This window comes from Dinoroseobacter sp. PD6, from assembly GCF_028807315.1.
Classification (GTDB): domain Bacteria; phylum Pseudomonadota; class Alphaproteobacteria; order Rhodobacterales; family Rhodobacteraceae; genus Dinoroseobacter; species Dinoroseobacter shibae.
Genome location: NZ_JARAMN010000008.1, coordinates 168101 through 209917, shown reverse-complemented (window position 1 = coordinate 209917; position 41817 = coordinate 168101). Strand labels below are relative to the sequence as shown.

46 protein-coding genes (1 of these 46 running past the window's edge) are annotated in these 41817 nt (G+C 66.4%); 17 read left to right on the top strand and 29 right to left on the bottom strand.

Going from position 1 to position 41817, the window contains the following annotated elements; genetic code table 11:
• Window positions 1-182 precede the first annotated feature (182 nt).
• Window positions 183-1082, top strand: a complete 900-nt coding sequence (locus PVW48_RS14640; RefSeq protein ID WP_274581868.1) for a DUF2927 domain-containing protein — start codon at window positions 183-185, stop codon at window positions 1080-1082.
• Window positions 1083-1089: 7 nt separating this feature from the next.
• Here the strand turns inward: PVW48_RS14640 and PVW48_RS14635 are convergent, their stop codons facing one another.
• The 8 genes from PVW48_RS14635 to PVW48_RS14600 are packed head-to-tail and all read right to left on the bottom strand — an operon-like array spanning window position 1090 to window position 8900.
• On the bottom strand, window positions 1090-1800 hold the full coding sequence (locus PVW48_RS14635; RefSeq protein WP_274581867.1) for an RraA family protein: 711 nt from the start codon (window positions 1798-1800) through the stop codon (window positions 1090-1092).
• A complete protein-coding gene (locus PVW48_RS14630) occupies window positions 1766-2518 on the bottom strand; it encodes an alpha/beta fold hydrolase (RefSeq protein ID WP_274581866.1) in 753 nt (250 codons plus the stop codon). The genes PVW48_RS14635 and PVW48_RS14630 overlap by 35 nt, the downstream gene beginning before the upstream one ends.
• Window positions 2519-2521: 3 nt before the next feature.
• On the bottom strand, window positions 2522-3652 hold the full coding sequence (locus PVW48_RS14625; RefSeq protein WP_274581865.1) for a hypothetical protein: 1131 nt from the start codon (window positions 3650-3652) through the stop codon (window positions 2522-2524).
• A 2-nt stretch (window positions 3653-3654) separates the two neighbouring features.
• Window positions 3655-4707, bottom strand: coding sequence for a LacI family DNA-binding transcriptional regulator (locus tag PVW48_RS14620; RefSeq protein ID WP_274581864.1), 1053 nt, complete (start codon window positions 4705-4707; stop codon window positions 3655-3657).
• A 4-nt stretch (window positions 4708-4711) separates the two neighbouring features.
• On the bottom strand, window positions 4712-5770 hold the full coding sequence (locus tag PVW48_RS14615) for an ABC transporter ATP-binding protein (RefSeq protein ID WP_274581863.1): 1059 nt from the start codon (window positions 5768-5770) through the stop codon (window positions 4712-4714).
• 40 nt (window positions 5771-5810) lie between these two features.
• Complete coding sequence (locus PVW48_RS14610; RefSeq protein ID WP_012179802.1) at window positions 5811-6638, bottom strand: carbohydrate ABC transporter permease; 828 nt, start codon at window positions 6636-6638, stop codon at window positions 5811-5813.
• 3 nt (window positions 6639-6641) lie between these two features.
• A complete protein-coding gene (locus PVW48_RS14605; protein WP_274581862.1) occupies window positions 6642-7514 on the bottom strand; it encodes a carbohydrate ABC transporter permease in 873 nt (290 codons plus the stop codon).
• A gap of 60 nt (window positions 7515-7574) precedes the next feature.
• The gene (locus PVW48_RS14600; protein WP_157865350.1) at window positions 7575-8900 is read right to left on the bottom strand and encodes an ABC transporter substrate-binding protein; all 1326 of its coding nucleotides are present in this window, start codon (window positions 8898-8900) and stop codon (window positions 7575-7577) included.
• 138 nt (window positions 8901-9038) lie between these two features.
• Here PVW48_RS14600 and PVW48_RS14595 point away from each other — a divergent pair, with 138 nt between their 5' ends.
• From PVW48_RS14595 to PVW48_RS14585, 3 genes are all read left to right on the top strand, one after another.
• Window positions 9039-9800: an HpcH/HpaI aldolase family protein gene (locus PVW48_RS14595; protein ID WP_274581861.1), complete on the top strand. Its 762-nt coding sequence runs from the start codon at window positions 9039-9041 to the stop codon at window positions 9798-9800.
• A gap of 79 nt (window positions 9801-9879) precedes the next feature.
• On the top strand, window positions 9880-10842 hold the full coding sequence (locus PVW48_RS14590; RefSeq protein WP_012179806.1) for an acetyl-CoA carboxylase carboxyltransferase subunit alpha: 963 nt from the start codon (window positions 9880-9882) through the stop codon (window positions 10840-10842).
• A gap of 34 nt (window positions 10843-10876) precedes the next feature.
• On the top strand, window positions 10877-11617 hold the full coding sequence (locus PVW48_RS14585; RefSeq protein ID WP_274581860.1) for a YbaY family lipoprotein: 741 nt from the start codon (window positions 10877-10879) through the stop codon (window positions 11615-11617).
• A 2-nt stretch (window positions 11618-11619) separates the two neighbouring features.
• Here PVW48_RS14585 and PVW48_RS14580 read toward each other — a convergent pair whose 3' ends face one another.
• Together PVW48_RS14580 and PVW48_RS14575 are read right to left on the bottom strand one after the other, a co-directional pair.
• Window positions 11620-12096, bottom strand: coding sequence for a hypothetical protein (locus PVW48_RS14580; protein ID WP_274581859.1), 477 nt, complete (start codon window positions 12094-12096; stop codon window positions 11620-11622).
• On the bottom strand, window positions 12093-12905 hold the full coding sequence (locus PVW48_RS14575; protein ID WP_274581858.1) for a M15 family metallopeptidase: 813 nt from the start codon (window positions 12903-12905) through the stop codon (window positions 12093-12095). The genes PVW48_RS14580 and PVW48_RS14575 overlap by 4 nt, the downstream gene beginning before the upstream one ends.
• A 104-nt stretch (window positions 12906-13009) precedes the next feature.
• On the opposite strand from PVW48_RS14575, the gene PVW48_RS14570 reads away from it, so the two are divergent.
• From PVW48_RS14570 to PVW48_RS14525, 10 genes are all read left to right on the top strand, one after another.
• Window positions 13010-13864 (top strand): D-amino-acid transaminase, encoded by an 855-nt coding sequence (locus tag PVW48_RS14570; RefSeq protein ID WP_274581857.1) that lies wholly within the window; start codon window positions 13010-13012, stop codon window positions 13862-13864.
• 52 nt (window positions 13865-13916) lie between these two features.
• Entirely contained in the window at window positions 13917-14813 is an 897-nt protein-coding gene (locus PVW48_RS14565; protein ID WP_044028069.1) for a LysR family transcriptional regulator, read from the top strand.
• A 90-nt stretch (window positions 14814-14903) separates the two neighbouring features.
• Complete coding sequence (locus PVW48_RS14560; RefSeq protein ID WP_274581856.1) at window positions 14904-15761, top strand: putative hydro-lyase; 858 nt, start codon at window positions 14904-14906, stop codon at window positions 15759-15761.
• Window positions 15745-16779 (top strand): TRAP transporter substrate-binding protein, encoded by a 1035-nt coding sequence (locus PVW48_RS14555; protein WP_012179813.1) that lies wholly within the window; start codon window positions 15745-15747, stop codon window positions 16777-16779. Before PVW48_RS14560 ends, PVW48_RS14555 begins: the two co-directional genes overlap by 17 nt.
• Before the next feature lie 22 nt (window positions 16780-16801).
• Window positions 16802-17350, top strand: coding sequence for a TRAP transporter small permease subunit (locus tag PVW48_RS14550; RefSeq protein ID WP_274581855.1), 549 nt, complete (start codon window positions 16802-16804; stop codon window positions 17348-17350).
• Window positions 17347-18636: a TRAP transporter large permease gene (locus tag PVW48_RS14545; protein WP_012179815.1), complete on the top strand. Its 1290-nt coding sequence runs from the start codon at window positions 17347-17349 to the stop codon at window positions 18634-18636. Before PVW48_RS14550 ends, PVW48_RS14545 begins: the two co-directional genes overlap by 4 nt.
• Window positions 18637-18639: 3 nt before the next feature.
• Window positions 18640-19293: a DUF2848 domain-containing protein gene (locus tag PVW48_RS14540; RefSeq protein WP_274581854.1), complete on the top strand. Its 654-nt coding sequence runs from the start codon at window positions 18640-18642 to the stop codon at window positions 19291-19293.
• Window positions 19294-19376: 83 nt separating this feature from the next.
• Entirely contained in the window at window positions 19377-20387 is a 1011-nt protein-coding gene (locus PVW48_RS14535) for a TRAP transporter substrate-binding protein (protein ID WP_274581853.1), read from the top strand.
• Window positions 20388-20389: 2 nt separating this feature from the next.
• Entirely contained in the window at window positions 20390-20887 is a 498-nt protein-coding gene (locus PVW48_RS14530) for a TRAP transporter small permease (protein WP_274581852.1), read from the top strand.
• A complete protein-coding gene (locus PVW48_RS14525) occupies window positions 20887-22182 on the top strand; it encodes a TRAP transporter large permease (protein WP_274581851.1) in 1296 nt (431 codons plus the stop codon). The genes PVW48_RS14530 and PVW48_RS14525 overlap by 1 nt, the downstream gene beginning before the upstream one ends.
• Window positions 22183-22366: 184 nt before the next feature.
• On the opposite strand, the gene PVW48_RS14520 is transcribed toward PVW48_RS14525, so the two are convergent.
• The 8 genes from PVW48_RS14520 to napF are packed head-to-tail and all read right to left on the bottom strand — an operon-like array spanning window position 22367 to window position 28908.
• Complete coding sequence (locus PVW48_RS14520; RefSeq protein ID WP_274581850.1) at window positions 22367-22624, bottom strand: hypothetical protein; 258 nt, start codon at window positions 22622-22624, stop codon at window positions 22367-22369.
• A 47-nt stretch (window positions 22625-22671) separates the two neighbouring features.
• Window positions 22672-23385: a NapC/NirT family cytochrome c gene (locus PVW48_RS14515; protein WP_012179821.1), complete on the bottom strand. Its 714-nt coding sequence runs from the start codon at window positions 23383-23385 to the stop codon at window positions 22672-22674.
• Window positions 23386-23412: 27 nt separating this feature from the next.
• A complete protein-coding gene (locus PVW48_RS14510; RefSeq protein WP_274581849.1) occupies window positions 23413-23856 on the bottom strand; it encodes a nitrate reductase cytochrome c-type subunit in 444 nt (147 codons plus the stop codon).
• Between the two features lie 19 nt (window positions 23857-23875).
• A complete protein-coding gene (gene napH, locus PVW48_RS14505) occupies window positions 23876-24784 on the bottom strand; it encodes a quinol dehydrogenase ferredoxin subunit NapH (protein ID WP_274581848.1) in 909 nt (302 codons plus the stop codon).
• The gene (gene napG / locus PVW48_RS14500; RefSeq protein ID WP_274581847.1) at window positions 24781-25593 is read right to left on the bottom strand and encodes a ferredoxin-type protein NapG; all 813 of its coding nucleotides are present in this window, start codon (window positions 25591-25593) and stop codon (window positions 24781-24783) included. Before napG ends, napH begins: the two co-directional genes overlap by 4 nt.
• A gap of 21 nt (window positions 25594-25614) precedes the next feature.
• Entirely contained in the window at window positions 25615-28110 is a 2496-nt protein-coding gene (gene napA / locus PVW48_RS14495) for a nitrate reductase catalytic subunit NapA (RefSeq protein WP_012179825.1), read from the bottom strand.
• Window positions 28097-28399, bottom strand: coding sequence for a chaperone NapD (locus PVW48_RS14490; protein WP_012179826.1), 303 nt, complete (start codon window positions 28397-28399; stop codon window positions 28097-28099). Before PVW48_RS14490 ends, napA begins: the two co-directional genes overlap by 14 nt.
• On the bottom strand, window positions 28396-28908 hold the full coding sequence (gene napF, locus PVW48_RS14485; protein ID WP_012179827.1) for a ferredoxin-type protein NapF: 513 nt from the start codon (window positions 28906-28908) through the stop codon (window positions 28396-28398). The genes PVW48_RS14490 and napF overlap by 4 nt, the downstream gene beginning before the upstream one ends.
• A gap of 515 nt (window positions 28909-29423) precedes the next feature.
• Here napF and PVW48_RS14480 point away from each other — a divergent pair.
• Entirely contained in the window at window positions 29424-30263 is an 840-nt protein-coding gene (locus tag PVW48_RS14480; protein ID WP_274581846.1) for an FAD:protein FMN transferase, read from the top strand.
• Between the two features lie 33 nt (window positions 30264-30296).
• Window positions 30297-30677 carry a c-type cytochrome gene (locus PVW48_RS14475; protein ID WP_012179829.1) on the top strand — a complete coding sequence of 127 codons (381 nt, stop codon included), beginning with the start codon at window positions 30297-30299 and terminating at the stop codon, window positions 30675-30677.
• A 19-nt stretch (window positions 30678-30696) separates the two neighbouring features.
• On the opposite strand, the gene PVW48_RS14470 is transcribed toward PVW48_RS14475, so the two are convergent.
• The 11 genes from PVW48_RS14470 to PVW48_RS14420 form a co-directional block, all read right to left on the bottom strand.
• A complete protein-coding gene (locus PVW48_RS14470) occupies window positions 30697-30945 on the bottom strand; it encodes a hypothetical protein (protein ID WP_012179830.1) in 249 nt (82 codons plus the stop codon).
• Window positions 30942-31658: a sirohydrochlorin chelatase gene (locus PVW48_RS14465; protein WP_274581845.1), complete on the bottom strand. Its 717-nt coding sequence runs from the start codon at window positions 31656-31658 to the stop codon at window positions 30942-30944. Before PVW48_RS14465 ends, PVW48_RS14470 begins: the two co-directional genes overlap by 4 nt.
• A 1-nt stretch (window position 31659) precedes the next feature.
• Entirely contained in the window at window positions 31660-33213 is a 1554-nt protein-coding gene (locus PVW48_RS14460) for a nitrite reductase (protein WP_274581844.1), read from the bottom strand.
• A complete protein-coding gene (nirJ, locus tag PVW48_RS14455; protein WP_012179833.1) occupies window positions 33188-34402 on the bottom strand; it encodes a heme d1 biosynthesis radical SAM protein NirJ in 1215 nt (404 codons plus the stop codon). Before nirJ ends, PVW48_RS14460 begins: the two co-directional genes overlap by 26 nt.
• 1 nt (window position 34403) lies before the next feature.
• On the bottom strand, window positions 34404-34889 hold the full coding sequence (ahbB, locus tag PVW48_RS14450; protein WP_274581843.1) for a siroheme decarboxylase subunit beta: 486 nt from the start codon (window positions 34887-34889) through the stop codon (window positions 34404-34406).
• Window positions 34886-35335, bottom strand: a complete 450-nt coding sequence (locus tag PVW48_RS14445; RefSeq protein WP_012179835.1) for an Lrp/AsnC family transcriptional regulator — start codon at window positions 35333-35335, stop codon at window positions 34886-34888. The genes ahbB (PVW48_RS14450) and PVW48_RS14445 overlap by 4 nt, the downstream gene beginning before the upstream one ends.
• On the bottom strand, window positions 35332-36327 hold the full coding sequence (gene ahbB, locus PVW48_RS14440) for a siroheme decarboxylase subunit beta (RefSeq protein WP_012179836.1): 996 nt from the start codon (window positions 36325-36327) through the stop codon (window positions 35332-35334). Before ahbB (PVW48_RS14440) ends, PVW48_RS14445 begins: the two co-directional genes overlap by 4 nt.
• A gap of 4 nt (window positions 36328-36331) precedes the next feature.
• Window positions 36332-37498 (bottom strand): cytochrome D1 domain-containing protein, encoded by a 1167-nt coding sequence (locus tag PVW48_RS14435; RefSeq protein ID WP_012179837.1) that lies wholly within the window; start codon window positions 37496-37498, stop codon window positions 36332-36334.
• Between the two features lie 4 nt (window positions 37499-37502).
• Window positions 37503-37814 carry a c-type cytochrome gene (locus PVW48_RS14430; protein ID WP_012179838.1) on the bottom strand — a complete coding sequence of 104 codons (312 nt, stop codon included), beginning with the start codon at window positions 37812-37814 and terminating at the stop codon, window positions 37503-37505.
• The gene (gene cobA, locus PVW48_RS14425) at window positions 37807-38601 is read right to left on the bottom strand and encodes a uroporphyrinogen-III C-methyltransferase (protein ID WP_274581842.1); all 795 of its coding nucleotides are present in this window, start codon (window positions 38599-38601) and stop codon (window positions 37807-37809) included. The genes PVW48_RS14430 and cobA overlap by 8 nt, the downstream gene beginning before the upstream one ends.
• A gap of 88 nt (window positions 38602-38689) precedes the next feature.
• On the bottom strand, window positions 38690-40441 hold the full coding sequence (locus tag PVW48_RS14420; protein ID WP_012179840.1) for a nitrite reductase: 1752 nt from the start codon (window positions 40439-40441) through the stop codon (window positions 38690-38692).
• A gap of 113 nt (window positions 40442-40554) precedes the next feature.
• Here PVW48_RS14420 and PVW48_RS14415 point away from each other — a divergent pair, with 113 nt between their 5' ends.
• Window positions 40555-41817: the 5' portion of a NosR/NirI family protein gene (locus PVW48_RS14415; RefSeq protein WP_274581841.1), read on the top strand. The gene runs 801 nt beyond the window's last position; only the first 1263 of its 2064 coding nucleotides appear in the window; it begins with the start codon at window positions 40555-40557; the stop codon falls past the right edge of the window.

The following is a 41817-nucleotide window of genomic DNA, read 5'->3' as shown; positions in this document are numbered from 1 at the left end:
CTCGCCGCAATCAAGGGCGCAAAAGGCTCAAGCAACGAGTAAACCAAAGCCAAGGCCGACCCCGAACACACCCGGGGTCGGCCATTCGTCTGCAAAAAGAGGACCCTGAACGACTGACTTCATGCATTTGCACGCGGACCCGGTTCGTGGCACCCTGATTCTGGTTTTCGGAGAGTGGCCACATGGCGAAATCGACGTCCCGCACCGCCATCCTCGGGTTGGTCGCCTGCGCCTGCATGGCCCTGCCCGGCGCCGCGGACGTGCAAAAGAGCAGCCAGGGCACGGCGACCGTCTCCAAATCCAGTCTCGCGGCCTATTACGCCACGCTGGAGGCGCAGTTCCTCGCACAAGGCAAGATGAAGACTGCGCGCCATGTGCCCAACGCCCCGATGGACCCGGTCTCTCTCCAGCGCGACTTCGTCCATATCGCACTTCACAAGGAATATGGCAGCGGGTTGAGCGCCTCGGGCAGCAAGACCGCCAAGCCGCTTCTGCGCTGGGAAACGCCCGTGCGGGTGCAGGTGCAGTTCGGCCCGAACGTGCCCAAGTCGAACCGGGCCAAGGATGTCCGGACCATCTCGACCTATGTCAACACGCTGGCCCGCGCCACGCGCCACCCGATCACCCTGAACCCGCACAAGCCCAATTTCCATGTGCTCGTGGTGACCGAGGCGGAGCGGAAATCCCTGGCCAAGACCCTGCCCAAGCTGATCCCGGGCATTGCCGCCTCGACCGTGAACAGTATCGCGCGGATGCGGCCCAACCACCTGTGCATGGTGGTGGCCGAGCCCCATGGCGACCGGCGCAAGGGGTTTCGCCGCGCGGTGGCGATCGTGCGGGCCGAGCATCCGGACCGGATGCGCGTCTCCTGCATCCAGGAGGAGCTGGCCCAGGGACTGGGCCTGTCGAACGACCACAAGGAGGTCTGGCCGTCGATCTTCAACGACGACCAGGAGTTCGCCCTGCTGACCAAGCGCGACGAGAAGCTGCTTGGCATGCTCTATGACCCCCGGCTGCGGTCGGGGATGAAGATCGACGAGGTCGCGCCTTACCTGCACGCGGTGGCCAGCGCGCAGTTCTGAACGCGCTTCAGGTGCGCCGCGCCTCGAACACCGCCCAGGCCTCTTCGAGCTTTTCCAGGTCGAACCCCGGCGCCCGGGCGGGCCCGAGAATCAGGGCCTCGTTCTCGATCACCGTGGCGATGGCGGCCTCGAGTGACGGGATCGCGTCCTCGGGGATGACCAGCGCGCCGTGGCGATCCGCATGGACGAGATCGTCCTCGGCGACCTGCAGGCCAAGGATCGACACCTCGCAGCCCAGTTCGCGGACATGGACGAAGCCATGGCTGACCCCGACGGAGCCCGCCAGCACCTGGAAGCCATCATCATGGACATCGAGATCGCGCATCACCCCGTTGGTCACGGCCCCGGCCATGCCCAGCCCCTTGTGGACCGCCACATGGACCTCCCCCCACCACCCGGCGATGCAGTTGGGGTAATCCAGATCCTCGATCACCGCGACGGTGGGCTGCGGGCCGCGGGCCATCGCCCGGTAATAGGCGCGGCGGCGGGCCTTGATGGTGTCCTCCGCCTCGGTCGGGGGCGCGAGCCCTGCGATCCTGGCGGTGCGGGCGCGGCCCACCATGGGCGGCATGCCGGGGCGGGAATGCTGCATCGTGCCGCGCGTGAGGCGGGCAAAGCCGCGGCCGCCCTGCACCACCTCGATGGCGTTGCAAACGGTCGGGGTGTCCACGGCCCGGAGGCGGTCAAGCAACGTGGGAGGGATCGGTCTGCGGTCCATGGGAGTCCTCGGGGTTGGGGGAAAGCACCTGGGCAAGCCCGTCGCGGATGGCCTGCGCCACCCGGTCGGGGTCTTCGAGCAGGGCGAAATGGCCCAGCCCATCGGGGACCGCGAGGGTGGCACGGGGCATGTCGCGGGCGATGTCACGGACCGTGTCCGGCGGGGTCATCCGGTCTTCGGCGCCGGTGACGAACACCGTGGGCAGGTGGGTCACACGCAGGGCCGCCGCCGCGCCGGGGCGGGAGGCGGCGAGGTCGGTCTGGGCCGGGATCAGGGACGCGGTCGCCGCGGCCATGGCGGCCACCCGGTCGCGCAGTCCCGTGCCCCGGGCGGTGGACATGGCGTCCCAGTTCTGTGCGACCCAGGGTGGGCCCTCCCCCGCCAGCACCCGGTCGCGCACCGCAAGGCGGCCCGCGCGGTTCTCGGGCGGGTCGGGATGGGGGTTCGCCGCCAGCAGGACGAGCGCCCTGGCGCGCGCGAGGGCGGGCAGGTTGTGCGACAGGATCAGCGCGCCGAGGCTGAAGCCGCAGACGATCTCGCCCCCCCGCACCGCCGCGCGCAGCCGGTCGCCATAGTCGGCGACCGAGGGCGCGTCGGGCATCAGGACCCGTCGGCGCACTGGGGGGACCCCGAGGCGGTCGAGGATCGGCGCGAACACCTCCCCCGTGCACAGGGTGCCGGGCACCAGGACCCAGGCGTCGGAAGCATGGGGGATCATGGCTTACTCGGCCACGAGGCCATAGCTCGGGATCAGGTGGGCCGCGGCCACGTAACCCTGGGCATCCAGGGCGAGGTCCTTTTCCGCCGCCGCCGCGAGCACCTGCGGCGCGAAGCGGGGCCGTTTCTGGTGGTCGCCGGAGACGATGATCAGGACTTCGACCGGGCTGTCGGAGGTATTCACGAAGGCGCGGGTGATCCCGGCGGGGATCGAGAATGTCTCCCACCCGCCGAGGTCGAGGGTCACGTCGCCCTCGGGGTTGAGCCTCGCCCGCAGCCCGTCCGTGCGCGGGATCACCACCATCTTGTCGTCGAGGGTGAAGGGGGAGACGGTCTGCCCCGGTGCGACCCGGAGCCATTCCATGGAGAACCCGTGGGGGTTACGGATCTTGGCGGCGTGGTCGCGGTTCTGGCTGATGCCGTGGCCGATCACCGGGGCGATCTCGGCGCCGCAACCGTCCAGCGCCCGGTCGATGAAGGCGGGGCGGAAGTCGCGCTCGGCGGTGCTGACGAGGCGCTCGCGCATCTCCTCGGGGCTGTAGTGGCGGAGCTTGGCGACCTCCGCATCGCTCATCGGCGGCAGGGTTTCGCCCTCGCCGGGGGTGGGGTCGCCCCGGGTGGTGTCGATCAGCACGTTGTTGCGCGACAGGTAGAGCCCGTAATCGGCCGCTTCGCGGAGGATGTCGGGATGGAAGATCACGCCGCCGGTGTTGTCGCCGCCCAGCGTGGTGAAGATCCAGCCTTCGCCCGCGCCGGTATTGGTGAAGCCGCGGAAGATCCAGGTGGGCACCGACAGGATGTCGCCCGGGCGGCCGACCATCTCGTGCTCGCCGTTCGAGCCCCAGCGGAAGGTGTATTCCCCGTCATAGACCATGAACACCTCGGCGGTGAAATGGATGTGCAGGTTGTTGGTGATGCCCGTGGGCATGGCGGCAGCCCCGATGTTGAACCCGTGGGCTTCGGGCAGGTTGATCACCTGCTCGGAGGACGAGGTCACGCCGGGGCCGATGATCGAGTAGTTCTGTTTGAGGTGGGAGCCGGGCTTCTTGCAGTCGATGAAGGCGACGGTGCAGGAGGTGTAGTCGCTGCGTTTGACGCGGCGGGCCTCGGCTTCGGTCTGGGTGATCCGGGTCATGGTCAGGTCCTGGGTTGGGGCGTGTGTTCGGGGCGTGGGGTCCAGCCGGGCGGGTGCCGGGCGGAGCCGCGGACGATCAGGTCGCCGGGGATCTCGATCTTCTCGGGCGGGGCGTCGGGCTCGGTGATCCGGGCGATGAGAAGGTCGACCGTCTTGCGGGTCATCCGTTCCAGCGGTTGGCGCACCGTGGTCAGATCGAAGGTCTTCCAGCCCGCCATGGGCGCGTCGTCATAGCCGATGACCGAGACATCCTCGGGCACCCGCAGGCCCAGTTCGGCGCGCAGCACTTCGAGCACGCCGAAGGCCATGTGATCGTTGGCGGCGAAGATCGCGTCTGCGCCCGGCCCCTCGGCAAAGAGCTTGCGGGTCTCGTCCATCGCCACGCTGCGGCGGAAATGGCAATCGACACAGGCCACCGGGGCCAGTCCGGCCGCCGCCATGGTCGCCAGGAACCCCGCCTGCCGGTCGCGCCCGTTCATCGACTTGCGCCATCCGGCGAGATGGGCGATCCGGGTATGCCCGCCGGCGATCAGAAACTCGGTCGCCGCCCGTGCCCCGGCGACATTCGCCGCCGTCACCATCGAGACATCCGGGTCCGCCTGCCCGCGGTTGAAGAGCACGCAGGGGATGCCCGACTTGCGCACCCGCGCCACGAGGCTGTTGGACAGGCTGATGGAGGCAAGGATGATCCCGTCCACCCGGTCCGCCAACAGGTCGTCGACGATGGCGTCGACCTCGTCGGACTGGTTGCCCGCGAAATAGACCGTCACGGAATAGCCCCGCGCATTCAGGGCCTTGGAGAGCCGCTGCAACGCGTCGCTGAAAAACCCGTTCTTGAGATAGGCGAGCACGATGCCGATGCGGAAGGAATGGCCCGAGTTCAGCGACCGCGCCACGAGGTTGGGGATATAGCCCAGCTCCCGTGCGGCGGCGCGGACGCGGTCGGCCTTGGCCGGATCGACGGCCGCCGAGCGGCTGAAGACGCGGCTGACGGTAGGCTGGCTCACCCCGGCGGCCCGCGCCACATCCCTGGCTGTCACGCGCGTCGATCCCATGGGGCTACATCCTGATGCGCTCTTCGGTGTCCGGATCGAAGAGGTACAAATGGTCGGTGTTCAGGCTGATGCCGACGACATCGTCCTGTTCTTTGCGCAGGTGCCGGTCACCGCGGGCGATCACCCGCTGCTTGCCCCATTGGACGGTCAGAAGGGTGCTCTCGCCGGTATTCTCGAAGGCATAGATGGTCACGTCGATATCGCCCTGCCCGGCCTCGTGGACCTGCATGTCGTCGGCGCGCACCCCGAGGATCGCGCGCGCCCGGTCCGGGGAGGGCACCTTGACCAGCCGGGTGCCGCCGGTGGTCACGAACATGCCGTCCTCGACCGAGCCGTTGATCAGGTTCATGGCAGGCGAGCCGATAAAGCCCGCCACGAACAGGTTGGCGGGGTCGTTGTAGATCTCGTCCGGGGTGCCGAGTTGCTGGATCACGCCGTGCTTCATCACCGCGACCCGGTCGGCCAGCGTCATTGCCTCGATCTGGTCGTGGGTCACGTAGACGGTGGTGATCTGCAACTCGCGGCTGAGATGTTTCAGCTCCGCCCGCATGGTCACGCGCAGCTTGGCGTCGAGGTTCGACAGCGGCTCGTCCATCAGGAAAACCTTGGGCTTGCGCACGATGGCGCGGGCCAGGGCCACGCGCTGCCGCTGCCCGCCAGAGAGCGCCTTGGGCTTGCGGTGGAGGAACTCGGTCAGCTCCACCTGCTCGGCGGCTCTTTGGACCCGTGGCGGGATCTCGGCCTTGTCGACGCCGCGCACCCGCAGGGGATAGGCGATGTTCTCGAAGATCGTCATATGCGGATAGAGACCGTAATTCTGGAACACCATGGCCACGTCGCGGTCCTTGGGCAGGTCGTCGTTGACCATTCGGTCGCCGATCCAGATCTCGCCATCGGTCGGATCCTCCAGTCCGGCGATCATCCGCATGGTCGTGGTCTTGCCGCAGCCCGAGGGGCCGAGCAGCACCAGGAATTCCTCGTCGCGGACATGCAGGGACTGGTTGTCCACCCCGACGAAATCGCCCCACCGCTTGGTCAGGTCCTTGAGGATCACCTCGGCCATCAGCGCACCGCTTTCTTGTAATTGTTCTCTAACGTCAGTGTCACCGCACCGCCCCCATCGTCATGCCCTGGACAAAGTATTTCCGGATCATCAGGGCGAGCACGAACATCGGCGCCATGATGATGATCCCCGCCGCCGAGAGCAGGTTCCAAAGATCGCCTTCCTCCCCCTTGAAGAGCGCGAGCCCGATGGGCAGCGTCACCGCGTCCTTGTTCGTGAGGATCAGCGCGAAGAGGAACTCGTTCCAGGCGATGATGAAACAGAAGATGCCGGAGGTCAGCAGACCCGGGGCGGCCATGGGCAGCACGATGTTCCAGATCACCTGCAACCGCGAGGAGCCGTCGACCATCGCCGCCTCTTCGGTGTCCAGGGGGATGCCGTCGATGAAGCCCTTGATCATCCAGATCGCGAACGGCATCACGATGGCGAGGTTCACCAGGATCAGGCCCAGCCGCGTATCCAGCAGGCCGATATCCCGGAACATGATGAAGAAGGGCAGGATGATCACCACCGCCGGCAGGAATTGCGTGGCCAGGATCACCACCAGCATCGCGGTCTCGCCCACCAGCCGGAACCGGCTGAAGGAATAGGCCGCGAGCGTGGCGATGGGGATGGCGATCACCACCGTGACCAGGGCGACCACGGTGGAGTTGAACAGCTTCTCGCCCAGCCGGTAGGGGTCGTCGAACACCGTGCCGAAGTTTTCCAGCGTCGGCGTGAAGAACAGCTTGAGTTGATAGACATCCACGTGGGATTTGAACGCCGCGAGGAAGATCCACAGGATCGGCACCAGCATCACGAACATCGCCGCGATGATCAGGACCGCGTGGACCGCGCTCCAGAATTGTTTGCGTTGTTTGCCGGTCATCGCTCAGTTCTTCCGGAAGACGAACTTGGCATAGGCGTAGGTGAGGAAGATCATCGGGATCACCATCAGCCAGGCGACCGAGGCCGAATAGCCGATCTGCCCGTATTTCATGCCGTTGAAGTAGATGTAATGGCTGAGCGTCTGGGTCGCGGTGCCCGGCCCGCCGTTGGTCAGCATGAAGACCTGGTCGAAAGTTTTCAGGCTGAAGATGGATTTCAGGATGATGACCACGGCCAAGACCGGGCCGAGCTGCGGCAGGGTCACGTCGCGAAAGACCCGCCAGCTGCTGGCGCCGTCGACCTGTGCGGCTTCGATAGTGTCGCGGGGCACGCTGGCCAGACCGCCGATCAGCACGAGCGTCAGGAAGGGGATCCAGCCCCAGACATCGGCCATCACCACCACCGCGAAGGCGAGCGTCGGGTCGGCGAGCCAGCTGACATCCGCCAGCGGCGGAATCATCACGCCGAAGAACGCATCGAAGAGGCCGAATTCGGGGTTGAACATGAACCGGAAGGAGACGCCGATCAGCGCCGGGCTCATGGCGAAGGGCAGAATCAGCAGGGTCTGGGCCGAAACCCGCAGGCGCCCGCCGGGCGCCAGCAGGAGCGCCAGGCCCAGCGCCAGCAACGTGGTCAGACCCACGGTCACCACGGTGTAGAGCGCGGTGACATAGACGGAATTCCAGAAGGCGGGCTCTTCGAAGAAGGCCCAGGCGTAGTTCTCCCAGCCGATGTATTGCTCCAGCGAGCCGGGGCGGTTGAGGCGGCCCACGGTGAAGGACATGCGCGCGGCTTCGATCAGGGGCCAGATCGCCGTGGCGAACACGACCACCACCGCCGGCAGCACGAGAAGGTATTTCAGGGTGTTGTCACGCATGGTCCCGCCGCTCGCAATCTGGCAGCCGGGGCGCGGATGACCGCGCCCCGTGCCCTGGGGTTACTGGATCCGGCCTGCGCGCCGCAGAACCCGGTCCGCGCGGTCGGCCGCGGCGGTCATGAGTTCCTCGACATCGCCGCCCGCGGCGGCCTCGGCGATCGCGGCGGACAGGATGTCGCCGACCTCGGACCATTCCGGGATCTGGGGCATGATGTCGGATTCCTTCAGGCTCTCCCACGCGGCGGCCTGGATGCCGTCATTGGCGGCGTTCACCTCTGGGTCCTGCAAGGACGAGATATGGGTGACCACGTTGTTGATGATGGTCTTGCCGCCCACCTCGCGTTCGATGGCGTTGGCCTTGTCCATCTCGGGGTTGGACAGCCATTTCAGGAACTCCCACGCCGCCTCCTGGTTCTCGGAATACTCCGAGATCGAGAAGGGCATAGAGATCGCATAGGTCTTGGTCACGCCCTTATAGGAGGGCATGCCCGTGAAGCCGACCTGGTCCTTGGTCAGGGTGGAGCTGTCGGGGTTGTAGAAGCCGGAATAGGCCCACCACCACACCGGCATCATCGCCGAGTTGCCTTGCATGAAGGACTGCCGCGCGTCCTGCTCGACGAAGGCGAGCGAGTTGGGATTGGTGATCTGGTGGACGGTGTGCAGCTCGATATAGTCCTTAGTGGCCTGAATGCCCTCGGGCGTGGCCCAGGCGGCGGTGCCGTCCTCGTTGAAGATATCCGCCCCGGCGGCCCACAGGAAGTTGAGCCAGATGAACAGGTTCTGCCGGTTGCCGTCATTGTTGTAGTAGAGCGCGAGCGGCGCGATGTCGGGGTTGGTTTCCTTCAGCTCCTTGCCGATCCGGATCACGTCCTCCCAGGTCTCGGGCGGCTCGGGGATCAGGTCCTTGCGATAGAACATCAGCTGCGGATGGGCGCGCAGCGGGAAGCCCAGCGTCTCGCCCTCGAACTGCGCCGAGCGGGCGAAGGCCGCGGGGTAGCGGTCCATGGAGATCCCGTCACGGGCCATCAATTCGTCGATCCGCTTGAGCCAGTGGGCGTTGGGCGGTCCCCAGCTGTCGAGGTAGTTGACCACATCGAAGGTGCCGTTGGCGGCGATGCCTTCGGCATTGATCTTCTCCTGAAGGGAGCCGAAGGGGATGAAGGTCCACTCGGTCTCGATGCCGGTCAGCTCGGTGAACTCCTCGTCCCGCAGCATCAGCCCGTCGAATTGCGGAGTGACCACGCTGAGGATGTTGAGGGTGGTGCCTTCGAAGGGCTTGCCCGGCAGCAGGTTGTATTTGCCAAGCTCTTCAGCCGAGACCGTGACCGGGGCCATGGCGACAAGGGCCGCGGTCGCGACCGTGGCCAAAAAGGTTCTCTTGCGCATCTCTTCCTCCCGTTGCGACGCGTTATTGGCTCGACTATACCCATCTTGAATACGCATTCAACAGGCATCTAAATCACGAGTCTGCCAGCCCACGCCGACGCGCGCGCCGGCACGGGGCAGCCACAGGAGACCAGAACCATGAGACCGAACAAGCTGCGGGCGCTGCTCGCGCAAGACACGCCGATCGTAAATGCCTGGCTGTCGATCCCGTCGGGATACGTGGCCGAGGGGGCGGGGCACCAGGGGTTCGACAGCGTGACCGTGGACCTGCAGCACGGGCTGATCGGGTTCGAGACCGCGGTCAGCATGCTCCAGGCGATTTCGGCCACGGAGGCGGTGCCGCTGGTGCGGTCGCCGTCGAAGGCGCCGGAGGTGATCATGCATCTGCTGGATGCGGGCGCCTACGGGTTGATCTGTCCAATGATCTCCACCCCGGAGGAGGCCGCGGCCTTCGTCGCGGCCTGTCGCTATCCGCCGCAGGGCAGCCGGTCCTTCGGTCCGGCGCGCGGCAAGCTCTATGGCGGGCCGGATTACTTCGAGGCGGCCAATGCCGAGATCCTGGCCATTCCGATGATCGAGACCGCCGAGGCCGTGGACAGGATCGAGGCCATCCTCGCCGTGCCCGGTGTCAACATGATCTATGTCGGGCCAAACGACCTGGCGCTCGACCTGGGCGAGGGGCCGGGGGCGGAGCGGCATCCGGGGGCCACCACCGACGCCATTGCCCATGTGCTGGACCGGGCGCGCGCCGCCGGGGTGGCCACGGGCATCTTCTGCGCCGATGGAGCCCTGTCGCGCCAGCGGCTGACGGAGGGGTTCGACCTGGTCACCCCGGGCAATGATTTCAACCTGCTGATGGGGGCCATGTCGGCCGCGATCGCCGAAACCCGCCGACCCTGATCGGCGCTCTGCGGCCAGGGATATTGCACCCGTGCCGCGCAGGGGTCATAACCCGGGCCACGGTCACCGGAGAGCACCCATGCAGAACTACCTGGATTTCGAGAAACCTCTGGCCGAGATCGAAGGCAAGGCCGAGGAGCTGCGGGCCGTGGCGCGCAAGTCCGGCAAGATGGATATCGAGAAGGAGGTCTCGGCGCTTGACCGCAAGGCGGCGCAGCTTCTGGGGGACCTCTATGCGGACCTGACGCCCTGGCAGAAATGCCTGGTGGCACGGCATCCCGAGCGGCCCCATTGCAAGGACTATATCGACGGGCTGTTCGAGGAATACACGCCCCTGGCCGGGGATCGGAATTTTGCCGACGATCATGCGGTGATGGGCGGGCTGGCACGGTTCAACGACACACCGGTGATGGTGATCGGGCATGAGAAGGGCCATGACACCAAGACCCGGATCGAACGGAATTTCGGCATGGCCCGGCCCGAAGGCTATCGCAAGGCGATCCGGCTGATGGACATGGCGCACCGGTTCGGCCTGCCGGTGATCACGCTGGTGGACACGCCCGGGGCCTATCCCGGCAAGGGCGCCGAGGAACGCGGGCAGTCCGAGGCCATCGCGCGCGCCACGGAGAAATGCCTGCAGATCGGTGTGCCGCTGATCTCGGTGGTGATTGGCGAGGGCGGATCGGGCGGGGCGGTGGCCTTTGCCACGGCCAACCGGGTCGCGATGCTGGAACACTCGATCTATTCGGTGATCTCGCCCGAGGGCTGTGCGTCGATCCTGTGGAAGGATGCCGACAAGATGAAGGAAGCCGCCGAGGCCCTGCGCCTGACCGCGCAGGATTTGCAGTCGCTTGGCGTGGTGGACCGGGTGGTGCCGGAGCCCGTGGGCGGCGCCCAGCGCAACAAGGACGAGATGATCGCCCGGGTCGGTAAGGCCCTGGCGGGGATGCTGGGCGATCTGCACGGGCGCAGTCCGGCGGAGCTGGTCAGCGACCGGCGCAAGAAATTCCTGGCCATGGGGACCAAGGGCCTGGCGGCCTGAGACATGGCATTGTTGCACGCAAGGGGAGGTGCTCATGGGACGTCTGATGGCTATGCTGGTGCTGCTCGCGACGGTGATCGCGGTGCCTGATCGCGCGCCCGCGGAGACCGCGACGCTGGAGGTCACCGTCGGCTACCGGGAGCGGATCGCCCTGCCCCCCAGCGCGCAGTTGGAGGTCGAGCTGCTCGACACCTCGCTTATGGATGTGGCGGCCACGCGGATCGCGTCGCAGCGGGTGGTGATGACGGGCGTGCCAATGAGCTTGTCCCTGCCCTATGACCCGGCGGTGATCGACCCGCGGATGACCTATACGGTGTCCGCCCGGCTGTTCAGCGGGCGCGAGGTGATCTTTCGCAGCACCCAGGCCTATCCGGTGCTGACCCGGGGGGCCGGGTCCGAGGTCGAGATCACCTTGGAGCAGGCTCGCAGGGCCGTGCCGGAGCCGACCCTGACCGGGACACTCTGGACCGTGACGGAGGTGGACGGGGCCCCGGCGCGCTTGCCGCGCCCGCCGACGCTGGAGCTGACCGAGGACGGAGCGGCGGCGGTGTTCGCCGGGTGCAACAGGCTGGCGGGCCGCGCCGAGATCGGGCCGGGCACGCTGTCCTTCCCGGGGCCGATGGCGGGCACGATGATGGCCTGTCCGGAGCCCGAATCCCTGTGGGAGCGGGACATGATCGCCGCGCTGGAGGCCGTGCGACGCTACGAGATGGAGGGCGAGATGCTGCGCCTTCTGGATGCCGATGGGGCCGTGCGCATCCGCCTGCGCCCCTAGCCTCAGACGCTGGGCGTGCGCCCGCAAGCCTCGAATTCAGCGACAGCCGGGGCCGCGCCGTCCAGCGAGAAGCCGACGGAGGCGGCGCCGAGCAGCCCTGTCGCCGTGGTGTTTTCCGCAAGGCCGCGCAGCACGTTGCCAAAGCCCCGATCCGTAACCGTGAGCGCGCGGCCTGCCTGTGACAGCACATGGCGATCGGTGGAGATCGTCAGGCCCTGCCCGCCCTCGAACCGCAGGGCGAAGACCGGCCCGCTGGGCCACGGCTCCGGCGCGGTGAGGGTGATGGTGTAGGTCGGCCCGGCCGGGTCGTAGGTCAGGCGCACCTCCGCACCGGGTTCGGCATGCTCCAGCGTGCACAGGGGGCCATCGGTTCCGGCCTCCCACCCCAGGGCGGTGGTGGGAAGCAACAAGAGAAGGGGCAGGATCAGGCGCATGTGCCTGAGATAGGCGGGATGCCCCGCGCGGCGAGGGGCGGTCATGGGGGTGCGGGGCCGAACAGGGCCGCGCGCGCCCCGGTGATCCGCGCCCACATCTGGTCGCCATGGGAAAAGTGCCACCATTCGGTGGGGTTGTTGGCCAGCCCCTCCCCCGCCATCAGCCAGAAGAGCAGGCGGCGGTTATCGCGGGCCTCCAGCGCCGAGAAGGACATCGCGTCCTCGGTCGCCTCGAACGCGTCGGTGTTGGACAGGGCGGTGACGTCGTCGAAGATCGAACCCATGAAGAGATGCGCGCCGCTGGCGCTGTCCCGCAGGGTCAGGTCCACCGCGCCACCGGTCGCATGGGGCGGGGGCGAGGCCGGGTCGATCCGCCCGCCCGGCGCGCCCTTCGCCCAGTAGCGGGTGACTTCGGCCTGCAGCGCCGCAGCGTCCAACTCGGGCCGTGCCCGGCGCAGGTAATCGGGCATCCAATGGTCGTGGAAATGGTTCTGCACGGCGATGGGGCGCCAGGCATCGAACACCCAAATCTCCAGCCCGTAGGCCGCAAGGCGGTCGTTCACCCGCGCGAGACGCTGGGCGACGGAGCGGCGAGCGCGCAAGGCCGGGATGCTGCCGGTAATGTTAGCATGGTAGGGCGGGTTATGGGTCGCGTGGTAGTGGTTGGCCCCGGCGATCCCGTACTCCGCCAGATCGACCATCGGGTCGGCATGGAGCGCATGGGCCGGGTCGATCGGATGGGCGCGGTAGTCGCCCTTGCGCGCGGTGGCGGTGGCGACCTCGGCGACGAGGGGCCGCGCGCGCAGCGCGGCAAGCGGACCGTCGGAAAGGCGCAGGGGGCGGGCGGAGCTCATGGCGGCCAGACTGGGTGGAGATGCCGCCGATTGCAACTCCGCGCTTGACCCGCCGCGGCGCAGACCGCCATATCCGGGCCAACGCGCGAGACCGGAGGACCCCCATGAGCCGCATCGTCTATGTCAACGGAGACTACCTGCCCGAGGAAGACGCGAAGATCTCGGTCTTCGACCGCGGGTTCCTGTTCGCGGACGGGGTCTATGAAGTGACCAGCGTACTCGGCGGCAAGTTGATCGATTTCGAGGGGCACGCGAAGCGGCTGGAGCGGTCCCTGTCGGAGCTGGACATGTCCGCGCCGGTCACCATGGACGCGTTGCTGGAGATCCACCGGGAGCTGGTCGCGCGCAACGAGGTGCACGAGGGGCTTGTCTACCTTCAGGTGACGCGGGGCGCGGCGGATCGGGATTTCGCATATCCTGCCGAACCCAAACCATCGCTGGTGCTCTTCACCCAGACCAAGACGCTCGCCGATACGCCGGTGGCGAAGACCGGGATCAAGGTCATCTCGATCGAGGATCAGCGCTGGGGCCGCCGGGACATCAAGACCGTGCAGCTGCTCTATCCGTCCATGGGCAAGATGATGGCCAAGGCCGCCGGGGTCGATGACGCCTGGATGGTGGAGGACGGCTCCGTGACCGAGGGCACATCCAACAACGCCTATATCGTGACCAAGGCCGGCACCATCGTGACCCGACACCTGGGCAACGAGATCCTGCACGGGATCACCCGCGCCGCCGTCCTGCGGTTTGCCCGCGAGGCGCAGATGACCGTGGAAGAGCGTTCCTTCACCATCGAGGAAGCCAAGGACGCGGCGGAAGCCTTCATCACTTCGGCCTCGACCTTCGTGATGCCTGTGGTGGAGCTGGATGGGGCGCAGATCGGGGACGGCACGCCTGGCCCGGTCGCCACGCGGCTGCGGGAAATCTATCTCGAAGAGAGCCTGAAGAAGGCGGTCTGACCCACGCTACGCCCCTGTCCAACGGGGGCGCGGTCGTGCCATGACTGAGCCCATGGCGCGATTCACCATCGAACAGATCCGGACCTTCCTCGCGGTCGTGCGGCTGGGCAGCTTGCACCGGGCCGCGGCGGCGGCGGGTCTGACCCAGCCTGCGGTGACCGCGCGAATCAAGAACCTGGAACATGCCCTGTCCTGTGCCCTGTTCGAGCGGACCTCGGGGGGGCTGAAACTGACCAAGCGGGGCGAGTTGCTGGTCGCCCATGCGGAGAAGTTCGAACACCTGGTCGAACTGGTCCAACGCGATGTGGTGGACCCGGCGGGGCTGGAGGGGCGGCTGCGGATCGGTGCGTCGGAAACCGTGGCGGCCTGCTGGCTGCCGGAGCTGGTCTCCCGTCTGCACGGGGCCTATCCCAAGCTGGAGATCGAGCTGAAGGTGGACGTGTCCAGCGACCTGCGGGAGGCGTTGATCAATCGCGAGATCGATCTGGCGATCCTGCTGGGCCCAATTTCGGAATACTCGGTCGACAACATCCTGCTGCCCGGCTTCGATCTGGCCTGGTACACCGCCGCCTCCGGGCGCCGGGTGGCGGATGAGACCAGCTACCTGATGCGGCCCGTGCTGACCTATGCCCGCAACACCCGCCCCTACCGGGAGTTGAAGGCGCAGCTCTTCGAACGGGTGGGGCCGGATGCGTCGCTGTTCCCGTCCTCGTCGCTCTCGGCCTGTTTTCGGCTGGTGGCGGCGGATATGGGGGTCGCGGCCCTGCCCCGCTCCCTGGGCGAGACCCATGTGCGGGCCGGGCGCATCCGGGAGTTCGATCCCGGCTGGGTGCCGAGCCCGTTGCAGTTCACCGCGTCCTTCGTCAGCGAACCCAAGAGCCACCTGACCGAGACCGCCGCGGCCTTGGCGCTGGAGGTGTCGACGGACTACGCCGAGCAACATGGGTAATAAACCAAAGTTATCGCCAAGGGTAAAATTATTCGATTTGATTTTATGCCTTGGCCCGCGCACTGTCGTCAGGTCACGGGGGAGGTCGGCATGTACCAAACGCTCAAGCACAAGCCCCTCGCCGAGGTCCGGGCCGCGATCCGTGCGGGGCAGTACTGCTCCCACACGGCGGGGCTGGGCAAGGGGTTCCTGCAAGCCAACCTGGCAATCATGCCGGAGGCCTATGCGCTGGACTTCATGCGGTATTGCCAGCGCAACCCGAAACCCTGCCCCCTGAGCGGTGTGTCGGACACCGGCAATCCGATGATGACCACCATGGGCGGGCAGATCGACATCCGCACGGATGTGCCGGCCTACAACATCTATCGCGACGGACGGCTGGCAGGGTCTGTGACGGATATTCGCGACCTCTGGCAAGACGACTTCGTGGCCTTCGCGTTGGGATGCTCGTTCACCTTCGAGCACGCGCTGCAACAGGCGGGCATCGCGCTGTGGCATATCGACAATGACAAGACCGTGCCGATGTACCGCTCGGGCATCGACACGGTGCCCGCGGGCCCGTTCCGGGGCAAGATGGTGGTGTCCATGCGCGCGATCCCCGAGGACCGGGTCGCCGAGGCGGTGGAGATCTCGCGCCGCTTTCCGTTGGCCCATGGCGCACCGGTCCATTGGGGCGATCCCGCGGGGCTGGGCATAACCGATCTGGCCCGCCCAGACTGGGGCGATCCGGTGCCCGTGCCCGAGGGGCATGTGCCGGTCTTCTGGGCCTGCGGCGTGACCCCGCAAGTGGCGCTGGAGGCCGCCTCCATGCCCATCTGCATCACCCACAAACCCGGTCACATGCTGATCAGCGACATCCCCGAGGATGCCGAGGTTCCGATCCTGCGACCGCAAGACCAACATACATCTCAGACCCAACAAGGAGAGACCCATGACACGCACGCTTAGCCTTCTGGCCCTCACAACCGCGCTGGCCACGCCGGCCTTCGCCGAAGAACTGTCCGTGGTCGGCAGTTGGTCCGGCCTGCCGCTGCACAAGCAATACGAGGCCCCGTTCTGGGGCGAGACCCTGCCCGCGGCCTCGGGGGGCGAGATTACCGTGGCGCTGACCACGCACAACCAGATGAACCTGGGCGTGGGTGACGTGTTCCGCCTGCTTGGGGACGGAGTGTATGACGTGGCGATGACCGTGGCGGATTATGCCGTGGCCGATGCGCCGGAGCTCGAAGGGCTGGATGTGCCGCTGCTGGCGCTGACGGCGGACGAGGCGCGCGCTATGGTCGACGCGGCCCGCCCGATGGTCGACGACATCTACGCCGCCCGGTTCAACAGCAAGGTTCTGGCCATCGCGCCCTACCCGCCGCAGGTGGTGTTCTGCAACGCCGAGGTGTCGGAGTTGGCGGACCTTGAGGGGCTGAAGGTGCGTGCCTCCGGCAGGATGACGGCGAAATTCCTCGAAGCGCTGGGTGCCGAGGGCGTGAATGTCAGTTTCTCGGAAGTGCCCGGCGCGCTGCAGAAGGGCGTGGTGGACTGTGCCGTGACCGGGGCTGGATCGGGCTATTCGGCGGGCTGGTGGGAAGTGTCCACGCACCTGATGGCGATCCCGCTGGGTGGCTGGGACAGCGTGGTGACGGCCATGAACATGGACCGCTGGAACAGCCTGAGCGCCGAGAAGCAGGAGCTGATCATGTCCCAGGTGCAGGCGGAGTTCGAGGCCCCGGCCTGGGCCAGCGCCCAGGACGCCCTGGTCAATGACATAGCCTGCCTGACCGGCAACGGGGAGTGCCCGTCCGGCGAGGCGCGCGACATGACCCTGGTCGAGGTGTCCGATGCCGATTTCGAGAAGGCACGCGGCGTGCTGGTCGGTGAAGTTCTCCCCGACTGGGCGGAGCGTGCGGGCGGCGACTGGGCCGAGCGCTGGAATGCCAGTGTCGGCAGCGTCGTCGGTGTGAGCATCGGCGGCTGAGGCCCGACCCCCGGGGGATCCCATGGAAGAGAGCCTGCTGCACATTCTGCGCCGCCTGAACCGCGGCATCGCGCTCGTCACGGGCGTGGTGCTGATGGGCTGCGCCGCGATCGTCCTGGCGGATATCGTGCTGCGGCAAATGGGGTCCTCCTTCGGCGGGACGGATGAGATCTCGGGCTACGTGATGGCCATTGCCACCTCCTGGGGGATGGCCTTCACCCTGCTGGAGCTGGGCCATGTGCGCATCGACATCCTGCGCGGCCGCGTGGGCCAGCGCGCCCGCGCCTTTTTCGACCTGTTCTCGATGCTGGTGCTGACGGGCACGGTCACGCTGATCGCGTACAAGTGCTGGCCCGTGGTCGCACGGTCACTGGCCAACGACTCGCGGGCCAACACGCCGCTGGAAACCCCGCTGGCCTGGGTGCAGATCCCGTGGTTCGCGGGCTGGGTGTGGTTCGCGGTGGTCGCCTGGCTGACCTTTGTCGCGGCGGCCATGCTGGTGATGAAGGGGCGGTTCGAGACAGCGGATGAAGCCATCGGCTGCTTCGGGGAAGAGGATCTGGCGAAATGATCTGGGCCATTTCCGCGGGGCTTCTGGGGCTGCTGGCGCTGTCGATCCCGGTGGGGATCGTGCTGTTCCTGCTGGGCTTCGGGGTGGATGCGTTCTTCAGTCCCTTTCCGCTGATCCGGGGGCTTGGCAACCTGGTCTGGTCGACCTCGAACAATGCCACTCTGATCGCGATCCCGTTCTTCGTGCTTCTGGGCGAGATCCTTGTACGCTCTGGCATCGCGACGCGGACCTATTCCGCGCTGGACCGCTGGGTCAGCTGGCTGCCCGGCGGGCTGGTGCATGCCAACGTGGCCACGGCCACCATGTTCTCGGCCACCTCCGGCTCGTCGGTCGCCACGGCGGCCACGGTCGCCACGGTCGCCATGCCACAGGCGGAGAAGCTGGGGTATGACCCGCGGCTCTTTTCCGGGGCGATCGCGGCGGGCGGCACGCTGGGCATCATGATCCCGCCATCGATCAACCTGATCGTTTACGGGTTCCTGACCCAGACCTCGATCCCGCAGCTTTTCCTTGCCGGGCTCGTGCCGGGCATCGCGCTGGCGCTGGGGTTCATGGCGATCACGGTGGTGATCTGCCTGATCCGCCCCGAACTTGGCGGATTGCGCCGGACCTTTCCCTTCCCCGAGATGCTGCGCGCGCTGCTGCAGCTGATCCCGATTATCCTGCTTTTCACGGTCATCATCGGCACGATCTACAAAGGCTGGGCCACCCCGACCGAGGCCGCCGCCGTGGGCGTGGCCGGCGCGGTGGTGATCGCGGCGCTCTTCGGCGGGGTGAGCGTAAAGATGTTCGCGGACAGTATCCTCGGCACCATCAAGATCACGTCCATGATCATGCTGGTGGTCATTGCCGCCTCGTTCCTGAACTTCACGCTGGCCTCGGCGGGGCTGGGACGGGAGCTGCAATCCCTGCTGGACGGTCTGGGCCTCACGCCCACCGGACTGATCCTGGTGGTGGTGCTGATCTATATCGTGCTGGGTTTCTTCATCGAGACGCTGTCGCTCATGGTGGTGACGATCCCGATCATCGTGCCGCTGGTGGTCGCACAGGGGTTCGATCCGATCTGGTTCGGCATCCTGATGATCGTGCTGATCGAGATGGCCCTGATTACACCGCCGGTTGGTCTGAACCTCTATGTGGTGCAGGGGGCGCGCAAATCCGGGAAGATGAGCGAAGTGATGGTGGGCGCGATCCCTTACGTGATCGCCATGCTGATCATGGTCGGCCTGCTGATCCTGTTTCCGTCCATCGCCCTTTATCTTCCATCTGTGCTGAGCGGGAGCTGACCCATGCGTTTCGACACCCCCACCGGGCCCCTGGAGGTCACCCTGAGCGCCGCCCATGTGGCGGGCTGGACCGGGCGCGACCGGGCGGCGGTGGACCACCATATCGCCGAGCTGGCCGAGATCGGGGTGCCGCCGCCCTCGGACGTGCCGCTTTACTACCGTGTGGCGCGCGACCTGCTGACCCAGGCGGAGGAGGTTCAGGTGCTGGGCCCCGATACTTCGGGCGAGGTGGAGCCACTGATCCTGCGCGTGGACGGGGCGCTGTGGCTGGGGCTGGCCTCCGACCATACGGATCGGGCGTTAGAGGCGGTTTCGGTCGCCGCGTCGAAGCAGATCTGCGCCAAGCCGGTGGGCCGGGGCCTCTGGCCCCTGGCGGAGGTGGAGAGCCATCTCGATCAGCTGCGCCTGACCTGCGACATCGAAGAGGGTGGCGATTGGGTGCGATACCAAGAGGGCACGCTCGCCAGCATCCGCCCCCTGCCCGAGCTGATCGCGGGCGCGGGGCTTGGCGAGGGATCGGCGATGCTCTGCGGGACGCTGGCGGCCAAGGGCGGTGTGCGCCCGGCGGCCCGGTACCGGATGTCTCTGATCGACCCGGTACGGGACCGCGCGCTGTCGCTGGCCTACGCGGTCACGACCCTGCCTGTGGTGGCCTGACGCCTGCCGCGGTCCGGCTTGTGGCGGCGGGAGTTCGCCGTTACCGTTTTGCACAACGCATTGAAAACCAGCGGGGATCGGTCATGACCTGGAAACTTCACACGCTTGCCATCGCTTCACTCGGACTCAGCGCCTTGGTCACCCCGGCGCTCGCCGCGGATTGGAAGTTCAACAACGGGTTGCCCGAGGGTCGAAGCGAATCCCAGCAGCTTGACCAATTCGCCGCGGATGTGGCCGAGCTGACCGAGGGCCGGGTCAATATCGACGTGTTCCATGGCGGGTCGCTCAACCTCAAGAACGAGGATGTGGTGCGCTGGCTGCCCCAGGGCGCGGTGGAGATGGGTCTTGTCTGGGCGAATTACCTGGGCCGTGACGCGCCCGCGCTGAACGCGGTGCTGGTGCAGGGTTCGGTCGGCAGCCCGGAGGAGTTGATCACCGTCCTGCCGGAAATCCAGGAGATCTATGCCGAGGAACTGGCCGAATGGGGCATCGTGCCTGCGGGCTACATGGCGTTGCCGCTCTTGCAGGCGTCGATCTTCTGCAAGGGCGAGCCGGTGCGCACCCTCGACGATCTGCGCACCAAGAAGCTACGCGTCTGGAGCGGCGACCAGGTGGAGACCTTCACCAAGCTTGGCGTGGCGGCCCAGATCGTCGGGCAAACCGAGCTTTACGTGGCACTGCAGACCGGCGTGGTGGACTGCGCGGTGTACCCGGCGCTTTTTGCACACACGATCTCGCTGCATGAGGTGACGGATTATGCCTCCTACCTCTATCCGGTGGCGGGCGTGCCCTATGTGCTGGGTGTGAGTGAGGGTGCCTGGGAGGACCTGAGCGACGCGGATCGCGCGGCGATCACCACCGCCGCGGACCGGGTGTGGGAGCGCACCAACGCCTATGAGGCCGCCGAGGAGAACGAGATGGCCGCGCGGGCCAAGCTGGAAGAACAGGGGCTTGAATTCCTGGAGCCGTTCTCGGACGAGGACCGGGCGGCCTTCCTCGAAGCGGCCTCCGCCACCTGGGCGGAACTGGCCGAAGAGGCGGGCGGAAACGCCCCGGCCTACCGGCAGCGGATGCTCGACGCGCTCGGGCGCTGAGCATGGCCGAGCCGCGCTTGGTGCGCCTGGCCCGGCACCTTGAGCGCGGGGTGACGCCGATCTGCCAGGCGCTTGCCCTGCTGGGCGCCGTGGCGGGCAGCGCCATTGTCGGTCTGATCGGCGCCAGCGTGGCCATGCGCCATATCGCCAACGCGCCCTTCCGGTTCACCGAGGAGCTGGTGGGGCTGTTGATGACCGCGGCATTTTTCCTGGTGCTGCCGCTCGTGACATTGAAATCCGAGCATGTGCAGGTGCGCATCCTGCTGAACGCCCTGACGGAGCGGATCGCCTGGGTCGTGACCGGGCTGGCCGCGCTGTTCGGCATCATGTTCTGTGCGTGGCTCTTCTGGCTCTCGATCCCCTGGTTCGAGTTCGCCTTCGCCCGCACCATCAAGACCGAGGTGGCGCGGCTGCTGCTCTGGCCCTGGATGGCGCTGTTGCCGGTGTCGATGGTCCTGACCGCGCTGGCCTTCGCGATCCGGGGGGCGGTCCGCGACTGATGGCAGGGTTCTGGGGCGTTTTTCTGGGCGGATTGCTGGCCTTTGCCGGCTCGGGTCTGGCGCTGGGGGCCGCGCTCGGCCTGACGGGCCTATTGATTCTGCACTTCGTCGCCAACGGCGCCACCTTCGTGGCGGTGGACGCGGTGTGGAACGTGCTGAATTCCTTCACGCTGAGCGCGATACCGCTCTTCATCATCCTCGGCGAGATCATGCTGCGCTCCGGCGTCAGCGCACGGATTTATTCCGCCCTGTCCCCGGTGTTCATGCGGGTGCCGGGCGGGTTGCTGCACACGAATGTGGCGGTCTGTACGCTCTTCGGGGCGGTCAGCGGATCGAGCCTGTCGACCGCCGCCGCCGTGGGGTCGGTTGCCTATCCCGAGATGACGCGGCGGGGCTATGATCGCCGGACGGTGGTGGGGTCGCTGGCGGGGGGCGGGACGCTGGGGCTGCTGATCCCGCCGAGCCTGTCGCTGCTGATCTTCGGGGCGTTGACGGAGACGTCCATCGGGCAGCTGTTCCTCGCCGGGCTGGTGCCGGGGCTGCTTTTTGCGGCGATGTTCATGGTTTATATCTACCTTCGCTGCCGTATCACGCCGACCCTCGCCCCGGCAGAGGCCGCCCGCCCCCCGGGCCGCGAGATCCTGCGCGGGGTGCTGGGTCTGTGGCCCTTCCTGCTGCTGATCCTGTCGATCATGGGCAGCATCACCCTGGGCTTTGCCACGCCGACCGAGGCTGCGGGGATCGGCGTGATCGCCACCATCATCATCGGGCGGCTGTGGGGCACGCTGACCCTGCGGGCGCTGGCCGAGGCGGTTTATTCCGCGATCCGGCTCTATGGTGCCATCGCTTTCGTGGTCATCGGGGCGACGATCCTCGCGCAAGCGGTCAGCCTGCTTGGCGTACCACAAGCGATCCTGGAAACGGTGCGCGCCTCGGATCTGGGCCCGCTCGCGGTTCTGGCGGTAGTGGTGCTGGTCTACCTGGTGCTGGGCTGCTTTTTCGATGGGCTGTCCCTGATGATCATGACATTGCCCATCGTTTTCCCGCTGCTCACGGGGTTGGGATATGACGCGATCTGGCTCGGGGTGATCATCACCATCCTGATCGAGATCGGCCAGGTCACGCCGCCTGTGGGACTGAACCTGTCGGTGCTGGTCTCGGTCACCAAGAACGCGGTGTCCCTGGGCGAGGCGGCGAAGGCCACGGTGCCCTATTGGCTGATTCTGCTGGCGGGGGTGGCGATCCTGACCGCCCTGCCGGCGCTGGCGCTGTTCCTGCCCGGGGCGCTGATGTAGCTGTGCCGTCCGCTCGGTCGAGGGCAGCGACGGGAAGCGGGTAAGCGTTCGGGATGGCGCGGTCCTGCAAGGTCAGGGGCACGCGCCACTAAGGTATCCCTGGCGAGGGGCGCCATCGCAGGCCTGCGTCCGTCCGAGCGCAAGATGCCCGAACGGACGCAAGGCCCTCGGTCGGAGGGGCGTATCAGACGGTCGCGCCCTTGTTGCGGATCGCGCAGCCCAGGGTTCCGGCGACCATGCCCACCACTACCGCGACGACCGCGTCGAGCAGGTAGATGTTGTCGAGCGTGAAGCCGGCGAAGATCAGGGTCTCGACCACGCCGACAACACCGCCCAAGATCGCGGCGAGCCGCCAGTTCCGGGTCATCATGCCCAGGGCCAGCCCGAGAACTCCGGGCAGGCTGAGGGCGTTTCCGCCGATGGTTCCAAGAAGATCGAGCATCACAATGGCCTCTTGTTACGGGTTTTCCGACAGCTTGCGCCTGCGCGTCAGTCTGCCGGAGCTGTGTCCAGATAGTTGCGCAGACGGGAGGTGTTGCTTGCCAGCGGCTCGTCGGCATGGCTGGCCATCGGCCCTGCCAGCTCGCGGGTGATGCGCTGGTATTCCTCCAGGTGACCGGGCGGCAGGCTGTGCGCGATGCCCTGGTGACAATCGATGCAGGTCATGCCGGTGTCGATGGCCCTCTGGTGTTCAACCGCGGCACGGTTTTCCTGCAAGGTGAAGTCCATGTATTCAAACTCGTGGCAGTTGCGGCACTCCCGGCTGTTGGATTTCTTCATCTTCGTCCAGACGGCCGACGCCATGGCCAGGCGGTGCTCCTCGTAATCCTCGGGGGTCGAGATCGTCCCGACGATTTCGTGGTAGACATCCTTCACCGCGATGATCTTGGCCTTCATCTTGTGGTTCCATTCCTTTGGCACGTGGCAGTCCGCACAGACCGCCCGCACCCCGGAGTGGTTGTTGTAATGGATCGTCTCGCGGTACTCGCCCAGATTGGTTTCCATGGTGTGGCAGGAGACACAGAACTCTTCCTTGTTCGTTGCCTCCAGCGTCCAGTGAAAGCCGCCCCAGAACAGGATACCTGCAACGAAGCCGCCGATCAGGACGAAGCCCACGCTGAAAACCGTGGTGGGGAGCCAGAACCGGTCCCAAAGCCCCATGAGCCCTTTGCGACGCGGATCTTTTTCGGGGGAATCTGCCATTTCGGGTGTTCCTTTCGTGCTCTCGCCTCAGCGAACCGTCGGGGAGGACGGCTCGAACAGGTTTTCGACCAGGGCGGGCGCGTTGGCCTGCGGCACATGGCATTGGTTGCAGAAGTACCGGGTGCCCGCGATGTGATCGAGCTCGTTGCCGTCGCGGTCCAGGTAGTGGGTCATGGACAGGGTGGGCGCACCGCGCTCCCCCGCCTTTGTCCAGTCATGACAGGTCAGGCACTGGTTGGTGCGCAGATCGATCTGGTACTGGCTGATGGCGTGGGGGATCAGGGGCGGCTGCTGGCGGTAGTTCCGCTGCATTCGGGTCTCGATCTGTCCGTGGTTCTTGTCGAGATGGACGGGTTCGTCGACCTCGGCGCCCCGGAGGGTAATCACCTCGGCTTGCTGGGCCATGGCCAGACCGCCGAAAACGAGGATCGTTGTCAGGGCGGCGAGGCCCAGTGTGACCGGCTTTCTCATTGGGGCACTCCTTTGCGTGTCATGCGATGCGCCCCGCGGGCGCAGTCAGGGGGTCAGGGCGGTCGTCGACACGGTCGTCGAACCGGTGAGTGAAATTGAAAACGTCCATGGCGCAGACATCGATGCAGCGGCCACAATTGGTGCAGTCGGGCGACAGGATCAGCGGGCTGGAGCCGGGCTTGCCCTTGAGCGCGGGCGAGATGACCTGCTGTTCCGGGCAGACGGCGTAGCAGTCCATGCAGTCGTCGCAGGCGCTGCGCTGCGCGGCGCTGATGCGCACGACGCTCTTGTGGCCCAACAGCCCGTAGAAGGCACCGACCGGGCAGACATGGCCGCACCAGCCCCGGCGCGACACCACGAGGTCGAAGACGAAGATCGCCGCCACCATGCCCCAGGCCGCGCCCATCCCGAAGACGAGACCGCGATGGACCATGGTCACGGGGTTGACCAGTTCCCAGGCGACCGTCCCGGCGAGGGCCGACACGAGCAGCGCGATGGCCATGACCCACAGCCGGGTCTGGCGCTTGGGCTGCCAGCCTTTGGAGAGGCCCAGTTTGACGTGCAGCCAATGGGCCGCGTCCGTTACCGGGTTGATCGGGCAGACCCAGGAACAATAGACCCGCCCGCCCAGGACCGCGTAGACCCCCAGAACGATCAGCGCACCCACGAGGGCCGAGGTCGCGGGCAGATGCCCGGCCACGAGGCTTTGCAGCGCGATGAATGGGTCGGTCAGCGGCAGCACGCCCAAGGTCAGCGACCCCGCGAGCGTGCCCTGCACGATCCAGATCCCGAACCACGGGCCGAGCAGGAAGAGCATCAGGAAAAACAGCTGGCTCGTCCGACGCAGCAACAGGTAGCGGTTGGCGCCGATCCAGCCCTTCTTCTGCCGGGCCTCCAGCCCGACCGGCATCCGGGTGCGCGCGCTCATTGCCCCGTCCCCGGCAGCTTGAAGGCAGGCTCGAACCCGCCCGGCGTCGCGAGATTGTCGGTGCCCGGTCCGGGCAGACGATCCGGCAGGTCGATGATCCCTTCGACCACCGGGCCGCCCTTGGCGTCCTTTTCCTCCCAGCCCTTGCGGTAGTGCTCGGCCGGGGTAGCGCGGGCCATGCGCAGAGGCAGGACCTTGATCGCGGCTTCGGGCAGAACACAGCTTTTCTCGCACATCCCGCAGCCGGTGCAGTGATCCGCGTGGACCGTGGGGATGAACATGGCGTGGTGACCGGAGCGCGTGTTGTGCGACACGTCGAGCGTGATCGCCTCGTCGATCACCGGGCAGACCCGGTAGCAGACATCGCAGCGCAACCCCTGGAAGTTGAGGCAGTTTTCCTGATCCACCAACACGGCCGTGCCCATCCGCGCGTCATCGATATCATCGAGCGCCGGATCGAGCGCCCCGGTGGGACAGGCCGCGACACAGGGAATGTCCTCGCACATCTCGCAGGGCACATCGCGCGCGATGAAATAGGGCGTGCCGGTTGCCGGGCCGTCGCTGCCGAGCTCGGCGAGGACGAGCGTGTCATAAGGACATTCCCGCACGCAGAGCCCGCAGCGGATGCAGGCCGACAGGAAAGCGGCCTCCGTCAGGGCCCCGGGGGGCCGCAGTGCCTGGGCCGGCAGGGCCCGGGCATCCCGGGCCAGCCAGGCCAGGCCGCCGCCTGCGAGCATGCAGCCGCCTGCCATGCGCGCCGCATCCTTGAGGAAACGACGGCGATCGGGCGATATGTCGGGCACCGACATGGGACCTCTCCGTGACGCGCCTCAGGCCCGTTCCACCTTGCAGGCGCATTTCTTGAAGTCGGTCTCTTTCGAGAGCGGGCAGGTCGCATCGAGCGTCAACTGGTTGATCAGCTGGCCTTCGTCGAACCACGGCACGAACACGAGACCTTGCGGCACCTTGTTCCGGCCCCGGGTCTCGACCCGGCTGAGCATGTCCCCGCGCCGGGTGGAGATGTTGATCTCCTGCCCGCGCCGCAACCCGCGCGCCTTCGCATCCTCGGGGTGCATGTAGACCACCGCCGCCGGATAGGCCCGGTGCAACTCGGGCACACGCCGGGTCATCGACCCCGAATGCCAATGCTCCAGCACCCGCCCAGTGCAGAGCCACAGGTCGAACTCGGCATCCGGCACTTCGGGCGCAGGCTCGTAGGGGGCGTAGATGATCTTCGCCTTGCCGTCGCTGTGGCCATAGAACCGGACGCCCTCGCCTTCGGGCACATAGGGGTCGTAGCCCTCGCGGAAGCGGTACAGGGTTTCCTGGCCGTCCACCACGGGCCAACGCAAGCCGCGCGACTGGTGGTAGGTCTCGAAAGACGCCAGGTCATGGGCCTTGCCGCGGCCGAAACCGGCATATTCCTCGAACAGGCCCTTCTGCACGTAATAGCCGAAATGCTCGGACTCGTCGTTGTCGAACCCTTCGGCGGTCTCCGACAGCGGGTACTTGTCCACCTTGCCGTTGGCAAAGAGCACGTCGTACATGGTCTTGCCGCGATGCTCGGGCATCTTGGCGAGCAATTCCTCGCCCCAGACCTCTTCGATGGTGAACCGCTTGGAGAATTCCATCAGTTGCCAGAGGTCGGATTTCGCCTCGCCCGGGGCCTTGACCTGCTGGCGCCAGAACTGGGTCCGGCGCTCCGCATTGCCATAGGCGCCTTCCTTTTCAACCCACATGGCCGTGGGCAGGATCAGGTCGGCCGACATGGTGGTGACGGTCGGATAGGGGTCGGACACGGTGATGAAGTTTTCCGGGTTGCGATAGCCCGGATAGCCTTCTTCGTTCATGTTCGGCGCGGCCTGCATGTTGTTGTTGCACTGCACCCAGTAGGCGTTCAGATCGCCATCCTTGAGCTTGCGGTGCTGCAACACGGCGTGGAAGCCGGGCTTGGCGGGGATGGTCCCCTCGGGCAGGTTCCACTTCTTTTCGGTCAGGGCGCGGTGCGCGTCGTTCATCACGACCATGTCCGCCGGCAGGCGGTGGGCAAAGGTGCCGACCTCGCGGGCGGTGCCGCAGGCCGAGGGCTGCCCGGTCAGCGAGAAGGGCGAATTGCCCGGCTCGGAGATTTTGCCCACCAAAAGATGCACGTTGTACATCAGCGAGTTGACCCAGGAGCCGCGAGTGTGCTGGTTGAAGCCCATGGTCCAAAGGCTCATCACCTTGCGGTTGGGGTCGGCATATTGCTCGGCCAGCTTCTCCAGCTGCGCGGCGGGCACGCCCGAAAGCTCGGAAACCTTGTCGACCGTGTATTCGGCGACGCTGGCGGCGTACTCGTCGAAGCTGATCGGTTCCAGCTTGCCGGAATTGGGGTTCTCCGCTTCCTGCTGCAGGGCGTGTTCATCCCGCAAGCCGTACCCGATATCCGTCGCGGTCTTGGTGATGTTGACGTGCTTGGACATGAAGTCCTCGTTCACGCGCCCGGTCGAAATGATGTAGTTCGCGATGTAGTTCAGGATCGCGAGATCGGTCTGCGGCGCGAACACCATGCCGTTATCGGCAAGCTCGAACGAGCGGTGCTCGTAGGTGGACAGCACATGCACCTCGGAGCCCGGCTTGGTCAGGCGGGTGTCGGTGAGGCGCGACCACAGGATCGGGTGCATCTCGGCCATGTTGGAGCCCCAGAGCACAAAGGTATCCGCATGCTCGAAGTCATCGTAGCAGCCCATCGGCTCGTCGATGCCGAAGGTGCGCATGAAGCCGACCACGGCGGAGGCCATGCAGTGCCGCGCGTTCGGGTCGATGTTGTTGGAGCGGAAACCGGCCTTCATCAGCTTGGCGGCGGCATAGCCTTCCCAGACGGTCCACTGGCCCGAGCCGAACATGCCGACACTGGTCGGCCCCTTCTTGGCCAGCGCTTCTTTCCACTTTTGCGCCATCACGTCGAAGGCCTCGTCCCAGGACACCGGCTCGAACGTGCCGTTCTTGTCGTAGACGCCATTGGTCTTGCGCAGCAGGGGCATCGTCAGGCGGTCTTCGCCGTACATGATCTTGGACAGGAAATAGCCCTTGATGCAGTTCAACCCGCGGTTCACCGGGGCGTCCGGGTCACCTTGGGTGGCGACCACGCGGCCTTCCTTGGTACCCACCAGCACCGAGCAGCCGGTGCCGCAGAACCGGCAGGCCGCCTTGTCCCAGCGGATGCCCGTCGAGATGGCCTGGGCTTCGGCGGCGGTGCCATTGGCCAGCGGGATCCCCGCAGCGGAAGCGGTCGCGGCCGCGGCGCTGGCCTTGAGGAATGTCCGGCGAGAGTCAGAGATGGTCATGGGTCTGGGCTCCGGATTGAGTGGGGCTGGAAAGCGGAGCCTGCGCCGGGGTGTCGGTCAGGTCCTCGAAATGGTGATAGGTCAGGGTGACGGACAGAACGCCGGGGATCTGGTGCAGGGCCATGATCGTCTCGGATGCGCGCAGCGACGGCGTGTCCTCGACGACGACGACGAAGCGGCCTTCGTCAGACCGGCCGTGGATCTCCACGCCGTCCATGGCAAGCATGTCCTCGGCACATCCATCGACCCGATCGGGTGCGGCGTGCACAAGGCAACCACAAACATTCATGCGACGTCCTCCCGTCCGTTTTGTTGAGTTTTGGTGAGCTGGAGTGCTCCGACTGGGCAGCTTGCTACGCATTCGCCACAGCCTACACATTGATCGAGATCAATCTCAGCGAGCGCGCGACCTCCTGTCATCAATCGGAAGCTGATCGCGCGCGCATCGCAGCTGTCCTGACAGGCCCGGCAGGACACGCCCTGCTGCGACAGGCAGGCCGAGGATGCCTCGGCGCGCCAGGGCCAGTCGTCCACCCGGGCGAGATCGAGCGCGTCCGTCGGACAGACCTCGGCACAGATCCCGCAGAAGGTGCAGGCGCCTTGCGCGGGCGAAAGTTGCGGTCGCCCGCCCTCGTCCAGAACCAGCACGTTTTCCGGGCAGGCTTTCTGGCAAAGGTCGCAATTCCGACACAGGTCGAGGAAGTGATCCGGGTGCGCGCCGGGGGGGCGGATCGCATTCGAGTCGTCGCAAAGGGTGGCTCGGCGCAGAAACCCGCGCCGACTGACCTGCTGGGTCATGTCGCTTCCTAGGTATTTTTTCGTGCGATTCCCGCGCGTTCCGCCCGAGTTATCGCTATCATTCAACCTTAGCGCGTAAAAAACTTCCATGTCGTTGGCGCAAATTGACGCGCAAAGCTGACATTTAATCTGTCAGGAAAATATGACTTTCAAATAAGGGTTTAGGGTCGCCAGCAGGCAGGGCAAATGGGCGGAACCAGGCCGCGGCAGACGGCGTCCCGCATCCACCTGCGCGGGTACTTCTCCGATTCGGGCCAGCAGGACACCTTGCGCCAGTCGATGGCAAATTCCGCTTTGCGGTCCCGCGGGACACCGGGCGCCCTGCGCCAAAATGCCCACCCGCCCCGCGGCAAAGGAGACACGCTTGACGTTTGTTAAGGACAGATTCGACTTGCCCGGCGAAGCTCCTGAGCATGAAAAACGGAGTGATCTCAGGGCTGACTCGGCGCCGGTTTCTCGCGCTTTCCGCGGGCGCCTTGTGCGGCGCGAGCAGCGTTGCCGCGGCAAGCCGACCCGTGACGCGTTGGCAGGGCACGGCCCTTGGCGCCGATGCCTCCGCGCAACTCGTGGGGCTGGACCCTGCAAGCGCGTCCGACATCCTGGTCGGGCTGCAGCGGGAGTTGCGGCGGCTTGAAACCCTGTTCAGCCTCTACCGGCCCGAATCCCAGGTTTCGCGGCTGAACCGGGAGGGTCGACTGGATGCGCCCGCGCCCGAGCTTCTGGAGGTTCTGGCCCAATGCGATGCGTTGCACCGGGGAACCGGGGGAGCGTTCGATCCGACCATGCAGCCGCTTTTCGCGACCTTTGCGCAGGCGGCGGCGGCCGGCCGGACCCCTTCGGGCGACGAGGTCGCACGGGCCCGCGCCGCGGTCGGCTGGCACCATCTGAGGATCGGCACCGACAGCGTAGCGTTCGCAAGGCCCGGCGGGCAGCTGACGCTCAACGGGATCGCGCAGGGCTATATCAGCGACCGAATCGCTGCCTGGCTGCGGGACCGGGGTTTGACCGACATCCTGCTTGAGGCGGGCGAAATCGTCGCCCTGGGCCACGGGCCGGACGCAACGCCCTGGCGCTGCCGTATCGCGGATGCCGCCGGCACCTCGCGCCGCGAGCTCCGCTTGCGGGATCGGGCGATCGCCACATCCGCCCCGGATGCCATGACGCTTGCGGGCGCACGCCACATCTTCGATCCGGCCAGCGGACGCAGTGCCGACAGGGGGCGTATGACTTCCGTGTCGGCCCCGGCCGCGATGCTGGCAGACGGGCTGTCCACGGCCCTGTGCGTTCTGCCGCCGGACAGCCATGCCACCGTCATCGCCCGGTTTCCCGGTGCGCGTGTCGAGTTTGCCACCTGAAGCCACCACACCCGAGCAATATAGGAGGACCCCATGCTCATCAGAACGATCACAACCACCGCCGTCCTGGCCGTGCTTGCCCTTCCGGCCCTGGCCGAAGGCGACCCGGAAGCCGGAGAGAAGGTGTTCAACAAGTGCAAGGCCTGCCATGCTCTTGGCGCCGATGCCAAGAACAAGGTCGGGCCGGTCCTGAACGGGATCATCGGCGCGCCCGCCGGCCAGGTCCCGGACTTCAAGTATTCCGACGTGTTGTTGGAGATGGCCGCCGACGGGCTGGTCTGGGACGAAGCCAACCTGGCCGCCTACCTGACCAAGCCGCGCGACTTCATGAAAGGCACCAAGATGTCTTTTGCCGGTCTGCGCAAGGAAGCGGATGTGCAGAACGTCCTGGCGTACATCGCAAGCTACGAGTGAGCTTGATCCGGGCGGACGCTCAACGGCGTCCGTCCGCCTCGTCCATCAGGCGGCGGATCCATTTGCCCGTGGCCCAGGCCGCGGGAATGCCCAGAAGCAGCCCCGCCAGAACAGCGGCCACCGGGGACAATTCCTGAATCCCGAAGACCCGCCCCATCAATGCAAGCATGAAGAGGTTGACCGCGACGGCCCCGGCCGCCAGCGGATAAAGCAGCACGGCCAGTTTCCAGACCGGCCAGGGCGCATCGGAAGAGTTCTGCGCGTTCATGCCGCGACCTCCGCGATCTCGCTGGCCTGCAGTTCGCGCGCGATCAGGTGCACCATACCCGGCGTCGTCCCGACGGTCGGCAGAACCAGCCCGGCGAAATGGCTTTGGGCAATGGCGTCGGGAACATCGCCCATGGCGTGACCGGCGTTGGTGGCGAAGCCCGGCAGGCAGATCGCCGGTCCCGGCACCATCGCCAGCACATCGGCCAGGTAAGGCGCCTGTTCGAGATAGGCGGGAATGACCATGCGCAGGTCGGTCAGATCGGTGATATCGCGCGCCAGCCCCGCCGCCCAGGCCTCGGGGATCGGCCCGCGGGCCGATCCGTGCGCAGCCAGGACCACGGTGGTCTCGGACGGGGTCAGCCCGGCCTCGGCCATCGCCTCGGTCAGCATCTGGGCGCAATGGAACTTGAACCCCGGTGCCTGCCCCAAGGGCGTCAGGACGCGGGTCCCGGCGCGGCCGATCGCGGCAAGGCAGTCGGGCAGGATCCGGCGGATGATCCAGCCGTCACACATGAAGACAGGAAAGACCACCGCCTCGGGCGAGAGCCCGTCGAACGCCCGCTCCAGCGCGCCGGGGGCAGCCACGGTCGCCCCCCGCACGCGCCAGCCAGGCAATTCGGCGGCCACGTCGCGGGCAAGCTGCTGCAGCGCCAGCTCCGTGGGTTCGGGGTCGGACGGTGCCCCGTGAGCGATCAGCACGGCCTCCGGCATGTCAGTGGCTCGTGCCTTCGGAGAAGGTGATCTTGTTCCAGACATTGTATTTCCCCGATGGTTTGTTCATGGGCAGGCGCTTGACCTCTTCGAGCGTGGCCGCATCATAGACGATCACCGCGCCGTCTTCTTCCCAGATGCTGACAAGCGCATGGGTTCCGTCGCGGTCGAACTCCACATGGGCAACCGTGGCGCCGGGTTCCGGGCGCAGGGTCTTGACGATCTCCAGGCTCTGCTTGTCGATCACGTGCATCACGTCCTTGTTCGGACCGAAGAACACGTCGGCCCAGACATAGGGCGTGTTCTCATGGCTGCGCAGGAAGAAACCCGGGCCTTCGGTTTCGATCGTGCTCAGGACCTCCCAGCTTTCGATGTCGATTACAGACAGCTTGCCCTCGCGCAGGTGCGGCGTGGCCATGACGCGGGTGTCGCCCCGGATCCAGGAGATGCCGGAGCCGAGATGCGGCATGCCCGGAAGGGGCAGCTTGGCGATCTCGCGCCCGACATTGAGGTTCACGACCACCCCGTGCGCCCCGTCGCGCGCCGCCCCGATCAGGAAGCGGTAATCCGGGGTGAAGAAGAAATCGTCGATCGGCTCGGCGGTCTCGATCCGGCGCCGGGCGAAGAGCCCCTCGGAGGAGGCGATCGCCTCGACCATGTCCTTCTCGCGGCTGTGCACGAAGCCTTCGTAGACCGGGTCGGCCTCCGGGTCCGTGGCCACTTCCCAGATTTCGGGAGCGTCCTTGAGTGCGAGGATGAAGCTCTGCCGCTGGGGTGCCTGGTAGACCGCAGAGACCCGGCTGGTCTGCCCGGATTTCGAGATCACGTCCATCACCCGCGCCACGGAGAGATCCTCGGTCGACAGGATCGTGAGTGTTTGGGGCAGGTAATTGGCCACCGCAAGCCACTTGCCGTCATGGCTCATGGCAATGTTGCGACTGTTGAGGCCCGCGCGGACGCGACCGACCTCCTGCAAGGACCACAGGTCGTATTTCTGGACCCAGCCATCGCGGGACATGACGAAGACGAAATGCCCGTCCGGCGTGAATTTCGGGCCGCCATGGACGGCAAAGGGGGTTTCGAATCGGTCGAGCACGTCCCAGCTGTCGCCGTCGAGCACGCTGACATGATGATCGCCGGTCTCCACGACCAACGTGATGTTCATCGGGTCCGCGTCCCAGACCGGGGCCGGTGCCGCGACATAGCCCGCGTTGATGGTCGCGCTGGCCGCGATCTGCTCGGGACCCCAGGCGGGGATCTCGTTCAGCGGGGTGTTGAGCCATTCCGCAAGTGCGGCGATGTCGGTCTCGGGGATCACATCCTCGAAACCGGGCATCTGCGTGGCGGCACGGCCATGGGCGATCACATCGTGCAGGTGCGGGCCGCGCATGCGGCTGAGGGTTTCGGGGATCAGCGCGGGGCCGGTGCCGCCAAGACGGTCGCCGCCATGGCACATGGCGCACTCCTCGGCATAGATTTGCGCAGGATCGGCCAGCGCCGGCGTGGTCAGGGCGACCAGAACCGCGAGGCTAGACAAAAGCCGGCTTGGGGTCATGTCGGTCTCCGATGAAAGGTCTGACGGTCAGGCGGTCGATATCCGTTGCAGTGCCGGTTTCGGCCGCGGTGAGATAGCAGGCAGGGTCTTCGGCCCAGGGGTCACCGGTCAGCTGAAGCGCGCGAATGCGCGTGTTGCCGCCGCAGACCGCCTGGTGGGCACAGGCTCCGCACCGGCCCTTTAGCGGCCGCGGACGGCGGCGCAGCTCGGCCAGCATCGGGTCGGGCCCGGTCCAGAGCTCGGAAAACGGGGTCTGCTTGACACTGCCGACGGTGTATTCGGACCAGTAGGTGTCAGGGTGCACGTCGCCCTGGGTGTCGATATTGGCAACCCCCACGCCCGAGGCATTTCCGCCCCAGGCCTCCAGGTGCTTGCGCAGATGGGCCACTTGCGCGGCGGGGAAATTGGCTTTTGCCCAGTTCAGGAAATAGACCGCGTCGGCATCGTTGTTGCCGGTCACGATTTCCAGCGGATGGCCCCTGCCCTCGGCACTTTCCAGCGCGCGTGCGATCAGCAGGTCCATGGCGCGGCGGGTGCGGGCATGGTCGGCATCCTCGCCCCGGTTCTTGTTGCCGCGCCCGGCATAGACCAGGTGCGACAGGTAGAACTTGTCCACCCCCTCGTCATCGCAGAGCTTCAGAAGCTCGGGCAGCTGGCTCTCATTCTGTTCGGTGATGGTGAAGCGCAGGCCCACCTTGATCCCGCGCCGCTTGCACGAACGCACGCCGGCCAGCGCCTGTTCATAGGCACCGATCACGCCGCGGAAAGCGTCGTTGGTGGCGCCGATCCCGTCGATCGAGATGCCGACATAGTCGAACCCGATCTCCGCCACGCGGTCGGCCTTGGACCCGATCACGCCGGTACCGTTGGTGGACAGGGCCAGCACGCGGGTCAACGCCCGCGCGCGTTTGGCCAGCGCGAAGAGGTCATCGCGCAGCAAGGGTTCGCCCCCGGACAGGATCAGCGCGGGCACCTTGAAGCGTCCGATATCCTCCAGCGTTTCGCGGGCCTGGGCCGCCGTCAGCTCCCCGGGGAAATCCACATCGGCCGAGACCGTGTAGCAATGCTTGCACTTGAGATTGCAGCGCCGCGTCAGGTTCCAGATCACGACCGGCTTTGGCGTGCCCCTGGCGATACGCGGCGGGGTCGGATGATAGAGCTGGTCGAGATAATGGCTCAGCCGGAACATGTCATTTCCCCTTTGCCAGCCGCAGGCCGGTCTTTTTCAGGATGCGCTTGGAATAGAGGACGTCCGACGCCCGGCAGGCCGCTCCCAGCAGGGTGGCGATCTCGGCGCGCTTGGCCTCGACCTCGTCTCTGGTGTCGCCATGGACCATCGCGAAGAGGTTGTAGGGCCAGTCTGGCAGCGCGCGGGGCCGCTCGTAGCAATGGGAGACAAAGCCGAGCGCGCCAATCCGGGCACCCAGCTCGGCCACATCCGCATCGCGCACGTCCCAGACGGTCATGCCATTTGCGGTCATGCCCAGCTTGTAGTGGTTGGGCGCGATGGCGATCCGGCGCATGATCCCGCGAGCCTTGAGGCTACGCAGGCGCGCCATGACCTGGTCCTCGGGCATCCCGAGCGCCTCGGCCACGGCGGCATAGGGCTCGGACACCAGGGGCAATCCGGCCTGGGTTTCGGCGATGAGCGCTCGGTCGATATGATCCATTTTCATGCTGCCACCCGGAACCCGATGAAAAACTCCTGCAATTTCGGAAAGAGTAGAACGGGAAGGCCCGTTTCCGCCTCGATCCGCGCCTGGGCCTCGGTGATGCCATCCTCGGTTTCGGTCGCGAGAACGAACCACATGTTCAGCCGGTGCGTACGTTCATAATTATGCGCCACCTCGGGCAGCGCATTGACTTTGGTTAGGACCGCGTCGAACGCGTCCGCGGGCACCTCCATGGCGCACAGGCACAGGCCGCCCCCCATGGCCGCAGCATCATAGAACGGGCCGAAGCGGGTGACATAGCCTGCCTCCCGCATCCGGGCGATACGGGCGATCACGTCATCTTCGGTCAGGCCCAGCGCATCGCCCACGACAGCAAAAGGCGAGGCCGCGATCGGAAAGCCGGCCTGCAACTCGTTGAGCAACAGCCGGTCAGTGGCATCAAGGGTCATGCGGGTTCCTTTCGCGGCAGGTCGATCAGGGCGCCGGTCTGCTTGAAGCAGCGCAGCGAGAACAGGATCTCATGCGGCACTCCGCGCAGTTCCGGCAGGGCGCGGGCGCGTTTCAGGACCGCCATCGCGTCCTCGCGGCTGCGCCCGTGGATCATGTTGTAAAGCGTGTAGGGCCAGACACCCGGCACGGCCTTGCGCTGATAGCACAGGGTCACGCCCGGCACTGCGGCAAGCGCCGGACCCGCCTGGGCCACCTGTGCGGGCGGCACCTGCCACACGACCATGGCATTGGCGCGCCATCCAAGGGCCCGGTGACGCACGATCACGCCGAACCGGGTCAGATAGCCCTCCTCCAGAAGCCGGGCGGCGCGGCGTAATGCGCCAGCCTCGTCGAGGTCGCAGACCGGGGCCACCGCGCGAAACGGGCGGGCAACCATCGGCAGTCCCGTGGAGAGGACCTGCATCAGCTTGCGGTCCGTGGCATCGATCGCCCCCAGCGTGGCGACCCGGGACGGTTCGACACCATGGGCGGCCTTGCCGCTCATGTCGAAGCCTAGGTCGATGTTGAACGGCGCCACCAGACGCAGGTCGAGCACCCGCAGGCCCGTCTCTGCCCCGATCTGGGCGAGTGCGGCATCCACATGGGCACGGTCGGGGCCGGTGGCCACGAACCAGATGTTCCAGCGATGCTCCCGCAGGTAGGAATGGTTGACACCGGGTTGCGCATTGATGATGGCCGCGGTCTTTTCTACCTCCCATTCGGGGGCGGAGACGGCCGCGAGGGTGCTGGCCCCGGCGGTGTTGGGTCGGCAGGTCGCGCCGAAGCGGGTGACCGCCCCGCGCGCCACGAGCGCCTGCATCCGGGCGAGGACGGTGTCTTCGGTCGTGCCCACGGACTTGGCGATCTCGGCAAAGGGACGCGCGACCACGGGTACGTTGCGCTGAAACTCGTTCAGTAGCCGATCGTCGAGAGAGATTTCAGCCAGTGTCATAGCATCACAATCCTATCCGGTGAGCGCGCGCGGTGAAGAAGATGCCCGAGGGGCTCTCCGCCGCGATCTCACCCGTCAGCGCAAAGGTCTCGGTGTCGTAGATCAGCACCTTTCCGGCGTCGCGGACGGACACCCACACCTCGTTGCCGCGTGGGGCGAATTCCATGTGCAGGATCGCCGGGCCAGGCTGGAAGCTGTGAATGACGTCGCCGGTCGCGGTATCGAGCACCTGGATCGTGTCGTTGAGCGGATGCGCGAAGTTCACCCAGACCTGCCGCCCTCCGGGGCGTGCGACGGCGAAGACCGGCTGGCCGTGGGTCGCCGTGCGACCGACTTCCTCGAAGCTGCGGGAATCAAGCCAGAGCACCTCGTGACGGCCGACAGCCGGAAGCGCGAAGCGATCCCCGGCAAGTGCCCAGCCTTCGAGATGGGGCATCTTGTAGACCGGCAGCGGTTCCTCGCCGCGACCGTAGCCGGGCAGGATGCGGCGCGGGGTGGGCTCGGCCTCCCACAGGTCCAGCAGGCTCAGCCCGTCTTCGCCGAACAGCCCGGCGATATAGGTGCGGCCATCACCGGTGATCAGCGCGTCATAGGGGTTCTCGCCCATACCGGCTATGATCAGCGGCTCGGGGTCCGGCTGGTTCATGTCCACCAGCCAGGTCTCGCCGCTGTCCCACATGGTGAAGGCAAACCGCCGACCGGGGACATCCACGAGGCCGATGGTCTTGGCCCCGGTGTCGAAACTGGCCACGTGCTCGAGGGTATCCGCGTCGAAGATGCGCACGCCGCCCGGCTCGTAATTGGCCACGGCGACCAGCGTGCCATCATCGGAGATCGCGCCGCCGATGGCATTGCCCGACTGGATCACCCGGCCCACGATCTGTCCGGTCAGCAGGTCGAGCTTGGTCAGACCCCCATCGCGCCCGAAAACGAAAGCATACCGCCCGTCATCGGAAAACACGACGGAAGCGTGGGAGAGGTCTCCGAACCCCTCAACCTGGTCGAGCACCGTGTGGGTGCTGCGGTCGACGATCAGGACAGCGCCCGTCGCGCGTTCGATCACCACGCCCAGCCCGGCGGTGCTGCGGGGTTCCGAGGCGAGCGCCTGGTTGAACCAGAACGCAAAGAGCAAAGTCAGGAACAGCAGGGTCGAGGCGATGGGGCGTACCATGGGTCTACTCCGTTGCAAGAAGATAATCGGCGATCCACGCCGCTTCGCGTTCGGTCATCAGCGCGCGCCAGGGGGGCATGGCGGTACCGGGCAAACCGTCGAGGATCATCTGAGCGAGATCTTCGGGCGCCCAATGGGAAAGGGCCTCGGCGCGCAGGTCCGGGCCAAGCCCGCCCTTTCGGGTCAACCCGTGGCAGGACCCGCAATCCTGCAGGACGAGCCGTTCGAGCGCAGCGGTATCCAGCGGTGTCTCGCCGGCCTGCAGCGGCCCCGCGGCACACAGGATCAGACAGAGCGCTGCGACGGTCCTAGACATGGAGCACCTTCACCTTGTCGTTCACGCGCCCGACGGCTTCGGGCATCACGGCGCCGACATCGGTCGCCAATTCGACGACGCGCCCGATGACAAACAGGACCGGGCTGGGAAAGACGCGGGCTTCCACGTCGGTGGCGACACGGCTGAGGTTGGTCAGGCAGCGCTGCTCGCCCGGGGTGGTGGCGCGGGACACGGCCAGCACGGGCAAGTCCGCGGGCAGGCCTTCGCCAATCAGGTTGCGGGAGATCTCGGCGATATTGGCGCCGCCCATGTAGACCACGAGGGTGGTGTCGAGATCGGCCAGGCTCGCCCAGTCCAGGTCCAGCGGTTCATCCGCCTTGCGATGGCCGGTCACGTAGCGCACGCCGGTGGCCAGGCCGCGATGGGTCAGGGGCACACCGGTCGAGGCCGCGGTGCCTTGCGCGGCGGTGATGCCGGGCACGATTTCCACGCGGATGCCATGGGCCCGCAACTCAGCGGCTTCTTCCGAGCCCCGCCCGAAGATGAACGGGTCTCCGCCCTTCAGGCGGACCACGTCCTGGCCGGTCATGGCGATGTCCACGAGCATGTCGTTGATTTCGGATTGCGGCACCGGGTGGAAGCCTGCGCGTTTGCCGACAGAGATCAGCCGCGTGCCTTTCTTGGCGAGATTGACGATCTCGCTGGGGACGAGCCGGTCGTGAACGATGACTTCGGCGTCGAGGATCAGGCGCAGGGCGCGCAGGGTCAGAAATTCCGGATCTCCGGGACCCGCGCCGACGAGGCTGACTTTTCCAAAGGGTCTCATGGGGGGTTCTCCTAGCTGCGGGCTGGGCCTTCTTGAAATTCTGGAGAAGGACCCCGGAGGCGCGGAGCCCCCGGGGTCCAGGACGGCGTCAGTAGACGTCGGCCCTGGTGTTGTAGACGTTGAACTTGCCGGTCGGCGTGATCAGGCGCTCGTCCTTGATCACGTGCTTGGGCTGCAGCGTCTTGTCGTCGACCACCACGATGGCGGAGGTCAGGTCAGCGGCGTTCCAGACAGAGAACCAGATCTCGTTGCCTGCCTTGTTGAACTCGCCCTGCACCACGCGGGGTTGGCCCTCGGTGATACCGGCCCACTCGACGATCGGCAGAACCGTGTATTCCGGCTCTTCCTGGCCAAGCTCGGACACCTTGAAGACCGCGACCGATCCTGACACCTCGGCATCCGGGTTGAGCGGTGCGTCCACATAGAGGTGCTCGGAGGTCGGGTGCGACTTCACGAAGAGCGACCCGCCGCCCATGGCATAGAGCTGCTGGACCACGGTCCAGGCCTCGTCAGGGTGACCTTCGGGGTCGGTGCCGATCAACGCCACCGTCTCGTCACCCAGGTGCGAGGTTGCCCAGACCGGCCCGTGCACCGGGTGGTTCAGGTTCGCGCCACGCCCCGGGTGGGGGGTCAGGCCATCGGAGTCGAGCAGCGCCGTCAGTTCGCCTTCCTTGGTGTCGATCACCGCGATCTTGTTGCGGGCGTTCGCCGCCGTCAGGAAGTACCGCTTGGTGCTGTCCAGACCGCCGTCGTGCAGGAAGCGCTCGGCCTCGATCTCGGTCACCTTCAGGTTGCGGATGTCCGAGTAGTCGACCAACAGGATCTTGCCCGTCTCCTTGACGTTGACGATGAACTCCGGCCGGTAGTGCGAGGACAGGATCGCCGCCACGCGCGGTTCGGGGTGGTAGGTCTGCTCGTCGAAGATCATGCCGCGGGTGGACTGGATCTTGAGCGGCTCCAGGGTGTCGCCGTCCATGATCACGTATTGCGGCGGCCAGTAGGCCCCGGCGATCGCGTACTTGTCTTCGTAGCCTTCCATCTTCGAGGTTTCGACCGACCGCGCTTCGGTGCCGATCTTGATCGTGGCGACCGTTGCGGGCTCTTCCATCCACAGGTCGATCATGTTGATCAGCGCGTCGCGCCCGATCACCATCAGGTACCGTCCCGAGGCCGAAATCCGGCTGATATGAACCGCGTAGCCGGTTTCGATGATGCTGTGGATCTCGTAGGTGGCGCCGTCGATCAGGGCGATCTGGCCCGAATCGCGCAACGTGACAGAGAAGAGATTGTCGATATCGATATCGTTCATCTTCTCTTTCGGGCGGTCCTCCGGTGCCACGAGCACCTTCCAGGTCTCGCGCATCTCGGCCATCCCGAATTCGGGCGGCTGCGCGGGCTCCAGCAGAAGGTAGCGGGCCATCAGGTCCACGTCTTCTTCGGTCATCTCGCCCGAGGTGCCCCAGTTGGGCATGCCCGCCGGGGAGCCATAGGTGATGAAGTCGCGCAGGTACTCGTAGCCGCCTTCGCGGGTGAGGTCAGTCGTCAGCGCCTTGCCGGTCGCGCCCTTGCGCAGAACCCCGTGGCAGCCGGCGCAACGCTCGAAATAGATCGTGTTGGCCTTGTCGTACTCGGCCTGCGAGATCACAGGATCACCGGGCTTGCGGCCGGGAATTTCGATGTTGAGTTGCCCAAGCGTTGTCATGCTGGGCTCATAGGCGCCCGCGGGGCTGTTGGCGTGGTCTTCGGGCTTGTCCTGCGCGATTGCTCCGCCCGCTGTCAGGACTGCGAAAAACGCGGCACTGGCAAGTAGGCTCGTTCGCCGGATTGCGGATCTGGTCATCTCAGGATGTCTCCATTTCGCTGGTGAGGCCCCCCGACCCTGAGCGAGAAACGACTCCCCGGCCTTGACTTTGGTTAAGGGTGGACAGGTGGTCGCGGCAGATACTCTGCACCATGCACAGACTGATCCTTCTCATTCTGGGTCTGGTGCTCTGGCTTGGAGCCGGCGCCACAGCCCCCCTGATGGCCGCTGGCGGCGGCGTACTGCCGGGCGACACGCTGGCCGTGAGCACACCCGACCCCGCCCGGGCCGCCCGCCTGATCGGGGTGGCACCGCCCGTGCGCCTTGTCCGAGAGGATGCCCCGGTTCCCGGCTGGACGGTCCTCGCCAATGGACAGGTGGCCGGGTATATCGGCTCCACCTGGGAGTTGTCGGGGTCCGTCGGATATTCGGGCCGGCCGCTCGACGTGCTCTTCGGGCTGACACCGGATGCGCGCGTCTCGGGGGCCGAACTGGTCCAGCACAACGAGCCCATTCTGACACTCGGCATATCGACCGAGGATATCGAGGCCTTCGTCAGCAGCTTCGCAGGCCTGAACCTGCGCGCCCCGCAGGAGACCCGGCTGGCGCAGATCCCGGACGTGATCTCGCGTGCGACCGTCTCCACCGGGGTGATCCGCGATTCGATGCTGCGCAGCGCGCGCACCCTGGCCCTGGGGCGCGGCGTGATGGCGGGCGATGGCGGGATCGACCGCGTGGCATTCGAGCCGCGCGACTGGGACGCGCTCGTGACCTCGGGCGCCCTCGCCCATACCCTCGTGACGATGACCGATGCCCATGAGGCCCTCAAGGATGGACGCCTGCCGCCCGAACCGGGACCGGGCGCGTTCCTCGATCTCTGGATCGCGGTTCTCGACCCGCCGACCATCGGCCGTAACCTGCTGGGCCAACAGAGCTTCACCAGTGCCGTGGGCGGGCTCGGTCCAAACGAGGTCGCACTCTTCGTGGCGTCCCGCGGGCTGCATTCCCACCGCGGCACGGCCTGGCGGCGCGATGGCGTGTTCGACAGGCTCAGCTTGCGGCAGGGCGAGACGGTCCATGTCTTCACCGAAGACGACTATGTGCGCATCGACCGGCTGGCCGCCGACGGAGCGCCGGAGTTCAAGGAGCGCAGCGTGTTCCGCATCCGCGGCGATTCGGGCTTTGACCCGACCGCGCCCTTCACGCTCGAAGTCCGGGCGACCCGCGCCACCGCTTCGGGCGACGTGGTCTTCACGATTCCGGTCGACTACAGCCTGCCCGCGGCGTTCCTGTTGCCCGACGCGGCACCCGACACACCGCTGTGGCAAACGGTTTGGCAGGACAAGCGCCCCGAGATCGCAGGCGTGGCCACCATGCTGGCGGTGCTGACCCTGATCCTGTTCGCGCAGGAGGGC

What these genes read in the sequence shown, in the direction of transcription:
- PVW48_RS14565 (WP_044028069.1), top strand. Translation starts at nt 13,917, where the DNA reads ATGGCGCGATTCACCATCGAACAGATCCGGACCTTCCTCGCGGTCGTG.
- PVW48_RS14435 (WP_012179837.1), bottom strand. Translation starts at nt 37,498, where the DNA reads ATGGTACGCCCCATCGCCTCGACCCTGCTGTTCCTGACTTTGCTCTTT.
- PVW48_RS14570 (WP_274581857.1), top strand. Translation starts at nt 13,010, where the DNA reads ATGAGCCGCATCGTCTATGTCAACGGAGACTACCTGCCCGAGGAAGAC.
- PVW48_RS14475 (WP_012179829.1), top strand. Translation starts at nt 30,297, where the DNA reads ATGCTCATCAGAACGATCACAACCACCGCCGTCCTGGCCGTGCTTGCC.
- PVW48_RS14575 (WP_274581858.1), bottom strand. Translation starts at nt 12,905, where the DNA reads ATGAGCTCCGCCCGCCCCCTGCGCCTTTCCGACGGTCCGCTTGCCGCG.
- PVW48_RS14545 (WP_012179815.1), top strand. Translation starts at nt 17,347, where the DNA reads ATGATCTGGGCCATTTCCGCGGGGCTTCTGGGGCTGCTGGCGCTGTCG.
- PVW48_RS14460 (WP_274581844.1), bottom strand. Translation starts at nt 33,213, where the DNA reads ATGACCCCAAGCCGGCTTTTGTCTAGCCTCGCGGTTCTGGTCGCCCTG.
- cobA (WP_274581842.1), bottom strand. Translation starts at nt 38,601, where the DNA reads ATGAGACCCTTTGGAAAAGTCAGCCTCGTCGGCGCGGGTCCCGGAGAT.
- PVW48_RS14555 (WP_012179813.1), top strand. Translation starts at nt 15,745, where the DNA reads ATGACACGCACGCTTAGCCTTCTGGCCCTCACAACCGCGCTGGCCACG.
- PVW48_RS14625 (WP_274581865.1), bottom strand. Translation starts at nt 3,652, where the DNA reads ATGACCCGGATCACCCAGACCGAAGCCGAGGCCCGCCGCGTCAAACGC.
- PVW48_RS14605 (WP_274581862.1), bottom strand. Translation starts at nt 7,514, where the DNA reads ATGCGTGACAACACCCTGAAATACCTTCTCGTGCTGCCGGCGGTGGTG.
- PVW48_RS14525 (WP_274581851.1), top strand. Translation starts at nt 20,887, where the DNA reads ATGGCAGGGTTCTGGGGCGTTTTTCTGGGCGGATTGCTGGCCTTTGCC.
- PVW48_RS14515 (WP_012179821.1), bottom strand. Translation starts at nt 23,385, where the DNA reads ATGGCAGATTCCCCCGAAAAAGATCCGCGTCGCAAAGGGCTCATGGGG.
- PVW48_RS14630 (WP_274581866.1), bottom strand. Translation starts at nt 2,518, where the DNA reads ATGATCCCCCATGCTTCCGACGCCTGGGTCCTGGTGCCCGGCACCCTG.
- PVW48_RS14600 (WP_157865350.1), bottom strand. Translation starts at nt 8,900, where the DNA reads ATGCGCAAGAGAACCTTTTTGGCCACGGTCGCGACCGCGGCCCTTGTC.
- napA (WP_012179825.1), bottom strand. Translation starts at nt 28,110, where the DNA reads ATGACCATCTCTGACTCTCGCCGGACATTCCTCAAGGCCAGCGCCGCG.
- PVW48_RS14470 (WP_012179830.1), bottom strand. Translation starts at nt 30,945, where the DNA reads ATGAACGCGCAGAACTCTTCCGATGCGCCCTGGCCGGTCTGGAAACTG.
- napF (WP_012179827.1), bottom strand. Translation starts at nt 28,908, where the DNA reads ATGACCCAGCAGGTCAGTCGGCGCGGGTTTCTGCGCCGAGCCACCCTT.
- PVW48_RS14490 (WP_012179826.1), bottom strand. Translation starts at nt 28,399, where the DNA reads ATGAATGTTTGTGGTTGCCTTGTGCACGCCGCACCCGATCGGGTCGAT.
- PVW48_RS14595 (WP_274581861.1), top strand. Translation starts at nt 9,039, where the DNA reads ATGAGACCGAACAAGCTGCGGGCGCTGCTCGCGCAAGACACGCCGATC.
- PVW48_RS14520 (WP_274581850.1), bottom strand. Translation starts at nt 22,624, where the DNA reads ATGCTCGATCTTCTTGGAACCATCGGCGGAAACGCCCTCAGCCTGCCC.
- napG (WP_274581847.1), bottom strand. Translation starts at nt 25,593, where the DNA reads ATGTCGGTGCCCGACATATCGCCCGATCGCCGTCGTTTCCTCAAGGAT.
- PVW48_RS14580 (WP_274581859.1), bottom strand. Translation starts at nt 12,096, where the DNA reads ATGACCGCCCCTCGCCGCGCGGGGCATCCCGCCTATCTCAGGCACATG.
- ahbB (WP_274581843.1), bottom strand. Translation starts at nt 34,889, where the DNA reads ATGAAAATGGATCATATCGACCGAGCGCTCATCGCCGAAACCCAGGCC.
- PVW48_RS14635 (WP_274581867.1), bottom strand. Translation starts at nt 1,800, where the DNA reads ATGGACCGCAGACCGATCCCTCCCACGTTGCTTGACCGCCTCCGGGCC.
- PVW48_RS14465 (WP_274581845.1), bottom strand. Translation starts at nt 31,658, where the DNA reads ATGCCGGAGGCCGTGCTGATCGCTCACGGGGCACCGTCCGACCCCGAA.
- PVW48_RS14590 (WP_012179806.1), top strand. Translation starts at nt 9,880, where the DNA reads ATGCAGAACTACCTGGATTTCGAGAAACCTCTGGCCGAGATCGAAGGC.
- PVW48_RS14510 (WP_274581849.1), bottom strand. Translation starts at nt 23,856, where the DNA reads ATGAGAAAGCCGGTCACACTGGGCCTCGCCGCCCTGACAACGATCCTC.
- PVW48_RS14585 (WP_274581860.1), top strand. Translation starts at nt 10,877, where the DNA reads ATGGGACGTCTGATGGCTATGCTGGTGCTGCTCGCGACGGTGATCGCG.
- nirJ (WP_012179833.1), bottom strand. Translation starts at nt 34,402, where the DNA reads ATGTTCCGGCTGAGCCATTATCTCGACCAGCTCTATCATCCGACCCCG.
- PVW48_RS14420 (WP_012179840.1), bottom strand. Translation starts at nt 40,441, where the DNA reads ATGACCAGATCCGCAATCCGGCGAACGAGCCTACTTGCCAGTGCCGCG.
- PVW48_RS14620 (WP_274581864.1), bottom strand. Translation starts at nt 4,707, where the DNA reads ATGGGATCGACGCGCGTGACAGCCAGGGATGTGGCGCGGGCCGCCGGG.
- PVW48_RS14610 (WP_012179802.1), bottom strand. Translation starts at nt 6,638, where the DNA reads ATGACCGGCAAACAACGCAAACAATTCTGGAGCGCGGTCCACGCGGTC.
- napH (WP_274581848.1), bottom strand. Translation starts at nt 24,784, where the DNA reads ATGAGCGCGCGCACCCGGATGCCGGTCGGGCTGGAGGCCCGGCAGAAG.
- PVW48_RS14560 (WP_274581856.1), top strand. Translation starts at nt 14,904, where the DNA reads ATGTACCAAACGCTCAAGCACAAGCCCCTCGCCGAGGTCCGGGCCGCG.
- PVW48_RS14640 (WP_274581868.1), top strand. Translation starts at nt 183, where the DNA reads ATGGCGAAATCGACGTCCCGCACCGCCATCCTCGGGTTGGTCGCCTGC.
- PVW48_RS14445 (WP_012179835.1), bottom strand. Translation starts at nt 35,335, where the DNA reads ATGACCCTTGATGCCACTGACCGGCTGTTGCTCAACGAGTTGCAGGCC.
- PVW48_RS14550 (WP_274581855.1), top strand. Translation starts at nt 16,802, where the DNA reads ATGGAAGAGAGCCTGCTGCACATTCTGCGCCGCCTGAACCGCGGCATC.
- PVW48_RS14615 (WP_274581863.1), bottom strand. Translation starts at nt 5,770, where the DNA reads ATGGCCGAGGTGATCCTCAAGGACCTGACCAAGCGGTGGGGCGATTTC.
- PVW48_RS14540 (WP_274581854.1), top strand. Translation starts at nt 18,640, where the DNA reads ATGCGTTTCGACACCCCCACCGGGCCCCTGGAGGTCACCCTGAGCGCC.
- PVW48_RS14530 (WP_274581852.1), top strand. Translation starts at nt 20,390, where the DNA reads ATGGCCGAGCCGCGCTTGGTGCGCCTGGCCCGGCACCTTGAGCGCGGG.
- PVW48_RS14430 (WP_012179838.1), bottom strand. Translation starts at nt 37,814, where the DNA reads ATGTCTAGGACCGTCGCAGCGCTCTGTCTGATCCTGTGTGCCGCGGGG.
- PVW48_RS14535 (WP_274581853.1), top strand. Translation starts at nt 19,377, where the DNA reads ATGACCTGGAAACTTCACACGCTTGCCATCGCTTCACTCGGACTCAGC.
- ahbB (WP_012179836.1), bottom strand. Translation starts at nt 36,327, where the DNA reads ATGACACTGGCTGAAATCTCTCTCGACGATCGGCTACTGAACGAGTTT.